Annotated in this window: 49 protein-coding genes, 1 tRNA gene and 1 pseudogene (1 of these 51 running past the window's edge); 29 read left to right on the top strand and 22 right to left on the bottom strand. The window is 38.0% G+C overall.

Features of this window, described 5'->3' with window-relative positions:
- Positions 1–80: the final stretch of a hypothetical protein gene (locus FTV17_RS06025; protein WP_179998581.1), read on the top strand. The gene continues 814 nt to the left of window position 1, outside the view; 80 of the gene's 894 nt are visible here — the last part of the coding sequence; the start codon falls outside the window, past its left edge; it ends in the stop codon at positions 78–80.
- Positions 81–154: 74 nt separating this feature from the next.
- Here FTV17_RS06025 and gatB read toward each other — a convergent pair whose 3' ends face one another.
- Genes gatB through gatC form a run of 3 tightly spaced genes read right to left on the bottom strand, consistent with a single transcriptional unit; the run spans position 155 to position 3,468 of the window.
- Positions 155–1,630 (bottom strand): Asp-tRNA(Asn)/Glu-tRNA(Gln) amidotransferase subunit GatB, encoded by a 1,476-nt coding sequence (gene gatB, locus FTV17_RS06020; RefSeq protein WP_179998580.1) that lies wholly within the window; start codon positions 1,628–1,630, stop codon positions 155–157.
- On the bottom strand, positions 1,630–3,108 hold the full coding sequence (gene gatA / locus FTV17_RS06015) for an Asp-tRNA(Asn)/Glu-tRNA(Gln) amidotransferase subunit GatA (RefSeq protein WP_179998579.1): 1,479 nt from the start codon (positions 3,106–3,108) through the stop codon (positions 1,630–1,632). The genes gatB and gatA overlap by 1 nt, the downstream gene beginning before the upstream one ends.
- Positions 3,109–3,153: 45 nt before the next feature.
- Positions 3,154–3,468: an Asp-tRNA(Asn)/Glu-tRNA(Gln) amidotransferase subunit GatC gene (gene gatC / locus FTV17_RS06010; protein ID WP_035269791.1), complete on the bottom strand. Its 315-nt coding sequence runs from the start codon at positions 3,466–3,468 to the stop codon at positions 3,154–3,156.
- A 133-nt stretch (positions 3,469–3,601) separates the two neighbouring features.
- On the opposite strand from gatC, the gene FTV17_RS06005 reads away from it, so the two are divergent.
- From FTV17_RS06005 to FTV17_RS05980, 6 genes are all read left to right on the top strand, one after another.
- On the top strand, positions 3,602–4,648 hold the full coding sequence (locus FTV17_RS06005) for a rod shape-determining protein (RefSeq protein WP_035269793.1): 1,047 nt from the start codon (positions 3,602–3,604) through the stop codon (positions 4,646–4,648).
- A 30-nt stretch (positions 4,649–4,678) separates the two neighbouring features.
- The gene (mreC, locus tag FTV17_RS06000; RefSeq protein ID WP_035269796.1) at positions 4,679–5,536 is read left to right on the top strand and encodes a rod shape-determining protein MreC; all 858 of its coding nucleotides are present in this window, start codon (positions 4,679–4,681) and stop codon (positions 5,534–5,536) included.
- Complete coding sequence (gene mreD / locus FTV17_RS05995) at positions 5,523–6,017, top strand: rod shape-determining protein MreD (protein ID WP_179998578.1); 495 nt, start codon at positions 5,523–5,525, stop codon at positions 6,015–6,017. Before mreC ends, mreD begins: the two co-directional genes overlap by 14 nt.
- Complete coding sequence (locus tag FTV17_RS05990; protein WP_179998577.1) at positions 6,005–6,571, top strand: Maf family nucleotide pyrophosphatase; 567 nt, start codon at positions 6,005–6,007, stop codon at positions 6,569–6,571. The genes mreD and FTV17_RS05990 overlap by 13 nt, the downstream gene beginning before the upstream one ends.
- 51 nt (positions 6,572–6,622) lie before the next feature.
- Entirely contained in the window at positions 6,623–8,077 is a 1,455-nt protein-coding gene (rng, locus tag FTV17_RS05985) for a ribonuclease G (RefSeq protein WP_035269804.1), read from the top strand.
- A 136-nt stretch (positions 8,078–8,213) separates the two neighbouring features.
- Positions 8,214–8,381, top strand: a complete 168-nt coding sequence (locus FTV17_RS05980) for a PA1571 family protein (protein WP_179998576.1) — start codon at positions 8,214–8,216, stop codon at positions 8,379–8,381.
- Between the two features lie 52 nt (positions 8,382–8,433).
- On the opposite strand, the gene FTV17_RS05975 is transcribed toward FTV17_RS05980, so the two are convergent.
- A complete protein-coding gene (locus FTV17_RS05975; protein WP_179998575.1) occupies positions 8,434–9,888 on the bottom strand; it encodes a wax ester/triacylglycerol synthase family O-acyltransferase in 1,455 nt (484 codons plus the stop codon).
- Positions 9,889–10,054: 166 nt separating this feature from the next.
- A complete protein-coding gene (locus FTV17_RS05970) occupies positions 10,055–10,789 on the bottom strand; it encodes a phosphoadenylyl-sulfate reductase (RefSeq protein ID WP_035269807.1) in 735 nt (244 codons plus the stop codon).
- Positions 10,790–10,987: 198 nt separating this feature from the next.
- On the opposite strand from FTV17_RS05970, the gene thrH reads away from it, so the two are divergent.
- Positions 10,988–11,605: a bifunctional phosphoserine phosphatase/homoserine phosphotransferase ThrH gene (gene thrH / locus FTV17_RS05965; protein WP_035269809.1), complete on the top strand. Its 618-nt coding sequence runs from the start codon at positions 10,988–10,990 to the stop codon at positions 11,603–11,605.
- Positions 11,606–11,656: 51 nt separating this feature from the next.
- On the opposite strand, the gene FTV17_RS05960 is transcribed toward thrH, so the two are convergent.
- The 5 genes from FTV17_RS05960 to FTV17_RS05940 all read right to left on the bottom strand — a co-directional run bounded on the left by FTV17_RS05960 (position 11,657) and on the right by FTV17_RS05940 (position 17,841).
- Entirely contained in the window at positions 11,657–12,844 is a 1,188-nt protein-coding gene (locus FTV17_RS05960) for an OmpP1/FadL family transporter (RefSeq protein WP_179998574.1), read from the bottom strand.
- Between the two features lie 294 nt (positions 12,845–13,138).
- Positions 13,139–14,503 (bottom strand): outer membrane protein transport protein, encoded by a 1,365-nt coding sequence (locus FTV17_RS05955; protein WP_179998573.1) that lies wholly within the window; start codon positions 14,501–14,503, stop codon positions 13,139–13,141.
- A 335-nt stretch (positions 14,504–14,838) separates the two neighbouring features.
- A complete protein-coding gene (locus FTV17_RS05950) occupies positions 14,839–16,125 on the bottom strand; it encodes an OmpP1/FadL family transporter (RefSeq protein WP_179998572.1) in 1,287 nt (428 codons plus the stop codon).
- A gap of 218 nt (positions 16,126–16,343) precedes the next feature.
- Positions 16,344–16,419, bottom strand: a tRNA-Arg gene (locus FTV17_RS05945).
- A gap of 72 nt (positions 16,420–16,491) precedes the next feature.
- Positions 16,492–17,841, bottom strand: a complete 1,350-nt coding sequence (locus FTV17_RS05940) for an amino acid permease (RefSeq protein ID WP_179998571.1) — start codon at positions 17,839–17,841, stop codon at positions 16,492–16,494.
- 322 nt (positions 17,842–18,163) lie between these two features.
- On the opposite strand from FTV17_RS05940, the gene prpF reads away from it, so the two are divergent.
- The 3 genes from prpF to FTV17_RS05925 all read left to right on the top strand — a co-directional run bounded on the left by prpF (position 18,164) and on the right by FTV17_RS05925 (position 21,595).
- Positions 18,164–19,351, top strand: coding sequence for a 2-methylaconitate cis-trans isomerase PrpF (gene prpF, locus FTV17_RS05935; protein WP_179998570.1), 1,188 nt, complete (start codon positions 18,164–18,166; stop codon positions 19,349–19,351).
- A gap of 233 nt (positions 19,352–19,584) precedes the next feature.
- Positions 19,585–20,547, top strand: a complete 963-nt coding sequence (locus FTV17_RS05930; RefSeq protein ID WP_179998569.1) for a diguanylate cyclase domain-containing protein — start codon at positions 19,585–19,587, stop codon at positions 20,545–20,547.
- Between the two features lie 136 nt (positions 20,548–20,683).
- Positions 20,684–21,595 carry a farnesyl diphosphate synthase gene (locus FTV17_RS05925; protein WP_179998568.1) on the top strand — a complete coding sequence of 304 codons (912 nt, stop codon included), beginning with the start codon at positions 20,684–20,686 and terminating at the stop codon, positions 21,593–21,595.
- 33 nt (positions 21,596–21,628) lie between these two features.
- On the opposite strand, the gene putP is transcribed toward FTV17_RS05925, so the two are convergent.
- From putP to FTV17_RS05900, 5 genes are all read right to left on the bottom strand, one after another.
- Positions 21,629–23,119, bottom strand: a complete 1,491-nt coding sequence (putP, locus tag FTV17_RS05920; protein WP_179998567.1) for a sodium/proline symporter PutP — start codon at positions 23,117–23,119, stop codon at positions 21,629–21,631.
- A gap of 168 nt (positions 23,120–23,287) precedes the next feature.
- The gene (locus FTV17_RS05915) at positions 23,288–24,142 is read right to left on the bottom strand and encodes an SPFH domain-containing protein (RefSeq protein ID WP_035268029.1); all 855 of its coding nucleotides are present in this window, start codon (positions 24,140–24,142) and stop codon (positions 23,288–23,290) included.
- 24 nt (positions 24,143–24,166) lie between these two features.
- Entirely contained in the window at positions 24,167–24,640 is a 474-nt protein-coding gene (locus FTV17_RS05910; RefSeq protein ID WP_179998566.1) for an NfeD family protein, read from the bottom strand.
- Positions 24,641–24,726: 86 nt separating this feature from the next.
- Positions 24,727–25,656 (bottom strand): patatin-like phospholipase family protein, encoded by a 930-nt coding sequence (locus FTV17_RS05905; protein ID WP_179998592.1) that lies wholly within the window; start codon positions 25,654–25,656, stop codon positions 24,727–24,729.
- Between the two features lie 74 nt (positions 25,657–25,730).
- Positions 25,731–26,348 carry a lysophospholipid acyltransferase family protein gene (locus tag FTV17_RS05900; RefSeq protein ID WP_179998565.1) on the bottom strand — a complete coding sequence of 206 codons (618 nt, stop codon included), beginning with the start codon at positions 26,346–26,348 and terminating at the stop codon, positions 25,731–25,733.
- Positions 26,349–26,485: 137 nt separating this feature from the next.
- Here FTV17_RS05900 and FTV17_RS05895 point away from each other — a divergent pair, with 137 nt between their 5' ends.
- The 12 genes and pseudogenes from FTV17_RS05895 (at position 26,486) to FTV17_RS05840 (ending at position 39,420) form a co-directional block, all read left to right on the top strand.
- On the top strand, positions 26,486–27,772 hold the full coding sequence (locus tag FTV17_RS05895) for an MFS transporter (protein WP_179998564.1): 1,287 nt from the start codon (positions 26,486–26,488) through the stop codon (positions 27,770–27,772).
- 110 nt (positions 27,773–27,882) lie between these two features.
- Positions 27,883–28,611: an HAD family hydrolase gene (locus tag FTV17_RS05890; protein WP_179998591.1), complete on the top strand. Its 729-nt coding sequence runs from the start codon at positions 27,883–27,885 to the stop codon at positions 28,609–28,611.
- A gap of 131 nt (positions 28,612–28,742) precedes the next feature.
- Complete coding sequence (locus tag FTV17_RS05885) at positions 28,743–29,651, top strand: AEC family transporter (protein WP_179998563.1); 909 nt, start codon at positions 28,743–28,745, stop codon at positions 29,649–29,651.
- Positions 29,652–29,776: 125 nt separating this feature from the next.
- Complete coding sequence (locus FTV17_RS05880) at positions 29,777–30,289, top strand: hypothetical protein (protein WP_179998562.1); 513 nt, start codon at positions 29,777–29,779, stop codon at positions 30,287–30,289.
- A gap of 245 nt (positions 30,290–30,534) precedes the next feature.
- Positions 30,535–30,684, top strand: a pseudogene (gene tatA / locus FTV17_RS05875) (twin-arginine translocase TatA/TatE family subunit); the annotation flags it as partial.
- A gap of 54 nt (positions 30,685–30,738) precedes the next feature.
- Positions 30,739–31,137, top strand: a complete 399-nt coding sequence (gene tatB / locus FTV17_RS05870; protein ID WP_051586589.1) for a Sec-independent protein translocase protein TatB — start codon at positions 30,739–30,741, stop codon at positions 31,135–31,137.
- Complete coding sequence (tatC, locus tag FTV17_RS05865; RefSeq protein WP_179998561.1) at positions 31,130–31,876, top strand: twin-arginine translocase subunit TatC; 747 nt, start codon at positions 31,130–31,132, stop codon at positions 31,874–31,876. Before tatB ends, tatC begins: the two co-directional genes overlap by 8 nt.
- A gap of 137 nt (positions 31,877–32,013) precedes the next feature.
- The gene (locus FTV17_RS05860) at positions 32,014–32,352 is read left to right on the top strand and encodes a hypothetical protein (RefSeq protein WP_035268003.1); all 339 of its coding nucleotides are present in this window, start codon (positions 32,014–32,016) and stop codon (positions 32,350–32,352) included.
- Positions 32,353–32,446: 94 nt separating this feature from the next.
- Entirely contained in the window at positions 32,447–34,234 is a 1,788-nt protein-coding gene (locus FTV17_RS05855; protein ID WP_179998560.1) for a cholesterol oxidase substrate-binding domain-containing protein, read from the top strand.
- A gap of 235 nt (positions 34,235–34,469) precedes the next feature.
- A complete protein-coding gene (locus FTV17_RS05850) occupies positions 34,470–35,738 on the top strand; it encodes an HlyD family secretion protein (protein WP_179998559.1) in 1,269 nt (422 codons plus the stop codon).
- An 11-nt stretch (positions 35,739–35,749) separates the two neighbouring features.
- The gene (locus tag FTV17_RS05845; protein WP_179998558.1) at positions 35,750–37,882 is read left to right on the top strand and encodes a peptidase domain-containing ABC transporter; all 2,133 of its coding nucleotides are present in this window, start codon (positions 35,750–35,752) and stop codon (positions 37,880–37,882) included.
- Positions 37,879–39,420 (top strand): TolC family protein, encoded by a 1,542-nt coding sequence (locus FTV17_RS05840; RefSeq protein WP_179998557.1) that lies wholly within the window; start codon positions 37,879–37,881, stop codon positions 39,418–39,420. Before FTV17_RS05845 ends, FTV17_RS05840 begins: the two co-directional genes overlap by 4 nt.
- Before the next feature lie 58 nt (positions 39,421–39,478).
- On the opposite strand, the gene FTV17_RS05835 is transcribed toward FTV17_RS05840, so the two are convergent.
- The 3 genes from FTV17_RS05835 to FTV17_RS05825 all read right to left on the bottom strand — a co-directional run bounded on the left by FTV17_RS05835 (position 39,479) and on the right by FTV17_RS05825 (position 43,610).
- Positions 39,479–40,816, bottom strand: a complete 1,338-nt coding sequence (locus FTV17_RS05835) for a CitMHS family transporter (protein ID WP_179998556.1) — start codon at positions 40,814–40,816, stop codon at positions 39,479–39,481.
- Positions 40,817–41,153: 337 nt separating this feature from the next.
- Complete coding sequence (locus FTV17_RS05830) at positions 41,154–42,476, bottom strand: hemolysin family protein (RefSeq protein ID WP_179998555.1); 1,323 nt, start codon at positions 42,474–42,476, stop codon at positions 41,154–41,156.
- Between the two features lie 141 nt (positions 42,477–42,617).
- On the bottom strand, positions 42,618–43,610 hold the full coding sequence (locus tag FTV17_RS05825; protein WP_035268043.1) for a LysR family transcriptional regulator: 993 nt from the start codon (positions 43,608–43,610) through the stop codon (positions 42,618–42,620).
- A gap of 680 nt (positions 43,611–44,290) precedes the next feature.
- On the opposite strand from FTV17_RS05825, the gene FTV17_RS05820 reads away from it, so the two are divergent.
- Together FTV17_RS05820 and FTV17_RS05815 are read left to right on the top strand one after the other, a co-directional pair.
- A complete protein-coding gene (locus FTV17_RS05820) occupies positions 44,291–45,892 on the top strand; it encodes an isocitrate lyase (protein ID WP_179998554.1) in 1,602 nt (533 codons plus the stop codon).
- Positions 45,893–46,086: 194 nt separating this feature from the next.
- Positions 46,087–46,674 (top strand): 1-acyl-sn-glycerol-3-phosphate acyltransferase, encoded by a 588-nt coding sequence (locus FTV17_RS05815; protein WP_179998553.1) that lies wholly within the window; start codon positions 46,087–46,089, stop codon positions 46,672–46,674.
- A gap of 31 nt (positions 46,675–46,705) precedes the next feature.
- Here the strand turns inward: FTV17_RS05815 and FTV17_RS05810 are convergent, their stop codons facing one another.
- From FTV17_RS05810 to trpS, 4 genes are all read right to left on the bottom strand, one after another.
- Complete coding sequence (locus tag FTV17_RS05810; protein ID WP_179998552.1) at positions 46,706–47,443, bottom strand: sulfite exporter TauE/SafE family protein; 738 nt, start codon at positions 47,441–47,443, stop codon at positions 46,706–46,708.
- Between the two features lie 169 nt (positions 47,444–47,612).
- Positions 47,613–49,322, bottom strand: coding sequence for a flotillin family protein (locus FTV17_RS05805; RefSeq protein WP_179998551.1), 1,710 nt, complete (start codon positions 49,320–49,322; stop codon positions 47,613–47,615).
- An 18-nt stretch (positions 49,323–49,340) separates the two neighbouring features.
- Positions 49,341–49,979, bottom strand: coding sequence for a YqiJ family protein (locus tag FTV17_RS05800; RefSeq protein ID WP_179998550.1), 639 nt, complete (start codon positions 49,977–49,979; stop codon positions 49,341–49,343).
- 388 nt (positions 49,980–50,367) lie between these two features.
- Positions 50,368–51,381: a tryptophan--tRNA ligase gene (trpS, locus tag FTV17_RS05795; protein WP_092767023.1), complete on the bottom strand. Its 1,014-nt coding sequence runs from the start codon at positions 51,379–51,381 to the stop codon at positions 50,368–50,370.
- 202 nt (positions 51,382–51,583) lie between these two features.
- On the opposite strand from trpS, the gene FTV17_RS05790 reads away from it, so the two are divergent.
- From FTV17_RS05790 to FTV17_RS05775, 4 genes are all read left to right on the top strand, one after another.
- Complete coding sequence (locus tag FTV17_RS05790) at positions 51,584–52,507, top strand: DUF808 domain-containing protein (RefSeq protein ID WP_179998549.1); 924 nt, start codon at positions 51,584–51,586, stop codon at positions 52,505–52,507.
- A gap of 56 nt (positions 52,508–52,563) precedes the next feature.
- A complete protein-coding gene (locus FTV17_RS05785; protein WP_179998548.1) occupies positions 52,564–53,463 on the top strand; it encodes a neutral zinc metallopeptidase in 900 nt (299 codons plus the stop codon).
- A gap of 204 nt (positions 53,464–53,667) precedes the next feature.
- The gene (locus FTV17_RS05780) at positions 53,668–55,167 is read left to right on the top strand and encodes a sodium:proton antiporter (protein WP_179998547.1); all 1,500 of its coding nucleotides are present in this window, start codon (positions 53,668–53,670) and stop codon (positions 55,165–55,167) included.
- Positions 55,168–55,744: 577 nt separating this feature from the next.
- Positions 55,745–57,671: Ig-like domain-containing protein (locus FTV17_RS05775; protein ID WP_179998546.1), on the top strand; the 1,927-nt coding region annotated here is incomplete at its 3' end.

Raw genomic sequence — 57,671 nt, 5'->3', positions numbered from 1 at the left:
TATCAATTAATTATGCAAAAAAATATAATTCATTGATTTTAGATATTATTAAGCATAATGATGATGATTTGCCGTTCTAGCTTATGGTATTTATCAATATTACGTTTAAAAAAACCCGCTCTAAAGCGGGTTTTCTTTTTAAGAATGATTAGCCTTAACCAATCAACTTCTTCATCAATTCATTCACTTGCGCAGGGTTGGCTTTACCTTTCGCTGCTTTCATTACTTGACCCACAAGACCGTTGAAAGCTTTCTCTTTACCAGATTTATACTCTTCAACCATCTTCTCATTGGCAGCAAGCACTTCTTTAATAATCGCTTCAATTGCGCCTGTATCAGTTTCCTGTTTCAAGCCTTTTTCAGCGATAATCTCGTCCGCAGTTTTGCCTTCTTCCCACATAAAGCCGAATACTTGTTTCGCGATCTTACCGTTAATGGTGTTGTCCACAATACGTGCAATCATACTGCCAAGTTTCTCAGCCGTTACAGGAGAGTCAGATAATTCTAAGCCAGCTTTGTTTAAAGCACCTGAGAATTCACCCATCACCCAGTTTGCAGCAATCTTACCTTGTGCAGCACCGCCCGCAGCTTTTACGACTTCTTCATAAAACTCTGACATTTCACGAGTTAGCGTCAATACGTGAGCATCGTACTCAGTTACACCAAAGTCTGCTACGAAACGTGCACGACGTGCAGCAGGAAGCTCAGGCATAGTCGCTTTAATCGCTTCAATTTGTTCATCTGCAATGATAACAGGCAACAAGTCAGGATCAGGGAAGTAGCGGTAATCGTTCGCTTCTTCTTTAGAACGCATTGAACGTGTTTCCATCTTCACAGGGTCGAACAAACGAGTTTCTTGGTCGATGGTGCCATCCCATTCCAGGATTTCCATTTGACGTTCAATTTCAACATTGATCGCTTGTTCAATGAAACGGAATGAGTTTAAGTTTTTCAATTCACAACGTGTACCGAATGGTTGACCCGGACGACGCAGTGATACGTTACAGTCGGCACGGAATGAACCTTCTGCCATGTTGCCGTCAGAAATACCTAACCAACGTACAAGCGTGTGAATCGCTTTAATGTAGGCAACTGCTTCTTCAACCGAACGCATATCTGGTTCAGATACGATTTCAAGCAATGGCGTACCTGCACGGTTTAAGTCGATACCTGACATGCCTTCAAATTGGTCATGGATCGATTTACCTGCATCTTCCTCAAGGTGCGCACGTGTCACGCCAATGCGTTTAACTGTGCCATCTTCAAGTTGGATGTCGATATGACCCAAGCCCACAATCGGGTTGTCCATTTGGCTGATTTGGTAGCCTTTTGGAGAGTCAGGGTAGAAATAGTTTTTACGTGCAAATACTGACGCTTGGTCGATGTACGCATCGATACCCAAACCAAAGCGAATCGCAAGATCAACCACTTCTTTGTTCAATACAGGCAGTACGCCCGGCATTGCCAAATCAACAAGGCTCGCTTGTGTATTTGGGTCTTGACCAAATTCAGTTGAAGAACCTGAGAAGATTTTAGATTTAGTCGCAAGTTGAGTATGGATTTCGATACCAATAACGACTTCCCAACCATCAATCAAATTTGACTTAGGTTTTGCATTGTTCTTCGCCATTATACATTCTCCTCAGCAATTGCAGCGCGTTTGGTGTGCCAATCAGTTGCTTGTTGGTATTGGTGCACCACAGACAACAATTGAGATTCTGACCAGTAGTTACCAATCAACTGTAAGCCAACAGGTAAATTATTTTGATCAAAACCAACAGGCGCGTTAATCGCAGGAAGACCTGCAAGGTTGACCGCGATGGTATAGATATCGCCCAAGTACATTTCAACTGGAGAAAGGTTTGCACCAATCTTATACGCCGTTGTCGGCGCAGAAGGCGCAGCAATCACGTCAACAGACTCGAATGCTTTTAAGAAATCTTGTTGGATTAAACGACGTACTTTTTGTGCTTTGACGTAGTACGCATCGTAATAACCTGCAGACAGCGCATAAGTACCAATCAAAATACGGCGTTGAACTTCAGCACCAAAACCTTCAGAACGAGAACGTTTGTACAAATCCATGATGTCTTTTGGATCTTCACAGCGGTAGCCATAACGTACGCCGTCAAAACGTGACAAGTTAGAAGATGCTTCAGCAGGGGCAATCAGGTAATAGGTTGGAACATAAGCTTCAGTCATGTTGAGGTCAATTTCAACAAGCGTTGCGCCCATTTCTTCCAATTTTTTTAGAGATTCTTCAACACGTGCTTTAACGTCAGCAGCTAAACCTTCAACATTAAAGTACTGTTTAGGAATACCAATGCGTAATCCTTTTACAGATGTGCCGTTCAAGTTTGCAACGTAGTCATCAGCATCTTTTTGTACAGATGTTGAATCTTTTGCATCATGGCCTGCCATCACGTTCATAAGGTACGCACAGTCTTCTGCCGAACGTGCCATTGGACCACCTTGGTCAAGTGATGATGCATAAGCAATCATACCGAAACGTGATACACGACCATAGGTTGGTTTTAAGCCTGTAAGACCACAGAAAGATGCAGGTTGACGGATTGAACCGCCTGTATCTGTACCAGTCGCAAACGGTGCAAGGTCAGCTGCAACTGCCGCAGCCGAACCACCTGAAGAACCACCAGGAACACGGTCAAGTGCCCAAGGGTTCGCCGTTGCACCAAAGTAAGATGACTCTGATGTAGAGCCCATGGCAAATTCGTCCATGTTCACTTTACCTAAAGTCACTAGGCCCGCAGCTTTACCTTTCGCTACAACGGTTGCGTCGTACGGAGAGATAAAGTTGTCTAGCATTTTAGAACCGGCCGTGGTTTTAATGCCTTGCGTACAGAAAATATCTTTATGTGCAATAGGTAAACCAGTCAAAGTGGTCGCTGTACCTGCTTTGATCGCTGCATCAGCTGCATCAGCTTGAGCCAATGCTTGTTCAGCAGTCACAGTGACATAAGATTTGACTTGCGCATCAATTTTTTCAATACGGTTTAAATAGTGTTGCGTCAATTCACGTGAAGAGAATTTAGCGGTTGCTAAACCATCGATAAGTTCACGAACCGATAAGCGATGTAAATCTGTCATGAGAAAAATTCTTAACTAAAATTTAAATAGGGCAAAACTGAACAATTATTCAATTACACGTGGAACAAGATACAAACCGTCTTGCACAGCTGGTGCAACGGCTTGATAGTCATCACGATGGTTTTGTTCAGACACAGCGTCTTCACGTAATGGCTGCGGATGGTCAAATGGACTCTTTAGTGGCTCAACACCTTCGGTATCAATGCCTTTCAAGGTTTCCATCATTCCTAAAATTTTATTCAAACTTTGAGCATATTCAGCAGATTGAGTGTCATCCAAAGACAAGCGTGCTAAGTGTGCAATGCTTGAAACGGTTTGTGCATTTAAATCTGCAGATTGCTGAGCATCTGATGCTGACATGCTGTCTCACCTAATCAGTAATAAAAATATTCAAAATATCATGCGTTATAATAAGCGATTGACTTGTCCAAAGCATCACATTTAGTTAAAGTTGCCATCTTACGTCTATATAACGTTGAACTGAGAACGACCCGTGATTCTAAAACGACTAATTGGCTTGTTTTCGCCAGATCTAGCCATAGATTTAGGCACCGCTAATACACTAATTTATGCGCCAGGACGGGGCATTATATTAAATGAACCGACTGTTGTGGCAATTCGTCACAGTGGTTCACAAAAAATAGTTGCCGCTGTTGGCTTGGATGCTAAGCAAATGCTTGGTCGTACCCCTGCGAATATTTCTGCAATTCGTCCAATGAAAGATGGCGTGATTGCGGATTTCGAAGTCACTGAGACCATGTTAAACCAATTTATTGGTAAAGTGCATGAAAAGCGTCTTTTCCCACCAGCGCCGCGTGTTGTGGTGTGTGTGCCATGTAAATCAACTTTGGTTGAGCGTCGTGCGATTCGTGAGGCTGTATTCAATGCAGGTGCACGTGATGTACGTTTAATCGAAGAACCAATGGCAGCAGCGATTGGTGCAGGCATGCCAGTTGAGCAAGCGTGTGGTTCGATGGTCGTAGACGTGGGTGGTGGTACAACTGAAATTGCAATCATTTCATTGCAAGGTTGTGTCTATGCAGACTCATTACGCATTGGTGGTGATGTATTTGACGAACAAATTATTCATTATGTTCGTAAAGCACACGGTTGCGTCATTGGTGAAACGACAGCTGAAACCATCAAAAAAGAAGTGGGTATGGCACTTCCGGATGAAGATGGCAAAGTGCTAGAAATCGAAGTTCGTGGTCGTAACTTGGCGGAAGGCGTTCCGCGCGCAATTACGGTGACTTCTGATGAAATTACTCAAGCAATCACTGATCCATTGCAAAGCATTGTCTCTGCAGTGAAATCTGCGCTTGAACAAACACCTCCTGAGTTGTCATCAGATATCGCGGAGCGCGGTATTGTATTGACTGGTGGTGGTGCGTTATTACGTAACTTAGACAAGTTATTATCGCAAGAAACAGGTTTGCCAGTAGTAGTTGCTGAAGATCCGCTTTCTTGCGTAACACGTGGTGGTGGTAAAGTCTTAGAACTCTTTGACAATCCGAACCATGACATGCTGTTTGTTGGTTAATTTTCTGTAATTTAATTTAAGGACGAGGCGGTGCAACCGAATCTGTTTTCAAGACAACCGCCATCTTTTCGCTCTTTCATCATTGCAGTCATCGTGTGTTTGTTCGTGTTAATGTTTAATTGGCGTGCTCCACACTTGATTCAACCAGCAAGAGATGTCTTGTACGCGGCATACAATCCCATTTATGCCATTGCAAGTTATCCCGTTTTATCGAAAGAATGGCTCAGTCAACAAACCAAGTCTGAAGCGCAATTGCGTCGTGAGAATACTGCGATGCAGGCAGAGCTGCTTCAGGCTCAGGTTCGCCTTCAAAAACTCTCAGAACTCTCCGCTGAAAATACGCGCTTACGTGGATTATTGGATACGCCTTTGATCATTGACGGTCGTATGGAAATCTCTGAGGTGATCGGCACAGATGCTGATCCGTTACGTCATATCATTATCATTAACCGTGGCGCTGCCAGCCAACTGCGTGTCGGGCAAACGGTGTTGGATGATAACGGTATCATGGGGCAGATCATCAATGTTTATCCGCACAGTAGCCGTGTCATGTTATTGTCTGATAAAGAACACTCCTTATCTGTACGTCTTGAAAACTCTGGCATGCGTGCCATTGTGTCAGGCACTGGTGATTTAGGTCGTCTGAAAATGGAATATGTACCGACCAGCGCTAACGTCAAAGTCGGGGACAAGGTGTATAGTTCAGGTTTAGGACAACATTTTCCTGCGGGTTATTTGGTCGGAACAGTATCCAAAGTTAAGCGTGAAAATACCGGTGAGTTTGCGCAGATAGACGTGAAACCTGCAGCTCAGTTAGCAGGTGGACACCATGTGGTGGTACTGTTCTCAGACTCGTTAGCCATGGAGCAACCTCATGCTCAGCGCTAAAAAAATATCATCAGTTAAAACACGTGATCCACTATGGATCATCGTGCTTTCAATCATTATTGGTTCAGTTTTGGTGGTGTATCCTCTGTCTTATACATTGGCAGGATGGCGACCGCTGATCATGTTGATGATTACGGTGTATTGGATCTTGCTTCAACCGACATGGTGTGGCGTTTGGTTTGCTTTTGCAGTCGGATTATTTACCGATTTACTGCTTGATGCACCCCTTGGATTACATGCGTTAAGCTTCGTTTTACTAACATTTGCCATTCGTTGGTTTGTGCGTGAACGCCGTTTAATGACGTTTGGAAATACTTGGGCAATCGCTAGTGTTGCTATATTGGGACATTTGATTTATGTCCTTTTTGCGCAAATTATTTCCGATATGCAATTTTCGATTACTCGTCATTGGCAGCCACTAATGAGCAGTATTTTAACTTGGCCCATCTTGTATTATTTGCTTCGAAAATGGCGAATTTAATCCTGGCGTCGAGCTCTCCTCGACGTAAAGAACTGCTTGCACAGCTTGGACTTAAATTTGATATTTTTAGTCCAGAAATCGATGAGTCTGTACATGATGGTGAGCAAGCGCATGATTATGTTCGACGTTTGGCAGAACAAAAAGCTCAGGTTGTTTTAGCACAATTTACAGATGCGGTGGTCATTGCCGCAGATACAAGCCTCAGTTTAGATGGACAGATTATTGGCAAACCTGACTCGAAGCAACATGCGTTTGAAATTTGGCAATCCTTGTCAGGGCGTCAGCATGAAGTTCTCAGTGGCCTTTGTGTGGCTTCACAACATAAAACAATAAGTACAGTAGTGAGCACAAAGGTTGATTTTCAATCACTCAGTCATCATGATATGGAAGAATATTGGTCAACTGGGGAACCTGTAGGAAAAGCAGGGGCTTACGCAATACAAGGAATCGCCGCAAAGTTCGTTCCTCGTATCGAAGGTAGCTACACCAATGTGGTGGGTTTGCCTTTACATGAAACATCACAGTTACTGAATCAAATATTGAAAAATGGTTAAGGCACTAAATTAACCTTTTAAAAAATTTTTATAATGTTTTGAGTGTTTTTTATGTCTGACGAGTTGTTGATTAACGTCACCCCCATGGAGTGTCGGGTGGCGTTAGTTGAAAATGGGACGGTCAACGAATTATTTGTTGAACGCAACGCTAAACGTGGTTTAGTCGGGAATATTTATAAAGCCAAAGTGGTCCGTGTATTGCCTGGTATGCAAGCGGCATTTGTAGACATTGGCTTATCTCGTACTGCTTTTTTACATATCAATGACATGATTTGGCCTCGTAATCAACCGACGCCAAATGTATTTGATCTTCTGCAACCGGGTCAGATTCTGACAGTGCAGGTGATGAAAGATATGTTAGGCACGAAAGGTGCGCGTCTAAGTACAGATCTTTCTATTCCTTCTCGCTATTTGGTGATGATGCCTTATGGACATCATACTGGCGTGTCTCAGCGAATCGAATCAGAAGAAGAGCGTGATCGTTTACGTTCGATCATTGAGCGTATTCAAGCTGAACATAAGTTACCCGGCTCTGTCATTGTACGAACTGCAGCAGAGGGGATCGAAGAAGCCGCTATTGCGCAAGATATGGCGTATTTGGCAAAACTTTGGGAATTTATTCAGCGTAAACAAAAAAGTGTCGTGGTGCCATCACTTATCTTTGAAGAGCTACCACTTCCTCAACGTATCATCCGTGATCTGGCAAATGAAGATACGGTAAAAATTCAAGTCGATTCAAGAGAGGTGTTTGGCAAGCTACAAGAGTTCGTGGCTGAGTTTGTACCAAATATGGTTGATCGTCTGAAACATTATCCTGGTGAGTGTCCGATATTCGACTTATACAATGTTGAAACAGATATTCAAAAAGCACTGCAAACACGTGTTGCATTAAAGTCTGGTGGTTATCTCATGATTGATCAGACAGAAGCCATGACCACTATTGACGTCAATACAGGCTCATATGTAGGTGGACGCTCTCTTGAGGACACCGTCTTTAAGACCAACATGGAAGCGACACAAGTCATTGTGCGTCAACTCAGACTGCGCAACTTAGGTGGAATTATCATTATTGACTTTATTGATATGCAAGAGGCCTCACACCGTGATGAAGTGCTTAAGCAATTTGAAAAAGTCTTAGAACGTGACCATGCAAAAACTAAAATCACCCAAGTGTCTGAGCTTGGCTTGGTAGAAATGACGCGTAAACGGACGCGTGAATCACTTGAACATTTGTTATGTGAGTCTTGTCCAACGTGTCAGGGACGTGGTTATGTGAAAAGTGCCGAGACTGTTTGTTACGAAATCTTTCGAGAGATATTAAGATATGCCCGAGATTTTGAGTCTCAGACTGACTTTACTGTCGTTGCGCATCCATCCGTTGTGGATCGATTATTAACCGTAGAAGCTGCGGCTGTCTCTGATTTAGAGCATTTTGTGAAACGTGTCATTAAGTTCCAAGTCGAAAATTTATACACGCAAGAGCAATACGATATCATTTTGAATTGAAATTGTAACAGAATATCGTTAAACACTTGTTACAACTGGGATTTTACATTCGTTCTCGATTTCTCAATACTTAAGAAATCAAATCGAATAGCCAAAGACAACGATGTTGTCTTAGCAAAGTGAGGTCAAAGTGGGTATGAATTTAACGGAACAATTAGCGGGTAGCCATCGTCAAATTGTGGATTCAAACAAAAGCGCTTGCTTGATGCTCAACGATCAAGGTGAAGAAGTTCGAGTTACACAAGCGATGGTCGTTTCGCTCTGTCAGCAATTAATCAAGCAGTGTCGTAATATTAAACATTAAGGGGCCTTTTTAAAGCCCCTTAATTTTATTGTAAATATCGAAATATACAGCCTTAAGCTGGTTTTTCATTTGCAACTTCTATATCCGCTACTACTTGTTTCTTCGCCGTACCACGCTTTGTCGTCTTTTTCATAATCTGTGGTTTTTCATCTTCAGGTAGACCCACAATTTTTTCAAATCGTTGAATCTCATCTTCTAAATGGGTCAATAAGTTTTGCATCTTAGGCAAAGCATTTCGACATGCGGTTAAACCGACTTCCAATTTATCCATATAACTGGTCATTGTGATATTCAACGCTTGACCATCAAGTACGATAGAAGCAGGGTAGAGTGCGTCCAAACGTGCACCATTCCAGTATAACTGCTCTTTAGGCCCTGGTACGTTAGAAATAACGAGGTTAAATGCCTGACGTTTAGGTGCTAAACCAGAGATGATATTTAAACCGGCTGGACCATATACGAAGGCACTATAGTTGAGAATCTGATCTGAAGTCATTCGTTTGAATTTTTGTTTCGCATTCATTACGCTACGACGAATAAGATCGAGTCGTTCTAATGGATCGGCTTTATGTGTCGCTAAGTTCGCCAGAATCATCGTAATACGATTTGACATATCTGAATCATCCGTACGAACTGAGACAGGAACCATAGCGATTAATGGTTTCTCTGGTAAAGCACTTTGACTGATTAAGTATTCACGCAAAGCACCAGAGCAAATCGCGAGAACAATATCGTTAATGGTCACACCCAGTGATTTTGAAATATGGTTGAGGCGCTTAAACTCATATGACTGAGCAGCGAAACGACGCGATGAGCTGACTTTTTGATTCAGAATACTACTTGGGGCTTGAAAACTAGATACATAGTCCGGATTACGTCCCATATCCTTAAAGACAGTTTCAGACAGCACTTTGAATACACCCGGTGTAGACTGCACTTGACCTTTCAAATTAGACAAGATTTGTTTTGCACGGCTTACTTTAGGTGTTTTAAGTCGCTTAGCACGCGGACCTTCAACACACCATGGTGGAACGATACTACGTGCATTTGGATCATGAGAGAGTGATTTTTCAATCAAACGCATGCCAGCAATACCATCGACCATCCCATGATGTATTTTGAAATACATGGCGAAACGATTGCCTTCAATGCCCTCAATGATATGACACATCCATAATGGCTTAGCTCGATCAATTAATGAACTGTGCTCTTGGGAAATGTAGGTGAGTAGCTCACGAATACGACCAGGATGTGGCAGAGCAATATGTCTGAAGTGATGATCAAGATCGAATTCGGTGTCTGTGTCCCAAAACAGTCCGTTTAATTTATTATTAAACGGAGGAATTGGAATAGATTTTGAGTTACGAATATCTGCCACTAAGTCTTGGATAAAGGTTGGTGGCGCATCTTCTGGAATTTCAAATAAAAATAATCCGCCAACATGCATCGGCTGTTGTCTTTTTTCCAAAGATAAGAAAATAAAATCAAGCGGGTGTAATGGGCGCATAGTCTAGGTTTGCCTCACTGCAAATTTCTAAAATCGTTTTTTAGAATTATCAATCCAAGAGATCAGTATAGACGTATTTGTTGGAGGGGGCATAAATTTTTTTAATGAATGGTCAGTACAAAAAAGCCACTTTAAATCAGTGGCTTAAAACTTTGTGAGACAGTTTTTACTTTTTTAAATTACCTGAATGTAAACCACATTCTTTATGCGTTGCTTCTTCCCACCACCAACGACCTTCACGCTCGTGCTGATTTGGAAGTACTGGACGCGTGCATGGTTCACATCCAATTGAAATAAAACCTTTTTCATGCAATGGATTATAAGGAATTTCCATCATGCGAATATAATTCCAAACGTCAGCACTCGTCCAATTCGCCAAAGGGTTGTATTTAATGAGTTGTTTCCCTTCACCTGAAAAACCTAGATCAGCTTGAATCACTGGAATTTCAGTACGTGTTCCTGGACTTTGATCTTTACGTTGACCCGTGATCCAACCATCAAGTGTTGCTAACTTTTTACGAAGAGGTTGAACCTTACGGATACCACAACACTCTTTATGATCATCTTGATAAAAGCTAAACAGTCCTTTTTCATTGACCAGATTCTGAACTGCTTCAGCTTCTGGGAAACATATTTCAATGTTGATATTATAGTGTTTACGAACAGTCTCAATAAATTGATAAGTTTCTGAATGCAAGCGACCTGTATCAAGACTAAACACGCGAAAAGGTTTACCTAAATTGGCAGCCATATCAATCAATACAACATCTTCAGCACCTGAAAATGAAATGGCAATTTCACCTGTTTGATTTAAAGCTAAGGCTATAATTTCAGAAGGGGATTTATCTTCATACTCTGATGCAAGTGCATCAATTAAATCTATGCTTGGAATGGTAGTCATGAGAATCCTGGCGATATAGGCTTGGAAACAACAAGTCCTATATTAAAATATTTGATGTATATTTTAGTTGAATTCAGAGATTTATCTTATGAAATAAAAATAAATACTTATGAATAAAATAGATTTAAAAAATTACATCGATATTCAACAATCTTCGGCTATGATATTGCAAATTTTATTAATGCTGAGGGCAGTATCATGGAAATCGTTTGTCTAGATCTTGAAGGCGTTTTGGTTCCTGAAATTTGGATTAATTTTGCAAAAAAAACAGGAATTAAAGAGCTTGAAGCAACAACTCGAGATATTCCAGACTACGATGTGCTCATGACTCAGCGTTTAAATATTCTTAAACAGCATGGTTTAGGTTTAAATGACATTCAAGCTGTTATTGCAGATATGGGACCGTTTGAAGGCGCTAAGGAGTTTGTCGAGTGGGTACGTACTCATTTCCAACTCATCATTTTATCTGACACATTCTATGAATTTGCTCATCCATTGATGAAGCAGTTAGGTTGGCCTACGATTTTCTGTCACAAATTAGAAACTGACGAAAATGGTATGATTACAAATTATAAACTACGTCAACCTGATCAAAAACGTAAAGCAGTGCAAGCTTTACACGGTTTAAATTTCCGTGTAATTGCTGCAGGCGACTCGTATAACGATACTACGATGCTCGGTGAAGCAGATCAAGGTTTCTTATTTGATGCGCCGGATAATGTAATTGCAGAATTCCCACAATTTCCTGCGATTAATGGTTATGCTGCATTGAAAGAAGCGATCCGCAACGCTTCTGTACGTGATATTCCAGCCTAAGTTATTACTTTGAAAAAAGGACGCTTTAGCGTCCTTTTCTTATAATAATTGTTAGAATCGATACCCGATTTTCATGCCATAACCTAATGCATAATTGTTGCTGAATTCTCCAACATTTATGCCACCCGTTTGTGCAGTTGCATCGCCTAACCAGAAATATTTAACACCAGCTTGAATAAAGCTTTGCTGTGATGGGTTGAATTGACCACCTAAGCCTACACTCCAATAACCTTCAGTTGGACCTAAAGTGGTTACAGGGTTTCCAGCTCCAGAGTCATAGCCTACAGTTGTGGTTGCTGCCCATTGATCATTAAATTTATGTGCAACACCTAAGGTTGCAGAGTACTGATCATCGGAATACGAAATGAGGTCCTGTCCAACTAATCCAAGTAATTTAGGTGTAACCGTAAATTGATCCCAATGAACCCAACGCAGGTTAGCAAACGCCAAAGTGTTTGTTGCAATTCCAGACTGTAAATCAATATTTACAGATTGTGGAGTAACTGCTTCAGTTACTGCAGCGATCTTATCTAATCTATTAAACTCAGGCTTTTTTAATGCATCGGCGTAAAGTGGAAGGAGCGAGGTTTCATTCGACTGAGCTTTGTGTTTAATCTCAGAGCGATAAGTGATAGATGCTTTTAATGCAATTTTTGGAATTTGGTATGCAGTACCTGCAATCCAGCCGTAGGCTTCTTTTTGGTCTACATGGATGTTATAGCCATTTAAGACTTGGTATGCACTACCTTTTAAATTGATATCAGCTTCAACTGTTTGCCATACTGGACCAGCATAAAAATTCCAATTTTCAGTGGGTTGATAGCCAATGAGTGCAGTTAAATTTTGTGTCTTAACTTCAACTGATGTACCACTTAAACTATTGCCAAATGATTGATTTTTAGCATCGTATAATGCATCTGCACCAAAAGGCTGATCGTAAATTAATCCTAAAGAAACTTGGTCAGTAATCTGTAGTTTAAGAGCAGTGTTTACAAAATAATAATCACTGCCCATATCGGTAATTTTTTCACCTGTTAAATCCTGACCAGTGATTTTATTAATCACTGTGGAAGAACCTTTAACGGTGGGATCTAAAACAGAAATGCCAGCTTCTGCATAATTACCTGATTGGAGAAATGCTGAAATCGACTGACCTGAACGATCTAATCCTGCGGCGTAAATTGAAGTTAAAGGGAGCGTAGATAATAAGACTGAGTATGAAAGTGCTTTAAATTTCATGATGTTCATCCATGAATGCATATGGCGAAAAAATTGCATGAAAAATAACATAAATAAAAAAAGAGTAAATACTCGGAAATGTTTGAAATATAATCAAATTTATGTGGCTTAAATATCAAGTTATGAGATTAAATAATTATGTCCATGTTTTTAAAAAATATTATTGAGCAAAAAAGGAATTGTAGTTTGAGCCGTTTTCTTATTTTAAATGATGATATAACAGGCAATTAATTTATACTTGTATAAAAATAAAAAAAGACCACAATCAAGTGGTCTTTTTTTATTGACTAATGATTAGAATTTATAGCCGATTTTAAGACCATAAGCTAAAGCGTCATTGTCTTCAAACTTTCCTGCTGCGCTATGTGCACCTGTCTGAGCATCAGCATCACCTAACCAGAAGTATTTAACACCACCTGCAATAAACGTAGCTGGAGTAGGGCTATATTGAAGACCTAAACCTACGTTCCAATAACCTTCTGTTGGTCCAAGTGTCGTTACAGGATTGCCTGCACCTGAATCCCATCCAACTGAAACATTACCAGCCCATTGCTCGTTAAATTTACGACCTACACCTGTTGTTACAGACCATTGATCTTTAGAATAATCAACTAGGTTAAATCCATTAGGTTTGCCTAAAGATGGTAATAATCCACCAGCAAGCTCTGATAATTGACCAAATTTATGAGGGCGTATAGAGAAACTTGACCAGTCTACCCAACGGATATTAGCGAAAGCAACCGTGTTAGCCATAATGCCAGATTGTAAATCTAAATTTACAGATTGTGGTGTAGTGATTTTAGTTTCACCAGATGAATTAAGACCTGCCAAAGCTGAACCTGGTAATGCTCCAGAAGCCACAAGTAAAGAACCTAGAGGCGCAATGAGAGGAATACTTTCATTAACATTGACTTTATGATCAATTTCGGAACGATAAGTAATCGATGCTTTAAGCGCAATCTCAGGAATTTGATATGCTGCGCCAGCTAACCATCCAAAGGCATTGTCTTCAGGAATATCAGCATCATAACCATTAAATAAGCTATATGCTGAACCACGAAGTTTTACGTTACCTTTAACTGTTTGATAGACTGCACCACCATAAAAGTTAAAATTTTCTGTAGGTTGGTAGCCTAAAATTAGTGATAAGTTTTGAGTATCAACTTCGACAGATGTGTTTCCAGTTATTTGAGTTCCTAAACCGATTGCAACTGGTAATCCAGTAGACGGATCTGTGATTACAGGTATACCATTAAAGCTTCCTGTTGGATTAGCAGTCACTACTGGTAATCCATTTGTCAAAGCAGTTCCAGGTAATACACCATCGGCTGGGCTAGCGACAAAATTATTTGTTCCTGTGTATTCAGCATCTGCACCAAAAGGTTGATCATATAAAAGACCCACTGAAATATTATCAGTCGCTTGTATTTTTAATGCTGCGGTAGGGAAGTAGTAATCACCAGCCATATCACCAGTGTAATTACCAGATAAGTCTTTACCAGAGACAGATGGATCTAAAATTGAGATGCCAGCTTCGAAGTAATTTCCTGGTTGAAGGAATGATGAAATAGATTGTCCAGAACGATCTAATGCAGCAGCAAAAGTGCCTGATGATGCTAAACCGAATAATACAGCAGCTGATAATTTTGTTAATTTCACTTGAATTTTCCCTGATCTTCTTCAATGAATTATTTTGTATTTTCCAATTGAATTGAGGATTAGTTATCTTAAACTGATCCTAAATCTTATGTTCACAAAATAACACATTAAGAATCAGAGTAAATACTCTAAGAAAATAAATTTATAATTGAATTTTAATTCTGATAAAAATAATAGGAATTTTATTTTTATATAAATGATTGAATTAATTAGTTATTTAATTTTGAATGACACTATCTTATTGTTAATACGTAAATGAACTATACAGTCAGTCAATGTCATTCATGATTAAATAAAAAAGAGCACTTAAGTGCTCTTCAAAAAATGAATAGAGTTTAGAAACGATAACCCATTTTTAAACCATATGCCCAAGCATTGTTATCTTCAAAATTACCGACATATTTGCCAACAGAACGAGCTTCAGCATCTCCTAACCAAAAATATTTGACGCCTCCACCGATAAAAGTTGCTGGAGTAGGACTAAACTGTGCACTTAATCCGACATTCCAATAACCTTCAGTTGGACCAAGTGCAGTTACAGGATTACCAGCACCTGAATCCCAGCCGGCAGAAATAGCACCACCCCATTTTTCATTAATTTTTCGCCCAACACCAACTGTGGCAGACCATTGATCTTTATCATAATCGATAATATTTTGTCGTTGACCTGATAATAATTGGGTAATACTTCCAAATTTATCAATATCTATACCATAGCCACCCCATTCGACCCATCGTACATTTGCAAAAGCAACTGTATTGGCCATAATGCCAGTTTGGAAATCTAAATTAACGGATTGAGGTGTGGAGATTTTAGTTTTTTCTGAATCAGAATTAAGTAGTTTGTTTCGTAAACTATTTGCTGCTAATGCTTGAGCTTTATCTTCTGCAGAAATAGGCAGAGAACTTACCACTTGCTCAAATGTAAGTGTCCCGTTTGCTAATGCCACTAGTCCATCAATTGTTGCAACTTGATTGTTAATTACACCAACGACTAAATTTGAATTTTCAGTAGTGTCGAGCTCATGATCAATTTCAGATCTATAAGTCAAAGACACTTTTAATGCAATTTCTGGTATTTGAAAAGCTGCTCCTGCTAACCAACCGTAGCCTTCATCACGTTTAAAAGTTGAATTATAACCAATACTAGATAGTGTTAAGTTGCCTCTCACATCTTGATATACACCGCCTGCATAAAAGTTCCATTGTTCATTAGGTTGAAAGCCGAAAAGAGCAGTAATATTATTTGAATTAACTTTTACATTAGTGCCTGCAAGTGGCCGATTACCTAAGGCTCCATCATCAGGAATCATACCATCTGTATAAGTTGCAGATGCCCCAAATGGCTGATCGTATAGAATACCGAAAGAGAAATTTTCGTTAAGTTGTAATTTCAAAGCTGCGCTTGGAAAATAATAATCATCACCCATATCACTAATTGGACCCAATTGATTTTTTCCAGATACATCAGGGTCAATAATGGAGATACCAGCTTCAAAGTAGTTATTTGGTTGTAAAAATGCTCCTATCGATTGACCTGAGCGATCCATAGCGGCTGCATAAGCCCCAGAAATCGGTAATAAAGCAAATAATACAGATGCACTGATGGTTTTTAATTTCATGTTATCTATCCTTAGATAATGTGAATTTTTAATTTAATAGAATTGTTTTAGTTATTTCCTTAAGAGCTGATAAATAAACGATTTATTCTAAAATGTTTATTTTTTACTCTATAAACAACATATCATAAACGTAAGGAGATGCAACAAAAATTTGACTGAAATGACATTATTTTTTTATTTTGGGTCAATTTGTTTGATAAGTGTATTAATCTAAAAAATGGTGCGCCCTGCGGGACTCGAACCCACGCCGGTCACTTAGGAGGCAACTGCTCTATCCAGTTAAGCTAAGGACGCAGACAAATCTGATCAAATAAATTATTGAAAAAAAGTTATTGCTCAGCAATAACTTTTTTTTAATGCGTCTTACTATTTTCGATAAAGTAATTTAAACAATACCAACATCAGGATAATCCAGATTGGGATCATGATCACAGCACCGCTTAAGCCCTGAGTCCACATGATGTAAAGTACAACAAGAATAAACCCAAGAACTAAATAGTTACTCGCTGGTGACCATAATGCAGGAAATTTTGAAGTCGAATTTGACTGTTTCATCGCTTGCTTAAATTTCAAGTGAGTCAACGCAATCATTGCCCAGTTAAGTACTAGAGCACCAACCACAATGTAAATTAAATTACTTAAAGCATCTTCAGGTGCGAAATAGTTTAATAAAACACATCCGAAAATTAACACTGCAGACAGCAATACCGCTGGAACAGGTACGCCTTGTTTATTGGTTTTTTCAAAAATTTTAGGTGCATTCCCTTGTTTTGCTAAACCAAAAAGCATACGGCTATTCGCATACATTCCACTGTTATATACCGATAGTGCAGCAGTCAAAATAATAAAGTTGAGAAGGTGAGCAGCCCAATCAATACCCAGTTGACTGAAGATCATTACGAATGGACTTTTATCTAGACCACCAAGTTGTAATTGATTCCACGGAACCAAAGAAAGAAGAATCGTAAGCGATCCAACATAGAAAATCAGAATACGGAAAACAACTTGATTGATTGCTTTAGGAATCGTTTTCTCAGGATTTTCAGCTTCAGCTGCCGCCATACCAATCAGTTCAATACCACCAAAGGCAAACATCAGGAAGGCCAACATGAAGAATAAACCTTCAAAACCATGAGGGAAGAAACCACCATGAGTCCAAAGATTACTGAAGGATGCAGTAGAGTCAGATCCTGCTGTAAACAACAGAAATAGACCGAAGATAATCATCGAAACTACAGCTGCTACTTTAATAATAGACAGCCAAAACTCTGATTCTCCATAAAATTTAACATTACAGAGGTTTACTAAAGTGATGATAATAAAGAAGAAAAGAACTGATGACCAAGCAGGAATGTGAGGCCACCAATAGTTAATATATTTTGCAACAGCTGTTAATTCGGTCATCGCGACCAAAATATAAAGAATCCAATAGTTCCAACCTGCTAGGAATCCAGGAAACTTACCCCAATATTTATTTGCAAAATGACTAAATGATCCTGCAACAGGTTCATGAACAATCATTTCGCCTAATTGGCGCATAATTAAAAAAGCGATTAAACCACCAATTGCATAACCCAAAATAATAGATGGGCCGGCAGATTGGATCACGTGTGCGGAACCTAAAAATAAGCCTGTACCAATTGCACCACCCATAGCGATTAATTGGATATGACGATTCTTTAAGCCACGCTGAAGTTGTGAAGACTTGTTATTCAAAGTATTCAGCCCGACGATTGAAATAAGTTACAAGATTGTAATAGATCAAATTGCATTAGCCTAGTACGTCAGCGTTCATGAATGTTTTTTATGATTTTAATAAAATAAAATTATTATAGAAAAATGATTTAATTATTTTTTAATCAATCATTTAATTTTATTAAAATTTATTTGTGTGAGAGTGAATTAAATTTAATCTATCGTAATTGATGGAAATTCATACCATAGTGTTAAGTGCTCATGTTCACATAAAAAATCATTTATACTGTGTTGAACTAAAAATCACGATTGATAACAAATATTAAAAGAGAAGGAATGAGCTATGAGTTCAACACCGCAAATTAAAATTCCAGCCACTTATATGCGTGGAGGAACAAGTAAAGGTGTTTTCTTTAACTTAAATGATTTACCCATAGAAGCTCAAGTTCCAGGTAAAGCAAGAGATCAAATCTTATTACGTGTGATAGGAAGCCCTGATCCTTATGGCAAACAAATCGATGGAATGGGTGGTGCTTCATCTAGTACCAGTAAGACAGTCATTCTCTCTAAAAGCGCTCAACCTGATCATGATGTAGATTATCTTTTTGGACAGGTTGCAATTGATCGACCATTCGTCGACTGGAGTGGTAATTGTGGCAATCTTACGGCTGCTGTAGGCTCATTTGCGATTTCAAATGGTCTCGTGAGTGCAGAAAAGATTCCAGAGAATGGAATTTGTACGGTAAAGATTTGGCAGGTCAATATTCAGAAAACGATTATTGCGCATGTACCAATTACAAATGGTCAGGTTCAGGAAACAGGTGATTTCGAGCTTGATGGGGTAACATTTCCAGCTGCAGAGGTGCAAATAGAATTTTTAGATCCCGCAGATGATGGAGAGGATGGTGCTGCCATGTTTCCAACAGGAAATGTGGTTGATGAACTGGAAGTCCCAGATATTGGTCGTTTTCAGGTGACGCTGATTAATGCGGGTATTCCAACTATTTTTATGAATGCTTCAGACTTAGGGTATGAAGGAACTGAACTTCAGGATCATATTAATAATGATGTTGAAGCCTTGGCGAAGTTCGAAAAAATTCGTGCTTATGGTGCTGTAAAGATGGGCATTATTCAGCATATTGATGAAGCGGTTCAACGTCAGCATACACCTAAAATTGCATTTGTATCTGCGCCTAAAAATTACATCTCATCAAGCGGAAAAACAGTACAGGCTGATGAGATTGACTTGACGGTTCGTGCTTTATCTATGGGTAAACTACACCATGCCATGATGGGAACGGCGGCTGTAGCGATTGGAACCGCAGCTGCAATTCCTGGAACATTAGTCAATTTGGCATCAGGTGGTGGCGAAAAAAAATCAGTCAGATTTGGGCATCCTTCTGGAACACTCAGAGTGGGGGCTGAAGCGGAGAAAATTAATGACCAATGGACGGTAAAAAAAGCCATTATGAGTCGCAGTGCTCGAGTACTCATGGAAGGATGGATACGGATTCCTGGCGATACGTTTTAAGATGAAAAACCACTTTCGAGTGGTTTTTTTACGCGTTTAAAATATGTGATAAGTATACTAAATTAGCCTGAAAGCATTCATAACAGTGCGATTCACTCATAAATAATTGCGACTATGATAATTCTGACATGTTATATTAAGAAAATAAGTCAACGTGACTATACTGACCGAATTCTTAAAATTAAGTTGCTGAATAGCCTTCGATCCACGAATAATTAAAATGAGAAAGACCAATGAAGAAGGATAATAATTTTGAGCAGGATACGCCCAAGATTGATCAAGAGTTTCTAAACCAAATTCATGCTACAAATAAATTAGATTTGGTATCTATCATTGCCAAAATCCCTGTGCCTGTGGCACTGGTTCAGCATGATGGCGCCTTCATTAGTACCAATCAATTATTTGCTGATATCTATGAAAGTGATGCGCTTTATTTACTTGGAAAGAAATTAGGATTCGTATCAACAACGGTTTATCAATTATTTCAAGATGCGCTGCAATTGTTTCGACATGATTCACGCTTAAATAAAATTGAAAATGAGTTCTATTCAAAAGGGCATTTTTTTCAAATTTATTTTAGTGCTTTAAGAGATAAATCATCCTCTTTGGATTGCGTGTTGATCGTATGTGCAGATATAACAAAATTGAAAAGACGTGAACGTGTCTTGATCCAAAATAATAAAAGGTTGTTTGAAGAGCTTTATTTGGACCCTGTGACTGGGATGAACAATAAGCTTGCTTTTGAACAGTTTTTAAAAGATCGCTTTCTTATTCAAGAGCGGAAAAATTATTCTTTTATCAAGTTTGAAGTCGAAAATTTTAAAAAGTTTAATCAGCTCAATAGTTATACCATTGGCGATGAAATTTTGAGTCGTATTGGATCTCTGATTAAAGAGGAATTGAATCAAGATTTAGCAGAAGTCTATCGTTTGAATTCTGCAAGTTTTATCTTGGTGATTCAAGAATCGACTCCTTGGAAAATTCTCACCATTGCTGAACGCCTAAAACAAACCTTGATCCGTGAAAAAATTTATTTCGATCCTCAAGAGGATGAGGTACTCACGTGTGCGATTGGGATTTTTCATCCTAATTGCCAGAAAATGTACTCAGAAAAGCAAATATTAGAAACCTTAGATCGCGCTGTTGACATTGCACATGTATTAGGTCGAAATTCGATTCATGTGTTGGATGAATAGTCACTCTTCATTTAAACCTATCACTAAATAAAACAAATCAGCATTGTGTTTTGTAGCAATCACAATTGGTTGTAGAATAAGGACAATTTTATATATACCGACATGAAACGGCATAACTTGAGGTTCAAAGACGGCAGTGACAGTACATATCTCTGTGAATAGTGAAGTATTACAACGTGCTCAACAGCAAATCCAACAGGATCTGAAATTTGCCCTAGATGCATTTTTCATTCCAGAACCTTTGAAAAGTGGTGTAAATCATGCAGTCATGTTAGGCGGAAAACGGGTTCGTCCAGCTTTAGCGTATGCAACAGCAGAATTAAGTGAAGATCATAAAAATTTTGCTGCTGTGCGACGTGCAGCAGTTGCAGTCGAGTTAATTCATTGCTATTCACTTGCTCATGACGACTTACCATGTATGGATAATGATTTGTTGCGTCGTGGTCAACCAACTTGCCATGTTGCATATGGTGAAGATACAGCACTACTTGCGGGAGATATCTTGCAGTCGATGGCATTTGAGGTTTTAGGAAGTCGACTTTTTGATACACAACTCACTGTAGATCCTTCTATTGTGTTGAAGCAAATGCAGATATTGGCGACATCATCTTCTAAGATGGTTTGCGGTCAAGTCCTAGATTTGCAAGCGGAAGGTAAGAAAATTGATCAGGAAGCATTAGAAAATATTCATCGTAATAAAACTGGTGCACTGATTCAGGCCGCAATCATGATGTCAGCAGTGACAGTGATGGACGGTGTAGATGCAGGAATTCCAAAATTGCGTGAATTTGGTCAAGCATTAGGTTTAGCATTTCAAGTTCAAGATGATATTTTAGATATAGTTTCGGATACTGAAACGCTTGGAAAGACCGCTGGAAAAGATGAACTTGTAGAAAAATCAACATACCCAGCTTTATTGGGTTTAGATGCTGCAAAAGAATATGCAAATAAGCTTCATCAGCAAGCGATTAGTGCTTTAGATTATTTTGGTGATTCCGCATCTGAACTTAAGCAGATTTCAGCTTTTTTACTTGCTCGAAAGAGTTAAAAAAAGAGGACTGAAAGTCCTCTTTTTCATTTGTTATTTTGTTGCTTTATATAATCGGTCTGCTTCGTCAAATCGGTCTGTAACATCAGAATTTGGTTGCTTACCTAATAAACTCACAACAATGATTGCGATGAGAGAGCAAATAAAGCCAGGAATGATTTCATAGATTCCAGTATCCGCCCAAATATTTTTCCATACAATAACGGTCACTGCACCAATGATCATCCCCGCCAAAGCGCCATTCAATGTCATGCGTTTCCAGAATAAAGAAAGAATAATGAGCGGGCCAAATGCTGCCCCGAAGCCTGCCCAAGCGTAGGCAACTAGACCAAGTACTTTTGATTCAGGGTTTGACGCTAAAACAATCGCAAGTAAAGCAATCAGTAGCACCATCAAGCGACCAACCCAAACCAGTTCTTTTTGAGAAGCAGTTTTACGGATGAAAGATTTATAAAAATCTTCGGTTAATGTGCTTGAACATACAAGAAGTTGACAACTCAATGTACTCATTACCGCAGCTAGAATTGCAGCTAATACGATGCCTGCGATCCATGGGTTAAATAGAACTTTCGTTAACTCCATAAATACAGTTTCAGGGTTAGCATTCACAACATTAGCGAACTGTGGATTTTGCTGAAAATAAGCAATACCGACATATCCAGCAGCCACTGCACCACCAAGGCACAGAATCATCCAAGTCATACCAATACGACGGGCATTAGGAATAGATTTAACTGAATCAGCAGCCATAAAACGTACGAGAATATGAGGTTGTCCGAAATAGCCTAAACCCCAAGCCAGTAATGAAATAATTGCGACGGTACTTAAGTTACCCATTAAATTGCTTGCTTCTGGTCGTGCTGCTTCAAGTGCTAAATTCACTTGAGATAAATCGGTAAAAGTCAGTAAAGCTACGATGGGGGTAAGCAATAAGGCAAAAATCATTAATCCCGCTTGGATGGTGTCTGTCCAAGAAACAGCCAAGAACCCACCAATAAACACATAACTGATCGTTGCAATTGCACTAATCCAAAGAGCAGTGCTATAAGGCAGATCAAACATACTTTCAAATAATCGAGCGCCTGCCACCATGCCTGAAGCACAATAAATGGCAAAGAAGATTAAAATGACAAATGCAGAAACGATTCGTAGAATTTTTTTCTGATCATTAAAGCGATTGGAAAAGTAATCTGGGAGTGTGAGGGCATTGTGTTGAACTTCAGTATGAACTCTAAGACGTCCTGCCACTAACAGCCAGTTGAGCCATGCACCAATAATTAAACCAATTGCAATCCACATTTCTGATAGACCAGAAAGATAAATAGCGCCTGGCAAACCCATAAGTAACCAGCCACTCATGTCAGAAGCACCAGCTGAAAGGGCTGTAACAAAACTTCCCAAGCGTCGTCCACCCAAAATATAATCTGAAAAGTTCGTGGTCGCTCGATACGCGATTAAACCAATCACGACCATGGCGACAATATAGAACAAGAAAGTGATTAAGGTGGGATCAAAGGTGCTCATACAATTTCCATGATGCAGTTAGACGATAGATTGTTTTCATGCAATCTTTCAGGATGCGAAATTTAACCATAAATTTAAAATAAATGCTGAAGAATTGAATCTTGAGTCATATCAATAACAAAGGCAGCCGAAGCTGCCTTTTTAAATTTTGAAGAATGTTTGAGCGATTTAAGGATTATTACGACCCATTACCCCACGAATCGTATTCATGATGTCAGCAGGCAATACCACAGTTTTAGCATTATTAGATTTAGCCATATCCTGCATTGCTTTTACATATTGTTCACCAAGTAGATAAGCGACAGGAATTTCTTTGTCGCCTACAGCATTGGTAACCATATTAATGGCTTTTTCTGAAGCTTCAGCGAGTACAACTTGAGCCTCAGCATCGCGACGTGATGCTTCAAGACGACCTTCAGCTTCCAGAATCGCAGCCTGTTTTTCACCATCAGCACGTGTCACTGTCGCACGACGCTGACGTTCAGCTGCGGCTTGGGCTTCCATTGCGGATTGCATTGTACCTGATGGTTGAATATCTTGGATTTCAACCGTTTTAAGCGTAATTCCCCAATCTGAAATATCATCAGAAATTGCTGCTTTTAGCTTCGCTTTAATATGATCACGTGAAGATAAAGCATCATCCAAGTCCATTTCACCTACGATTGAACGTAAAGAAGTTTGGACAAGGTTTTGGATTGCCCAAGTATAGTTTTCGATACCGTAGACTGCTTTTTCTGGTGTAGTAATGTTGATATAGGCAACAGCATTCATTAAAAGAACTGCGTTATCTCTTGTAATTACTTCCTGAGATGGAATATCAAGAACAATATCTTTTGTAGTGACTTTATATGCGACTTCATCAACATAAGGAATCACAAAGTTTAGACCTGGACTTAAAGTCGTATGGTATTTACCCAGACGTTGTACGATCCATTTATAGCCTTGAGGAACGATACGAACCCCTTTAAAAATTGTGATTCCGACGAATGCCAAAAATGCGATGGCAATAATTGAACCAGACATTTCTACTCCTTTAAGAATTATTGTTTATAACGGTGAGTTGAGGTTATTGTGCGCTTGAACGACCAGCTCATTACCTAAAATATCTGTAACTCTGACACGATCACCGACCTGAACAGGGCTCAGTGTTCTGCAATTCCATTCGTCAGAGCCGAGAACTGGAAGCTGAAACCGAACTTTGACCAATTCAGGTTCATGACCAATTTGAATCACCATCCCAACTTGTCCGATTGTCGCTTCACGTGAGAGCCCCGCTTTAGTCTTATCAACGGAAAGTGGTTTAATAAATTTAAACCAAATCACCGTACATGAAATCGATAGTACAACCCATAAAATAATTTGAGCTGGAAGCCCCATAGAAGGAAATAGCCACACCAGTATGCTAATAATGACTGCAGCTATACCAAACCACAGTGCAGCAAAGGCCGGTAAAATGAGCTCAGACAGGATGAGCAAAATACCTAATACAAACCAGTGCCAAGGTTCAATCAATAAGTCCATACATCTACTCTAATCGTTATCTTGTTATAGACGAAAACATCTATATCAAGATAACAGACTAGGGCAGAGATGCCTATAAAAAATGCTTAAAAGCGAGCTGTAGGTGCAGGTTTGAAAGCAGCTGGAGATTTTTTGAAATTGGCAATAGCGGTATCAATTGATTTAATTTTCAGTTGCGCTGCTTTTTCACCTTCAAGTATTGCCTCATTGCTGGCTTTCAAATCCAAAGTTCCTAAATGACCAACTTTTGGCTGAATCACGACTGTAGCTGCATTGAGTTCAGTATTGATACTTTGTTGCCCCATAATATTGATTGTTTGATCCAACAGTCCCCACATACTCATCGGCTTATTGCCTGCAGGGCGTGCAGAAATATCAACTGCTATCACAATATCTGCACCCATATTTTTTGCAGTTTGAACTGGAATTGGACTCACGAGTCCACCATCAACATATTTGGTTTTGCCAATCGTTGTTGGAACAAAGACGTTAGGAATACTACATGACGCTCTTACAGCTTGACCTGTATTACCTTTGACGAAATCAGCGCGTTTACCATTATCTAAACGTGTGGCAACTGCAGCAAATCGAATCGGGAATTGTTCAATCGGTTTGTTCCCAACCTGTCGATTTACATAATCTTGGAGCTTTTGACCGAGGATCACACCCTGTCGATTTAAAGTTAAATCACGAATATCGGACTCTTTCAGTTGAAGTGCAATTTGCTGTAGTTGATAGGGAGATTTGCCTGAAGCATAAATACTACCGACAAAACTTCCAGCACTTGTACCTGTAACAATTTTGGGTTTTATACCATGAGATTCTAAAACCTTTAATACACCAATATGCGCAAAACCTTTTGCACCACCACCGCCTAGAGCAATGGCGATCACTGGCTCGCGTGCTTGAGTTTGAGAGGGTTGTGTAGGATTTTTTACAGTAGAGTTACAGCCTGATAGCGCCAATAAACTCAGGCCAATGAAGCTGATTTTGGGAAGATTGAGGAGCAATGACATAGACATTAATCTGCTAAAAAGTGTCAAAATTTTAGGCATATCTCAACAGATTGCTGTCTATTTTTCTAGCATTTTTACAAAAGTTCTTTAAAGGGTAATGCTAAACGACTCATATTTTTAGGAGAAATTTTTCCACGATAATATTCTAATATTTTGTGCAGATCAGATTCATAGTCTCCCGTCATTTCGAGGCTTCCTAAACATCGAATGACTTTATGATCATAGTCAAATGCAAACATTACCACTGGTATATTTGCACCTAAAGCAATGTGATAAAAACCGCTGCGAATCTTTTCAGCACTTTTTCGTGTACCTTCAGGTGCCATTGCCACCCAAATTTTATCTCGTTCATGAATAGCTTGAACAATTTGTTGAGTCAAGCCTTGGGGGGTATCCCGTTTTACAGGAATCACCCCGATCCATTTGAGTAAATGTTTGAGTGGAGATTTGAACAGACTATCTTTTCCAAAGATTGTGACTTCAATGCCAATGCCAAGCATCGCGAGAAAGGCATACAGTCCATCATAATTTGATGTATGCGGGGACACAATTGCGACAGCTTTGGGAAAATTTGGAAATTCTCCTTCAAAAGACCAGCCTTGTCGAAGATAAAGCTGTTTGAATGCTGCTCGACTCAACGTTGAACCGCGTTGAGGAACTTGTGATGGCAATTTGGGAAATCTATTGTTCATTGTGCGTTGTATAATTGCTTTTTAAACTTATTATAAAGACCTTGTGTATGAGATACATTGGCAGAATAAGAACCAAGTGACAAGGACATCTCAATACGAATTGATTAAGAAGACATCAGTTGCAGGATACCTCTTTCATGTCACCAAATACCAAAATGTATGTGCTTTTATTTTCACTCTATTGGGCGCAAGGATTGCCAGTAGGATTTATGACACATGCTTTGCCCGTGATTCTGCGTGCTGAAGGTGTTTCCTTAACGCATATTGGTGGATTTGGATTGCTGATGGCTCCGTGGGCACTCAAAGTTTTATGGGCTCCATTGGTTGATCGTCATCATTTGTTCAATCAAGGACATTACCGCAGTTGGATTGTACCCACTCAGTTACTCACAATTATCACGTTGATTATCTTATCGTTTATCCCCATTCAATCACTGAACCAACCTCAATATCTCTTTGGATTTTTCGTGGCATTGTTGATGATGAATAGTATCGGAGCGACTCAAGATATAGCAACCGATGGCTTAGCCGTGAATATTCTAAAAGGTGAACAACAGCATCTAGGCAATATGTTCCAAGTGATTGGTTCAAGATTGGGCTTTATTGTGGGAGGCGGTGCGATATTGTGGGTATTAGATGCATTGACTTGGCAAACCACTTTTTTATGCCTGGCTATTTTGGTGGCATTTAATACGCTACCCGTATTATTGTATCGTGAGCCTCAACATGCTTCACAAAGCATCAATAATCATCGAGATGATGATTCATCATCTAAAACTCAAAGTTTCGTGAAAGCTTTAAGTCATTACTTAAAATATTTTTTTCAAAATCGAGAACTCAGACTTTGGTTTTTTGTATTGTGTAGCATTAAAGTGACGGATGGATTGTCTGGACCTATTCTTAAACCATTGTTGGTCGATTTAGGACTATCTAAGACGCAAATTGGTGTCAATGTGACCATGCTTGGAGCATTTGCTGCTTTGATCGGAGCAGGTATTGCAGGTTGGCTACTTAGGTTTTATTCGCGTCAAAGTGCTTTAATTACTTTTTCACTGCTTAAATTATTGAGTCTCATTGGATTTGCATGGTTATCGCATTATGAAGCGCGACCTTCTGAATTGAACGTCGTGTGGATCTATATGATCAATGCTTTAGAAGATATGTTCGCTGCGATGTTATTGGTGATTATTCTAACCTTTGTGATGCAATACAGTCGGAAAGAATTTGCAGGAACAGATTTTACTTTCCAAGTCGCATTGATGGCTTCCATTGCGGGAGCACTGTATACCTTGAGTGGCATATTAGGCGATTGGCTCGGTTATACCTCATATCTCATTTTGATCTGTATATTAGGATTATTTTTGTTCATACCGATTTTAGTATGGAGTCGGTATACAGCTCAAAACAAACATCAATGGAATTAGTCTGTAATCTATCTTTTATTCATTTTCATGCTTAGGATGAAATAAAAATGAATAATCGAGATTGCGGAGAGTTGATAGCATGGGCAAATGAATACACTCCTCTAAGCACTATGAAAATTCAAGCTGTTATTTTTGATTTGGACAATACACTGACACACCGAGATTTAAGTGTTCAAACTTTTAGTCGGGCATTATTTAATACTTATAAACAGCAAATCGATCAATCTGCCTCGTCTGCGCAAGCTGAGATTCTCGAAACGATTCGATATATTGATCATGGTGGCTATCCCATTCGAGAAAGAATGACTGAACCTACCATTGGTGGTTCAGTTGCTCATGCATTACTCAAGCAGTTGAAATGGAAAAAAGCACCAGAATTAGATGAATTAAGTGACTATTGGTTTAATCAATTTGGACTAAACGCAGTCATGATGCCAAATGCTATTCAGACGCTTGATCAGCTTAGAAGCGAAGGATTTAAGTTGGCAATCATTTCGAATGGAGGACATTTCACTCGACACAAAATTATCGAAGGTCTAGGAATCGCGCATTATTTTGATGTGATCATGAGTTCTGAGAAGGCAGGTGTGTCAAAGCCTCAAGCAGAAATATTTCATATGACTTGTCAACAATTAGGAATTGCACCTGACCATTGTCTTTATGTTGGTGATCATCCAGTGAATGATTATTGGGGTGCTACTCAGGCTGGATTAGATGGACTATATTTGGCGGGGTTTCACCAATCCTTAGCTGAACATCAACCGCCGTTAAATAAAACAATCCAAACTTTGCCTGAAATTTTAGCGTATATAAAACAAGTCAATGCTCGATGTAAATGATGAATTTTTGAGACGATCAGCTTGATGCAGTGTAATATTAAATGATCAGTTCAAAATGCATGCAATAAACCACTGTGGTTGATTGAGCGTATTAGGACTGAGTGATCTGCACTCGATTAGGCTCATCATTTATGTACAGCATTGTTTTATCCTTAGTGCCGCTGATAGGGCTCATTTTAATTGGATATTTTCTTAAACAGAAATCATATTTAACTGACGAGTTTTGGGCGGGTGCAGAAAAACTTAACTATTTTGTTTTTTTCCCTGCCATGCTCTTTGGCAATTTGGCTCAAGCTGATATTCATATGGAGATGGTAAGTAAAATTTTAGTCATTTTACTCGTGGTCTTTCCAATTGCTTGTGCAGTTTTATATATTTTAAAAAGAATTTTTCAGACCCCAACACGAAGATTTGGAGTCTATGTTCAAAGTAATGTACGTTTTAATACCTATATTGGTTTAGCAGTTGTTGCTTCGCTTTTTCCAGCAGAAGGCATGACAATTTTTGCATTACTGTTGGCGATCAGTATTCCTGTTGTGAATATCATCTCGGTATTGGCACTGACCGATCATGAAAATATGAATTTTCGAGCAGTGATTATATCGTTACTCAAAAATCCTTTAATTTTGGGTTGTCTGGTTGGGGTGCTCTACAATGTATCCGGGCTATCATTATGGAAAGGTGCAGAGTCATTAATTTACCAACTTGCGATATGTAGCTTACCTATGGGACTAATGTGTGTCGGTGCTGCATTGCAATTTGTGGCTCTTAAAAAAGAATCATTTCCTCTAATGATCAACACGCTATCGCGTTTATGTTTAATGCCGATTTTGGCTTGGTTGGTCTGTAAAATGCTGGGCTTCAATACTTTAGAGACGCAAATCTTTATTTTGTATTTTGCATTACCAACGGCTTCAGCTGCATATATTCTGACGAAAGTATTGGGTGGCGACAGTCAATTAATGGCTGGTGTAATCAGTTTGCAAATTATCGGTGCGGCAATCACACTACCCATCGTTTTGACTTTAATATTGTACTAAAACTCAGAAGTATAATTCTAAATATTTAGAATCATTTGAAAGCTTATCGATTCAATTTGAATTAGATTATGTATTTGTGTTGAATTATGAGAAAATGCAAGATTAAGTTGAATTGAAGTACTCCCATGACACACCACAATGCTGAATCTTTAAGTGATATCGAAATTTTAGATATTTTACAGTCTATGAAATCTGACGAACTTAATGTTGAGGCGAATAAATTGATTCGTAGTGGTGGTAAAGAGGGGCGTCAGGAAGCACATAAAAAAGCCTTGGTTGCATTACATCAATCTTTTGAAGAAAAGTTTGTTGAAGCAGTGACACTTGCTTTAGGTTTAAATGAAGCACAAGCAAAAAAAATTAAATATAAAAAAGACAGAATTCGTATTCTTAAAGCGCGTGGTATTGATTATCTTGAGATTGATGGTGCTGAAACAGCGCAAGTTTTATCGCAGGTTGCACAGGCGATTACACGCGAAGAAGCAATCGTAACGCATGATCTACACAATATTTTTCCGTTTTGGAAAGAAGGCTGGCCAATGGTTCAGTTAGATAATGCGTATGCTATTTTAGCTGAAGATATCGATATTCATTATCAAGCAACCTTAGATAAACTTTTAGAAATCTATGGTCGTTAATCCTTTATTATTCAAGTTAAACAAAGAATTGAAAACGTAGTTCAGCGAACCAAGTGACTGAAAACCGATTTAAGCAAAGGCTTAAATCGGTTTTTTTATTTTTATCAGTAGCTTATATTTTGAAAGCAGAATAAAAAATCTAAACAGACTCAAATATATATGCTGAGATTGTTAGACATTTCAAGAGTTCTATGCATTGTTGGTCTGTTAGTATTAAGCAATATTAAAAAATAAGGATAACTATAATGATGGGTCTTTCAATTGGTCATATCGCACTGTTTGCCATAATTATTTTGGTCATTTTCGGTACAGCTAAATTAAAGAATTTTGGCAAAGATGTCGGCGGCGCTGTAAAAGATTTTAAAGATGCTGTTCGCGAAGATAAAAAAGACACTCATCAATAATCTTTTTTAAACGATATTCAAAGCAATATTGTGGTGTTTTAACCTATGTTTGATGTTGGGTTTGGAGAACTACTCTTTCTTGGACTGATTGTAATTGTGGTCTTGGGTCCTGATCGTTTACCCGATGCGATTCGTTTTGCGCTTCGAAGCTTGAAAAAAATAAGTGAAATAAAATCCGATATTAAACAGAAAGTAGATCTTGAACTTGAGCTTCATCAACTTCGTGAAGAATTAAAAGACGAAATTCAGAATGTTAAACAGCTTGAAACTCAAATGCAGGAATATTTCGCGCATCTAGATGATCAAATTGATCAGAAACAAAAACAATATTTCCCAATCCAAAAGTTTTATGTGCCAGCACCTTATAAAACAGATTTTCTAATGACTCATTTAGCGCATTGGTCGTGTGTTGATATACATGTAATGGGAGTGAGATATGTCTGAAACTTCCGACCTCAAAAAACCACTGAGTCATTTTTCTGATTATTTTGAAGAATTTAGGCGAAATTTAATTCATGTCGTTATCGGCTTTTTAGTTATTTTTGTTGGATTAGTGCCATTCGCGAACAAAATTTATAACGCAATCGCACTGCCTCTACAAGCTAAATTACCTGCAAATGCGCATATGATTGCGACAGATATTACCAGTACATTTGTAGCACCCATTAAGTTGGTATTTTTTGTCACGTTGATCATCCTTTTTCCTTTTATTTTTTATAAATTATATGTTTTTTTAAAACATGCGCTTTATCTGAAAGAACGTAAAATTTTCTTTTTCTTTTTTCCATCAAGTATTGTGTTGTTTTACTCGGGCATTGCACTGGGATACTTTTTTATACTGCCCGCTGTATTGGGGTTCTTTATTGGAGTTTCTCCAGATAGTGTGACCCCTATGACAGATATACAACAATACTTATTGTTTTGTATTAAGTTTTTTTTCGTCTTAGGGCTGATTTTTCAAGTGCCATTGGTCATTATGATCACGGTGTATTGGGGATTAGTGGACATTGAGACCATCCAAAAAAATAGACCTTACATTTTTATCTTTTGTTTTTTTATTGCGATGTTTGTAACGCCGCCAGACATATTATCAATGGCGATTGGGGGCACAATGATCTATCTATTATTTGAAATTGGGCTGTTATTTTCAAGAATATTGAGTCAATCGAATTATCGCAATTAATGTTAAATAAATCACAAAATAATTAAATAGTGTCCTACATTTGTCATTATTGATACGCAATTCATTCTGTATATTAAAAAGTGCTTAACAAAAGTTAGGTGTATCTAACATAAATTCTTTATAACGAGGTTTTAATCATGAGCTTAGTAGAATTAAAGCAAGAAGAAATCAATGAAGTATCTGGTGCTGGAACATTGATTGGTGACTCAATCATCCACGGTGTGAACTTATTCAATCAAACACTTAATTCAAAACTGATTTCATCAGTTGGTGTTGTATTTAGTGCAGTAGGTTTAGGGCTAGTACACCAAGCTGCTGATACTACTGGTTTAGTGGCATCAAAAACATTAATTGGTCTTGGTCGTGCACTTGGTGGCGATGTAGCTGAAACTCCAAACCATTACGAAAAAGAAAAGGCAGAAGGTCAATATAAACTTCTTCCGACTTTAAATGGCGTTCGTGCTTGGCTTTCATAAGTTTTAAATAAAGTGTTAAAGGCAGACTGGTCATGAGTACTGGTCTGCTTTCAGTAACAGAAATAATAAAGCTAAACTTTTGGTGGCTATAACAATGCAGAATTCATCAGAACAAATAGATCACGATAAAAGAAACTTTCTAAAAACAATGGGTAGCTTAGCTGCTGTTGGTGCTGTTTCAGCATGGCTTCCAACACAAAAGGCAGAAGCTTGGTTTTTTCCTTTACAAGAAAGATTAGTAAATTTCCCAACTGAAATCTCAATTTTTAAACAGAAATATGAAAATTGGTCTGGGGAATCTCGTTATGAAAATGCATGGACAGCATCACCGAGAAATCAAGAACAAGTTTTAAAAGCCATTAACTGGGCATATCAAAATGGCTATAAAGTCAGAGCCAAAGGGATGTCACATAATTGGTCACCTTTATTGTTGGATGATCAAGACAAGATTACTAAAATTTTATTGATTGATATGCCAACGCATATCAACAAAGTCAGTATTGATGCAAACGGTATTGTGACTGCCGAGGCAGGCATTCAAATGGAAGCATTGTTAACCGCAATGGAATACCGTAATCGTGGATTTGTAGCAGTGCCAGCACCTGGAGATTTAACTTTGGGTGGTGTGTTGGCCATCGATGGTCATGGCACAGGTGTACCTGCTGTAGGGGAAATAAAACAAGAAGGTCAAACTTATGGTTCGATCAGTAATTTAGTGGTATCGATCACTGCTGCTGTTTTCGACCAACGAGAAGGTCGATATGTTGCGAAAACCTTCCTGCGAAATGATCCAGAAATTCGTGCATTTTTAGTTCATATAGGTCGTGCATTCATTTTATCCGCACAATTACAAACGTCAAAAAATCAATATATTCGTTGTGAAAGCTATACCGACATTCATATCAATGAGCTATTTGCTCAAGATAAGCATGCTGGACGTACCTTCTCTCATTTTCTGGATAAATCTGGTCGTGCAGAAGCAATTTGGTTTCCGTTCACCGATTATCCTTGGTTAAAAGTTTGGACTGTTACTCCGTATCGTCCTTTGACTGCTCGACAGACAGTCAAACCATTCAATTATTGGTTCTCAGATAATTTAATCAAACCTATTACTGATTTGATTCATAAAATCATCGTCAATAAAAGTACTTATCTCACGCCAACCTTCGGTTTTACTCAGTATGAAATCTCTAAACTAGGTTTAAATGGTACGCCATTATCTGGAATCACGACGATTTTGACTGGTGGTTTGGCTTCTACTCAAACTTATGATTTATGGGGAACGTCAAAAAACGTTTTACTGTATGTCAAACCAACAACTTTGCGTGTTACTGCAAATGGCTATGCTGTCATTACCAGTCGTGCAAACGTTCAACGGGTTATTGCTGATTTTTGTGATTATTACGGCATTAAGATGAAGCAATATCAAAAATTGGGTCGTTTCCCAATGAATGGACCTGTTGAAATTCGAGTTACGGGTTTGGATCATGCAGAAGATTCAATTGTTCAAGGCGCTCAAACAGCAGCATTATCAGCCATTAAACCTTGCCCTGATCATCCTGAATGGGACTGTGCCGTTTGGTTTGATATTTTAACCTTGCCAGGTACGCCATTCTCAGCGCAATTTTACACAGAAGTTGAAGAGTGGATGTCACAACGTTATCAAGGTGATTCATTGATGCGACCAGAATGGTCTAAAGGGTGGGGCTATACCAATCAAAAAGCTTGGGACAGTTCAACTTATATCGATTATGAAATTCCACGCGTCCATGCTCAGGGTCAATCTAATCATTTAACCATTCAGTCGAGTAGTCATATTTTAAAGCAATATGATCCTCATGCTTTGTTCACAGCGCCTTTAGTTAATCGAGTTTTGAAATAAATCGAGATGAACGCTTCGTTTTTAATCTATTGAAATCACTATCTAACTGAATTTATTCAAAGCAGATTTAGGTGAGTGAGGTGTGGGATAGAACGGGAGACAGCACAGATCATGACTATTTTATTGAAAACTTTTGGTTTGTGTTTGTCTCTTTTAAGCACGCTGTTGAAATGCAGTCAACTTGATGAAAATTCAATACAAAAACTCGTACTCGAAAAATTAATTACAAATATATATGACAAATAAGCTATTTAGAGACAAAGCGATTTATGCACAAAAGTCAAAGTGGATTGGTGAAGTCATTTTGATTCGACCATTTTCATTTACGGTACTCACAATTGTTGTCGCCATTTTTACTGTTTTATTAGTGAGTTTTATTTTTTTTGGAAGCTACACGAAGAGGACGAGTGTTAAAGGATTATTGATTCCTAATACGGGTTTAATCCGAGTTTATAGTGCTGAAGGCGGCACAGTCAGTGAAAAATTCGTCAAAGAAGGTCAGTTAGTGGAGAAAGGGACACCATTAATTGCATTAAAAATGACACGTTATAATAGTACAGGTAACTATAATGAGTCTGTACAACAACAAATTAAGTTAAAAAAACAAAGTTTAGATACTGAAAAAAATAAACTAAAAGACTTACATTTAAATAGTGTTCAACAATTAAATGCAGAAATTCAATCTATACGTTTAGATTTAATAAAATTAGATGGCTTAATTGCCGAGCAAAGCCAACGTTTAGCACTTGCACAAGAAAATGCACATCGTTATCGAGATTTAAAAGATAAAGAATATATTTCGATTGAAGAATATCAACTGAAGCAAGATAACTATATCAGCCTAAAAGTTGCTTTACAGAGCTATGAGCGAGAAAAAAATACTAAACAAGCTGAATTAGAAAATAAATTATTGGCTCAGCAAGGACTAGCATCGAAGTTGGAAAGTGAGCTGACTTTGGTCGATCGTCAATTAGCTTCGAATCAGCAAGAGTTTTTAGAAAATAAAGCGCGGGATAGTTTGCTATTACAGGCCAATGCGACAGGAAAAATAGCATCGATTAATGCAGAGGTTGGTCAGTTTATTTCTCCTAATATTCCTGTCATGAATATTGTTCCAACGCCTTCTTACTTAGAAGCACATCTTTTTGTACCCAGTTCAGCAATTGGATTTATAAGGACTGGTCAAACTGTAAAACTTCGTTTTCAAGCCTATCCTTACCAAAAATTTGGTCAAGGTGAAGGTGTGATTCATTCAATCTCAGCGACGACGATGAACCCACAAGAACTGACCAATTTAGGCGAGTTAAGTCAGGGTGTAACACTTAACCAAAGTGAACCTGTGTATTTAGTCAAAGTCAAATTAGAACAACAGTTTGTAAAAGCCTATGGTGAAAGTAAGCCTCTTAAAGTGGGCATGGCCTTTGATGCAGATATCATGCAAGAAAAAAGAAAACTATATGAATGGGTACTCGAACCGTTATATAGCATCACTGGCAAGATATAAGAAGAAATAACATGCAGATATTAGACAAAATTTCTCTTGGATTTGGACGGAAAATTCCAACCATTTTACAGACGGAAGCGACAGAATGTGGATTAGCCTGTATTGCGATGATTGCGTATTATTATGGCTATGAGTCTGATTTATTATCGTTAAGACGTCGTTTTTCAGTTTCTCAAAAGGGTTCAAATCTCAATCAGCTGATCAAAATTAGTAATCAGTTGAAAATGGTAACACGCCCATTAAAGCTGGATTTAGAAGATTTAGATCAGCTCAAAACCCCATGTATTTTACATTGGGATTTCAACCACTTTGTGGTATTGCAAGAAGTCAGTGCCAATAAAGTCACGATTTTAGATCCAGCATTTGGTAAACGTGTACTGACACTCAATGAGGTATCTGAACATTTTACGGGTGTTGCATTAGAGCTTTGGCCAGATACTGAATTTGAAAAAAAAGAAGATAAAAATCAGATTCAGCTTAAAGGTCTAATCGGTCATGTTCGTGGTTTATGGAAATCTCTCGGGCAAATTTTAATCTTGGCCTTAGCCTTAGAAGTTTTTTCATTAATTAGCCCATTTTTTATGCAATGGGTGATCGACCATGTGATCGTATCTGCAGATCGGGATCTCTTAACGATACTGGCTATTGGCTTTGGCATGTTGATGTTGCTTCAGCAGTTTATCGGGCTACTTCGTTCTTGGATCATGATGTATATGAGCACACATTTAAGTGTGCAGTGGCAAGCCAACGTCTTTAATCACATGATTAATGTTCCTGTCTCTTATTTTGAAAGACGATCACTCGGTGACATTGTTTCGCGATTTGGATCAATTGGTAACATTCAAACCACGCTCACCACAACGTTCTTAGCTGCGATTCTTGATGGATTAATGACAGTATTTACGTTGATTTTAATGTTTGTATACAGTCCGAAGTTAGCTTGGATTGCAATTTTTACCATGGGCTTATACGCCTTAATCCGATGGATTTGGTATGCACCTTTGAAGCGAGCGACTGAAGCGCAAATTATTCATGCAGCGAAGCAAAGCAGCCATTTTATGGAAACTGTGCGTGGAGCTAAAACCATAAAACTGTTCCAGCGACAAGATGTTCGCCGTTCGACTTGGTTAAACCTTATGGTCAATCAAGTCAATGCTGGATTAACGACCCAAAAGTTAGGTTTAGGATTCTCATTGGCGAATGGAGTCTTATTTGGGATTCAGAACATTCTAATTATTTGGTTAGGTGCCACATTGGTATTGGAGGGTAATTTTACAGTTGGTGTACTGATGGCATTTATGGCGTACAAAGGACAATTTGATAGTCGGGTTGCAGGACTAATCGATAAGTTTATCGAAGTTAAAATGCTTCAAATTGATGTAGAGCGTTTATCGGATATTGTATTAACAGAACAAGAAAAATTATACGGTGATGCTGAAATCACAAATGTAGATCAGGTTGAGAATGCAATTGAAGTCGAAAATCTGCACTTTAAATATTCAGAAAATGATCCTTATGTACTCAAGGGGATTAGTTTTAAGATTCCCCAAAATCAATCTGTTGCCATTGTCGGGGCAACAGGTTGCGGTAAGACCACACTGCTACATGTTCTGTTAGGCGTATTTAAACAGAATGAAGGTGAAGTCAAAATCATGGGGCGTGACTTTGAACAATTAGGATTAAACGCTGTGCGAGATCAAGTCGCGACAGTGTTACAAGATGACATTCTATTTGCTGGTTCAATCGCAGAAAACATTTGCTTTTTTGATTCAAATCCAGACATGCAATGGGTACAACAATGTGCAGCCTATGCCGCAATTCATGATGACATTAGCCGTATGCCAATGGGATATCAAACCTTAGTGGGGGATATTGGTAATATGTTGTCAGGAGGACAGAAACAAAGAATTTTATTGGCTCGTGCTCTCTATAAAAAACCAAAGATTTTATTTATGGATGAGGCGACCAGTAGTTTAGACGTATTAAAAGAACAAGAGGTCAATGCAAATCTCAAGCACTTGAATATTACCAAATTGATTATTGCACATCGTCCAGAAACGATTTCATCTGCTGAGCGGATTATCGCTTTACAAGATGGCGTGATTGTCCGTGATATGTTGACCAAGGATTTGCAACCTAAATGAAAATTACATACATCGCTTTCATTGTTGTTGCAGGGTCTCTATTCGGACATAGTTCGTTGGCTTATGCAGAGAGTTGGTTGTCAAAACTGACTCCAAATCTAAAAAAACAGCGCGAGACTTTATGGTTTGATGAGCTCACGGCTCAGCGTAAAGCCCGTGAGAATGAGACAAAACGTAAGCAAATAGAACAACAACTCAATCAAAGTGTGTCACTTGATCTTCAAAATCAGAAAATTTTAAGTCAACCTCAACATTGTTTATCTCAAAATAATCTCAAGAATGAACAGCAAATAGAACTCATTGATGCCATTGAACGTGCAGTTTGTCGTAATCCTGAGACTAAAAGTGCTTGGGTACAAACGCGTATTCAAGCTGCTCAGCTTAAAATCTCTAAAGCAAATTATTATCCTCAAGTGAATAGCACCTTGAATTACGATTGGTCACGTGATGATAATCAAGTAAAAGATCGTCCTGTTTTGAGTTATGACACTGACTTACGCCGTTACGGACTTGGAATAAGAGCCAATTGGCTACTTTATGATTTTGGTAGTCGATTTTATCAAGCAGAAGAAGCCGAAAAATTATTAGCGATGTCTTTGGCACAGCATGATGTTGCTTTGCAAAATATGATCATCAAAACGATTTCGACTTATTATCAAATTATTCAGGCTGAGTTAAAGTTAAACAATATTACTGAGTTGGTTGTATTTGCAGAAAAAAACTATGAAATTGCAAATGCTCGATATCGTGCGGGTGTTGGTATCAAATCAGATGCATTACAAATGTCCGCAAATTTGGCGAAAGCAAAGTCAGATCAAACTAAATTTTTAGGTGATTTAAAAATAGCAAAAGGACTTTTAGCATCATTAATGGGTGAGCCTACATACCAAAATTTCAAAATTAATAATCAGTTAAAAATTCCAAAAGAGCTAGATCTTAAACCGATTGAAATGCTCATTCAGGATGCTGAAAAAATGCATCCAAAGTTTAAAGCTGCACAGTATGATTCACTCGCAGCTGAAAATAAAATTAAGGCAATACAGCGGTCTAGATATCCATCTATTAGTTTTAACGGCATTTATGATCAGCAAAAACAAACGAGTGACAGCTATGGAAGTGATCGCCAATCTCTACAAGCGGGTGTGCAAGTTAATTTCCCATTGTTTGATGGTTATAATCGAAAAAATCAAATTGTGGTTGCTCAAGAAAACTTAAAATTAAAGCTATTAGAGCAAGAGAGATTGAAGCTTGAAATTAATGCTGAAATCTGGAAAAACTATAATGAGCTAAATGCAATTCATGACAATATTAAGGCCCTAACGATATTGAATCAAAGTGCTTCAGAAGCCTATGAAGTCGCTCAAGGACGTTATAAAGCGGGTGTAGGAAATTTACTCGAAGTGCTTAATGCTCAGAATGTGTTGAGTGAAGCAAAAATGAATTATTCCACCTTGTTGACAGAGTTTTTAGTGGTGAGGTATCAACTTCTATCTAACATGGGAAATTTGAATATTTGGAATGAGACACGAGCTCAATAAGTCTTTATAAATAAGAGAGTGGAGTGATCAATAAATCACTCCGAAACTCGAGCTACGATTAAATGGCAGAATAAAACGGGAACATCCCAAATATTAATCCACTTGCAAGCATCACTAAGCACGTAATAATCGCCCATTTAATGGTAAATTTTTGGTGTTGACCAAACTCAATCCCAGCAAGCCCGCAGAGTAAAAAGGTAGATGGAACTAAGGGTGAGAGCAGATGAACGGGTTGGCCAACAATCGATGCACGAGCCATTTCAACAGGTGATATGCCATAATGTGCAGCAGCTTCAGATAAGATGGGTAGAACACCATAGTAAAAAGCATCATTTGACATAAAGAACGTTAAAGGCATGCTTAAAACGGCTGTGATGGGTGCTAAATATGGACCCATGCTATCTGGAATAATCGCAACCAATTCTTTGGACATGGCATCGACCATACCCGTGCCAGTGAGCAAACCCGTAAAAATACCTGCGGCAAAAATAATACCAACGACATTTAAAGCACTACCAGCATGATGAGCGACTAGGCTTTTTTGCATATCAATATCACGATAGTTCACAACTAATGCAATACACAATGCAATCATAAATAAAATAGGCATAGGCAAAATACCCATGACTAGGCTGACCATCAGTGCGAGAGTCAATAATCCATTAAACCATCTCAAATGCGCTCGATTCGCCTCTGGGTTTGATGAAATTTGAATATTGTCGCCATGGCTAATATCCAACTCCATGATGCCTAATCTTTTACGCTCCATTCGACCATACATGGTTCCTAAAAAGTATAACCAAGCAATGGCGAACAGCATCGGTAAAATCATCGGAACAAACACAGCACTAGGATCTACATGGAGTGCACTTGCCGCACGTGCAGTAGGTCCACCCCATGGCGTCAAATTCATGATTCCACTGGCTAACATCATGAGACAGGCCATAATTAAAGGGCTCATGCCTAATCGCTTGTAAAGCGGTAACATGGCAGCAACACAGATCATATAAGTGGTAGAGCCATCACCGTCTAAAGACACGATCAATGTTAAGGTAATCGTACCTAATACTACTTTGAGGGGATCACCTTTTACCAACCTGAGGATAAATTTCACTGATGGATCAAATAAACCTGTATCAATCATGATGGCAAAATACAAGATAGCAAATAGCAGCATGACGCCGGTAGGTGCTAACTTTTTAACATCATCTAACATCATTTCACCAAGTTCATTAAGTTGAATATGGTTCAAACTATCCACAAAAAAACCTAATCCATATGCAATTAGCGCAAAAAGAACGGGAATAAGCGTGAGTGCGACGAGGGGAGTCATACGTCTAGACATAATGAGGTACATAAAGCACAAAATCATGCCCAAACCAAGCAAGGTCAACATGGATCTATCCTTAGATTAGCGTTTTAATCAATATTGTTTCTATTACAGTATTTGTTATCTTCGAAAACGCCGACCATCTTAGAGAAATTTATGATTAAACTAAATATTGTTTAGAAAATATTAAAATAACCATAATTTTTATAAAAAATAGTAGTTAAAATTCATAAGTTTAAAATTTATATTTTGTGATTTGAGACATTAAACATGATTTTTAAGTGTGATAGTTATAATAAAAATTGAGTATAAATTCTAATTTTAATAATTTTTGAAGTCGAAAAATCTCAAGTTTAATTAGATAAACTAAATAAAAAAATCCACCTGAGTGGTGGATAGTGTCTTATTCAACTGGTGATTCTAATTCTGCTATTTCATCAAGTAATCTGGTCACGAGTAGTTGGTCAATTTTAAAATGGTCAACATCGACCACCTCAAATTTATAACCATTAAATACTACACTATCAGCAGGACGTGGAATCTTACGAAGTTTGAACATCATAAACCCAGCTAAAGTTTCATAGTTTTCATCATCAGGCATTTCATCAATTTCTAATGCATGCTTGACATCTTCAATAGGTGTACTGCCTTCAATCAGCCAAGAATGATCATCCCGCTTGATAATTTGAAGATCTTCATCCGTTGGCGTAACCCAGTCACCCATCACAGTAATCATAATATCAGATAGGGTAATAACACCAACCACCAAGGCATATTCATTGATGACTACGGCAAACTTTTCTTTACTAGATCTGAAGCGATCAAGTAATTCTGACAGTGTAAGTGTATCTGGAATCGTTAATACATTACGGATAGTGGATTCATTCAACTGATTAAATTTTTGATTATTTAAAATACGAATCAAAATATCTTTAGCATCAACATAGCCAATCACTTGATCAATATTTTCATTGCAGACTAAATATTTTGAATAGGGAAATTCAGCCAGTTTTTGACGAATACTTTCTTCTGATTCATTGATCGTGAAGAAAACTACGTTTTCTCGTGTAGTCATGCTCGAAGGAACATTTCGTTCTTCAAGTTCAAATACATTTTCAATAAAGTGATGTTCTTGTTTTTGTAAGACACCTGCTTGTGCCCCTGCATCCATTACCGCGGAAATATCATCAAAAGTAATATTATCATCACGAGTAGTATTTACTTTGAATAAACGGAATAAGAGGTTGGCAATTGTATTGATAAACCAAGCTAATGGACGACAAACAGTAATGAATACCTGAATAGGATTAATTAAAGAGACAGCGATTTTTTCAGGTGCAATCATTGCCAATCGTTTAGGCATAAGATCAGCAAATAAAATAAACAGTGATGTCACTAAAGTAAATGATAATGCAAAACCAATTGATTGTGACCAAGGACCATCATAGAAATGATCGACCAAAATTACAAAATACGGTCTAAACGCAGCTTCACCTAAAATCCCCCCCAAAATTGCAATAGCATTTAAGCCGATTTGCGAGGCAGCAAAGAAATCAGCTGAATTCTCTTGGAGCGTAAGCACTTTTTGTGCACGATCATCACCAGACTCAGCCAAAATTTTCAGTTTCACTTTACGTGATCCTGCAAGTGCGATTTCACTTAATGATAAGAATCCAGCTCCAGCAATCAAAATCATAATGATCACGAAATTCTGAAAGAGGCTCACACGAACACCTTTGTTTTTAAATTATTTATGAGGAAAGTTTTATCACAAAAAACATAGAGGTAGTGAATTTTTACACTACCTCAATATCATAGTTATTGAGTAAAAAATTTTAAAGTATTGATTTAAATCAGCTCTACTCAATCAAAATTGTGAGAAGTGGGTATTGTTATTTGAAAGAAATTCACGATTTTCTTCCTCAGTCATTTGACGAGCAACATATAAAATCAACTGACGTAACCAACGATGAGCAGGATGATGATGTAATAGAGGGCACCACGCCATTTTGAGTTCAAATTCAGGAATGTAAAATGGAGGGTCTTTGAGCATCAAGTTTTGACTTTTAGCTTGCAGGCGAGCGATTTTCGTCGGTAATGTCGCAATGAGATCGACATTAGAAGCTAATAAACCTGGCATTTGATAATGACGTGTAAATACCGAAATTTTGCGTTTTTGACCAATACGTTCTAAAGCTTGATCAATCCAACCTAAACCAGCTTGTTTTTCTGGATTAACACCAAATCCTACCCCCATCCCAGTTTTAGAAACCCAGATATGTTGCGCATCTAGATAACTTTTTAGATTCAAATTATTGACGGCAGGATGCTTATTATTCAGTAAGCATGAAAAGCTGTCACGCCACACCAGAACCTGATGAAAACTTTGTGGTATTTCGTTGAAACGGTTGATGGCGAGATCAACTTTACCTTGTTCCATATCACGATAAGATACATCACTCGGTGTTAGAAAATCTAAAACAACATTTGGTGCTTCTGAACGCAGAGCCTTTACTAAGCGAGGCACAAGTGTAGCTTCAGCATAATCTGAAGTCATGATGCGGAAAACACGATTTGACGTATAAGGTCTAAATTCTGTTCGTGGTTCTAAGATCATAGAGAGATCAGAAAGGGCATCACGAATACGAGGCTGTAGTTCTAAAGCCCTTTCTGTAGGAGTCATCCCTTCAGAAGAGCGAATTAAAAGCGGATCATTAAATAAGTTACGAAGACGACGCAAAATATTACTCATTGCAGGCTGAGTAACACCCAATTGTTCTGCTGCACGTGTAACATTCTTCTCTCGCAAAAGAACATCTAAGTAAATTAAGAGATTGAGATCAACCCGCTCAAGATTCATAAAAAAAATACCGAAAATAAATTTTTGAAATCGTGAAGAATTATGCCATAAGCGCTTAGGTTTGTGTGTTTTTATGCTGATTTTTTCAGCAGAATTTAACATATATTCATCAAATTTACGGTTTTTTTATCATAAGAGAGACCCTATACATTTATTTAAGAAATAGGGGCTCAGTAGTTTTTCAAATTGTCATATTATGTTCTGAATTGTTTTAGGTTTATCTCAATTTAAATGCTTTGTTGTTGATTTCATTAATACGGCGCACAGTTTAAAAAATATTCATTTAAAACTAACAGTTTATTAATGATCTTCTGTCAGAAAAGTCAATTGAACGGTAAAACCTAAAGATGTTTGAAGAAAAAATAAACGTAATGGTGAGTTTGATACTTAAGTCTAATGAACAAGAATTACTCAAATTGTGTTAAAAGTGTACAAATATTTATTTTGCAAATTTTATTAAAATCAATAATTTATCGAATGGTATTTTATTTATATTACGACTTTAATCTACATATTTTTTAAATAAATACTGAGAATTAAACGAAAATATTGGATTAATTTCTAGAGTCAATCTAAGCTAAGTCCATAGCAACGAAGCGCTCTAAATCTGAACAATTAATACCGAGTAGATTTAGTCCTTCGATTGATAAATCCTAAAATTATATACAGGGTAAAATATCATGACTACATACCAAACAGCGATTGATGCAATCCGCGAATTAAAAGCAAAATTCGGCAACACTTGGGCAGACATCAGTCCTGAAGATGCTGCACGTATGCAACTTCAAAACCGTTTCAAAACGGGTTTAGATATTGCGAAATACACAGCTGCGATTATGCGTCGTGATATGGCTGCTTATGATGCTGATTCTAGCAAATATACTCAATCTTTGGGGTGCTGGCATGGTTTCATCGCACAACAAAAAATGATTGCGAACAAAAAATACTTCGGTACTACTGAACGCCGTTACATCTACCTTTCTGGTTGGATGGTTGCTGCACTTCGTTCTGAGTTTGGTCCACTTCCTGACCAATCTATGCACGAAAAAACTTCAGTTCCTGCATTGATCGAAGAAATCTACACATTCTTACGTCAAGCAGACGCAAAAGAATTAAACGACTTATTCCGTGCACTTAAAAAAGCACAAGAAGCGGGTGATACTGCTAAAGCTGCTGAAATCACTTCACAAATCGACAACTTCCAAACTCACGTTGTGCCAATTATTGCCGACATCGACGCTGGTTTCGGTAACGAAGAAGCAACTTACCTTTTAGCTAAGAAAATGATCGAAGCGGGTGCATGTGCACTTCAAATCGAAAACCAGGTATCTGACGCGAAACAATGTGGTCACCAAGCTGGTAAAGTAACTGTTCCACATGAAGACTTCATCGCGAAAATCCATGCGCTTCGTTATGCATTCTTAGAAATGGGTCTTGACGACGGTATCATCGTTGCTCGTACTGACTCTGAAGGCGCTGACTTGACTCAAAAAATCCCAGTGGTTAAAGAGCCAGGCGACATCGCTTCTCAATACATCAGCTACTTAGACACTCAAGAAATTGACATCTCAGAAGCAACTGAAGACGAAATCCTAATCAAACGTGATGGTAAACTTCACCGTCCTAAGCGTTTAGCTTCTGGCTTGTACCAATTCCGTGAAGGCACTCAAATTGATCGTGTTGTACTTGACTGTGTAACTAGCTTACAGAACGGTGCTGACCTTCTTTGGATCGAAACTGCAACGCCAAACGTTGAAGAAATCGCTCACATGGTGAACCGTGTACGTGAAGTTGTGCCAAATGCAAAACTTGTTTATAACAACTCACCATCATTCAACTGGACGTTAAACTTCCGTCAACAAGCTTACGACCGTTGGGTTGCTGAAGGTAAAGACGTATCTGCTTACGACCGTGCTAAGTTAATGAGCGCTGAGTATGACAATACTGAATTAGCTGCTGATGCTGATGCGAAGATCCGTACGTTCCAAGCTGATGCTTCTCGTGAAGCAGGTGTATTCCATCACTTGATTACACTTCCGACTTACCACACTGCTGCGCTTTCTACACATGAGCTTGCAGAAGGTTACTTCGGTTCTGAAGGTATGTTGGCTTATGTTGCTGGCGTACAACGTAAAGAAATCCGTGGCGGTATCGCTTGTGTTAAACACCAAGCAATGGCTGGTTCAGACATCGGTGATGACCACAAAGAAATCTTCGCTGGTGACAACGCGCTTAAAGCGGGTGACGATGCGAAAAACACAATGAACCAATTCTCTGCATAAGCACTGAACTGATTCAAAAAAACCCTGCGTAAGCAGGGTTTTTTTATTGTTAATGAAATTATTTAACTAAATACATGAGCCAATTTAATTGATGTATAGATAGAAAAACAGCGATAGTAAAACCTAATACATATTTTGAATAAAAGTAATGCCAAAGCTGTTACAATCCCGAAAATTTACATTTGTATATTTATATGTTTGAAAAATTTGCTGAACAGAGTTTAAATGCGTTAGGTTGGGAAATTGATAACCATTGGCCCTTAGATTTAGACCAATGTGTCATGATTGCTGCACCACATACTAGTAACTGGGATGCTTTATACGCGCGATTAGCGCTCAAAGCTTTAGGTGTAAATGTCAGAATTACAATTAAAGACAGCTATATGAAGTTTCCATTTGGTCCTTTTGTCCGTGCTATGGGAGGGATCGGAATTAATCGCCGACCGAAGAAAGAGGGAGAGGAAAGACCTAGCATGGTGCAATTAATGGCAGATCTTTTTAAAGATCATCCAAAACTGGTCATGTTGGTGACGCCCGAGGGAACAAGGTCAAAACAAGAAAAATGGAAAACAGGTTTTTACCATGTGGCAATTACAGCGAATGTCCCAATCGCTTTAGCATATATGGATTACAGTCAAAAAAAATGTGGTGTAGGTAAAATTATTTATCCTACTGGAGATATAGAAGTGGATATGGCAGAAATTATGGAATTTTATTCAAAGATTTCAGCTAAATTCCCGGAAAATTTTAGTGTTGACCAACGATATTCGTACAACAGTTGATATATGGAGAAGGCAGAATAATCTGCCTTTTTTAATATAAGAAAATTGTGCTTAAGGTTAAAATAAAACCTGAAAAAAACAATAAAGTTAAGACAATCGACTTAAATTTTTGCTCAGATATTTGATAAAAAATTTTTGCTCCAATGATCGTTGGTAGGCTGACCGTGAAGATCAAAATCCACAAATAGGACAAGTGATTTACGTTAATGGTCTGGTTAAATAAATAGATGAGCAAAGTAAACAGTTGAATGGCGAAATTAAAATGTCGAAGAATGTTGCGTTGCTCATGTTTAGGAAGTTGTTTTAGCATCACCCAAGCCGAGGGAATTGCACCACAGAATCCACCGAGCCCACCTAAGATTCCACCCAAAAAACCAATTAAGCCGTCCATCCTGAGTCTGGTATCTTTTAAGCAATGTAGTTGCGGATTAAAGAACATGAGTGGACACCAAATTAATAAAAATATCCCAAGTAGTAATTTGAACGTGTCTGCATTGATATAATGAAGCAAAAAAGTACCCAAAGGTACGCCAATTAAGCCAGCGATAATATAGACCCAAACGATAGAAGGCTTTATAAAGGTTCTTGGTTCTTTATACATTGAAATGATATGACACCATAGTGATGCACAAACGACCAAGGGGGCGGTGATCTGAGGCGGTAGAATCCATACCCAAAAAGACATCGCAATAAGAGCGAAGGCAAAACCTGTGAGTCCTTGAATAAATCCAGCAAAAATTGCGCCTAGAATAAAGATACATAACGTCATAAAGTGACTGCATCAATTGCTAAAGCAGGAGTAAAAGAAAAATGCATGAGATCGTCGGATAAGGAAAACTGATCAATCCTAAAATAATATTTGTAATCTTAAAAATAATAAGAACAGCAATAGCTAGCAGTAAAGCGAATAAAAGCCCTGAAAATCAGGGCTTTTATTATTAATTGGTTTTAGGTTTTAGGTTTTGTGTTAGACCGTTGATGTCTCCACCCTGAATACCGAGTTCACTCATTAAGCTGTCAATAAGAGGTGCTTGCGAACGATATCTAAGTGCGCTATTCACCACTTGATCTGAAAGTGCAACGGATTGTGATTGATCTGCTTGATCAGCTGAAGTTGTGGCGCCAGTAATGCCACCAAGACCATTCACTTGTAATATCTTGATATCATCAATATTTTCCATTGGTTTAACACTTTCACGGATAATTTCAGGCAAATACTTCAAAAGTGCCAAACGAATTTGCATCTCAACTTGTTCACTTGACAAAATATTATTTGCTTCATTGACTGCGCGTGTCCCTTCAGCATCGACTTGGTATTGTTTTTCTAAAGCTTGAGCCAAAAGAATTTTAGCATCAGCTTCACCTTTAGCTTTTAGGCGAACTTTTTCTGCTTCTGCTTCAGCCGCAGTACGCACAGCTTCAGCCTCATCTACAGCAGCTTGTTTTGATGCCTCGGCAGCCACAGTAATTGAAATAGCATCAGTTTCTGCAGCCTGTTTTGCAGCAACAAGTTCAACCGCTTTAAGACGCTCAGCTCGCTGTGTTTCACGAACAGTCACAACTTCTTCCTCGGCTTTCACTGCTTGCGCACGAGCTTGGTCAGCAAGTGCTTTGGCTTCAGATTCAGCACGAGATTTCTCGGCAATCGCGATTGCGCGATCTTGTTCCGCAAGTTCAATGGTTTTCTTTTGTTCTACTTGCGCTTGTTCAATAATTTGAGCTTTTTGAATATTTTGATTTTCGACATCACGTGCAGCTGAAATACGTTTTAATTCAATTTCACGTTCTGCAGCGATTTGGGCTTCTTCTGCCTCACGTTTTTTGGCAGCTTCTTGCGTTGCAATTTCAGCAAGTTGTTCAGCTTTTCGAATCGAAATTTCACGCTCTTGTTGCATCTTTGCGTATTCTTCTTCACGCAGGATTTGAAGGCGTGCTTGTTCAGCTTCTAAATTTTTCGCTTTAATGGCTAAGTCAGCATCTTGTTCAATATCGTTACGTTTTTTTCGACGATCTTCAATAGTTTCTGTTAATTTTGTTAAACCTTCTGCATCAAATGCATTTTGTGGATTAAAAAATTTAAAGCTGGTCTGATCAAGACCTGTTAAAGATACAGTTTCGAGTTCTAAACCATTTTTGAACAGATCTTCTGAAACAACTTGTTGAACTTTCTGAACGAAGTCGACACGTTTTTCATGTAACTCTTCCATAGCCATTTCTGCTGCTACTGCACGCAGGGAATCTACAAATTTACCTTCAACCAAATCTTTTAATTCATTTGGTGACATGGTTTTTTGACCCAAAGTTTGTGCCGCGGTAGCAATCGATTCAGCTGTTGGCTTAACACGAACATAGAACTCAGCCATAACATCTACACGCATTCGATCACGCGTAATCAAGGCTTGATCAGCTGCACGTTTAACTTCTAAGCGAAGGGTATTCATATTGACAGGAATGACTTCATGTAAAACAGGAAGTACAATTGCACCGCCTCCTAATATAACTTTTTCCCCACCAAAACCAGTTCTGACAAATGAAACTTCTTTGCTCGAGCGTTTATATAGTCGTGCAATAATGGTTCCAATGACAACAAGCGCAATGAGAATAAGTCCTGCTATTATAATAATTTGATAAAAACTTGAACTAAACATTTTTTTCTCTAAGTTGATTTACTGTGAAATGGCTTGAAAGCCTTTGAGACTTCGTTGTGTAAGTAAGACTTGTTGACCTTGTACGAATATTTCGTCAGCTTCAGGTTCGACTAAAATATAATGTGTTTGACCAAAGCGATCTTTGAGTTTTGCTTGCGCAGGATAGTGCAGACGAGCAGTACCTAAAATGATTTCTGCTCGAAGTCCAATTAAATCGTCGCTATGAATTGCTGTGGTTTCATCTTTAGGGATGATTTTTACTATCCATCTTGAGAATAGTCGTACAAATGGCATACAGACTACAAGTACGAGTGGAGTAATGAGCCAGACAGTTAAAAATGATCCAAATATATGATGGATAATAGATTGAGCTAAGAAGCCAGCAATGGAAAAGGTCGTGAGAAAGATGATCAGCCAAATTAATATAGGAATACGTCCAAGATAAAGCCAATCTAAAAATTGAATCCAAATACTAGATTGATGGTCAACGATCATTTCAGGAGAAGATTCTAATGAGCTAGGTAGAAATTGCTCTAAAAATCCTTGACTACTGAGACCTGTTATTAATAGAAAGACTTCAAGAATGCCTATAAAAAACATCAAGCAAATACTAATACTGAAGAATAGGTTCGACGGATTTATAAACATGTCCCACATGGGTAGTCTCTTATAGATATTAGAATTTTTATCAAATTTCAATCAAAATAATAAAACAAAGTGTCGTAATTATCAATTATATAATATTGATTTCATTCTGTATGGATTCAACCTAAAAAAAATACGCAGTGATTGGGGTGATCACTGCGCAGAACAACGAATCTGCTTACATAGTTTCGGTTAAGGAGAAATGTTATGAATTTTGGGGGTATTCATAACAGTAAATAAATGATATTCAATTTCATTTAGCAACTCATTGGTAGTCGGGTTAAAACGTGTAAGATTACGTTAATAAGTTTAATTGAAGGTTAATTTTAAATAGGCTAATAAATAGCCATAAAAAAAGCCGCAATATGACGCGGCTTTAAGTTTGGTTATTTTTTAGGAATTAAAATTTAAAAACACCTAATCCAGCTTTAACTTCATCCAGTGTTGCTTGCGTGATATCACGACATTTGTCAGTACCAGTTTTTAAGATATCCATAATATAATCAGGATCCTTAGCAAGCTCCATACGACGTTCACGAATAGGCGTGATCAACTCTTTTAGAACACCTTCAAGGCGTTTTTTGACTGTACCATCACCTAAACCACCACGACGATAGTGATCTTTAAGCTCTGCTACTTCTTCTGGATTTGGATCGAAAGCATCTAAATAAGTAAATACAACATTACCTTCCACCTGACCTGGATCTTCAATACGAAGATGATTAGGATCTGTATACATTGCATTTACCGCTTTTTTAATGTCTTTATCAGAAGCATCTAAGACAATTGTATTGCCCAATGATTTAGACATTTTAGCTTTACCATCAAATCCTGGTAATCGACCTACATTCGATAGCAGTGCCTTACATTCAGGCAAAAGCTCTTGACCAATCTGACGATTTAAACGACGAACAATTTCATTTGTTTGTTCAATCATTGGAATTTGGTCTTCACCCACGGGCACAATCGATGCTTTAAAAGCAGTGATATCAGCTGCTTGAGCAACTGGATAGCATAAGAATCCAGCTGGGATGTCACGCTCGAACCCACGCATTTGTATTTCAGATTTAATCGTAGGATTTCGTTCTAGTCTTGAAACTGTGACAAAGTTTAAATAAAGCATGGTCAGCTCATTCAAAGCTGGCAAGCTTGATTGAACGCAAATTGTTGTTTTTGTCGGGTCGATCCCAACAGCGAGATAGTCAGTTGCAACTTCAATAATATTACGTCTAACTTTTTCGAAGTTATCAGCATTGTCTGTAAAAGCTTGTGCATCAGCCAATAATAGATGTTGGTGATGGGAATCTTGCAAACCTACTCGTGAACGTAAAGAACCGACAAAGTGGCCTAAATGTAGTTGTCCAGTTGGACGGTCACCTGTCAAAATAACAGGGCGATTATCTTGATTACTCATTTTCTATACCAAAGTCATCAACACTAGGGCTGAATTTTTAAAATTTCACAATATTGTACGGCATTATTTTTTTTTATGTCAGCATAAAGCATCGAAAGAATCGAATTAAAAACGCCTTATTTGAGATAGTATTAATAATGTTGATACAGAATAAATTGAAATAGAAGAATAAAATTCCAAAAAACAAAGAAGGATAACAATAATGGCAAATAGTTTATTGGTGCTATTAGATGATATAGCCACCATTCTTGATGATGTTGCGTTGATGAGTAAAATGGCTGCAAAAAAAACGGCCGGTGTATTGGGTGATGACTTAGCACTCAATGCTCAACAAGTTAGTGGTGTGAAAGCCGACCGTGAATTGCCTGTCGTTTGGTCTGTTGCAAAAGGCTCATTTGTTAATAAATTAATTTTGGTTCCATTAGCATTATTAATTAGTGTGATTGCACCTTGGCTTATAAATCCATTATTGATGTTAGGTGGATTATTTTTATGTTATGAAGGTGTAGAAAAAGTAATTCACTCATTACACCATAAAAAAGCTAAAACATCTGAACAGGCCGAAAAAGAACTCGAAAACTTAAATGTAGATCTAGCAACTTTTGAGAAAGATAAAATCAAAGGCGCGATACGAACAGACTTTATTTTATCTGCTGAAATTATCGTTATTTCATTGGGTACAGTTGCAGCAGCTACTTTTGGAATTAAGGTTGCAGTCTTGTCAGTCATCGCAATTTTAATGACGATTGGTGTTTATGGTTTGGTTGCTATGATTGTTAAAATTGATGATTTGGGATTTTATCTCGTCAAACAAACGTCTGCATTGAAACAAAGAATTGGTCAGGGCTTACTTGCTTTTGCGCCTAAACTTATGAAGACGCTAACCATTGTCGGAACAATAGCGATGTTCTTGGTTGGTGGTGGTATTATTAATCATACCATTCCATTATTTCATCACTTTACTGAAGATTCTGTCGATTATATTGAACATATTCCAAATGTAGGCAGTATCATCGGTGCTTTAACCCCGACGCTCTTAAACTTTGTCATAGGTTTTATTGCAGGACTTATTGTTTTGGTCGTTGTTTCAGGAATACAAAAACTATGGAACGTTAGAAAAGTTTAGAGTTTGATGAAATAACGTATTATAAGAAGTTATATGATTAAAAAAGGGCTGAGATTATGCGTTGGAAAGGCCGGAGAGTAAGTAGTAATTTAGAAGATCGCCGTGGAGGTGGTGGGGCTAAAGCTGGTGGAATTAGTATTCTCGGTTTAGTTGTTGCATTTGTTGCTTGGAAATTTTTTGGGGTTGATCCACAACAAGCCTATCAGGCAACTAAACAAGTGACTTCTAATAATCAGCAACAAGCGATAGTGATTGAAAACCCAACACCCGAGCAACAAGAAACAGCGGCATTTGTTGGTACGGTACTTGCTGATACTGAAGATACATGGACCACCGTTTTTCAAAAACAGGGAATGCAATACCAAGCACCGAAACTAGTGATATTTAGTGGTGTAGTCAATTCAGGCTGTGGTACAGCCCAGTCAGCGATGGGGCCATTTTATTGTCCTGCAGACCAAAAAATCTATATTGATACTGATTTTTTTAAAGATATGCGTCAGCAAATGGGTATATCGGGTGAACGAAATCAATCAGAATTATCTACACAAAATGCTGCTGGTGACTTTGCACAAGCTTATGTGATTGCGCATGAAGTCGGACATCATATTCAAAATCTTTTAGGTATTTCAACTCAAGTCCAACAAGCTAGACAACGAGCTACTGAAGCTCAAGGGAACCAATTATCAGTCCGTTTGGAATTGCAAGCTGATTGTCTAGCTGGTGTGTGGGCAAAAGATACACATCAACGAACTCAATTCTTGGAGCAAGGTGATGTTGAAGAGGCAATGGATGCGGCGCATAAGATTGGTGATGATTATCTTCAGAAAAAGGCTAGAGGACATGTGGTTCCTGATAGCTTTACCCACGGCACAAGCCAACAAAGAATGTATTGGTTCGATCGTGGCATGAAAACAGGTGATGTGAACCAATGTGATACATTCAATACCTCAATCTAAATCTAACAAGCAGAATCGATTGATTTTTTTGCAAAGTTAAAACATGTAGCCTGCTAATGGAATAATTTATTAGGAAGGCTACACATCTTTAAAAAAAAGGGATTGCGAGTAATCATTCTTTATATAAAATAAATAAATGGCTATAGTTTTTTCATTTAAAATTTAAATGATCTCATTTTATTAAAACATATCATAGAGTGCAAAATGGGCAACTTTTTTTTTCTCCAAGTATTTACAGTGGTTTTTGCCCTCTCAATTGCCACCACCATATTCAATAAACGAATTCTAGGTTTTCCCCAAGCGATAGGGGTGCCAATTGTTTCAGCAATTTTTGTCTTTATTCTGCAATGGGCTGCCAATTTATTAGGGGATAATCGTTTTATCACCATTAATTTGGCGAATATTGAAGAAGCAGTACGTCATATTGATTTTTATGATTTTCTCGTAAATGGTGTTATTTGCTTCATTCTTACATCGTCGGCATTGAAATTTAAAGTGTCTGATTTAAAAGTATATTGGAAGCCAATTAGTATTCTTGCCACTATTGCTTTGGTTTTGTGTGCAGCATTGTTTGGTGGATTATTATTTGGATTTCAATATTTGATTGGTAACCCTGTACCAATACTCGTACTTTTATTACTTGGTTCTGCTTTAGGTGCTACAGATCCAATCGGAATCAAAGGGGTGCTCAGTTCTGTACGTGCACCACATCATCTAATGGTGAAATTGGAGGGTGAATCACTTTTCAATGATGCAATGTGTATTGCTGTATTTATGACTTTGTTGAATGTACTTGAAGGCGAGCATTTTAGTCTGTTACTGACACTACAAACACTCCTTTATGAAATTGTGGTAGCTGTAATTATTGGTTTGGTATTTGGTTGGGGGATTTTACGATTGCTTCGCGGGAAGCATGAAATGGAATCATTAATCCTAACGACAGCTTTACTGGCTTGTGGTTCATATTTGGTTGCTTTATTTGCTCATGCATCAGCACCAATCGCATGTGTGATTGGTGGACTTATTGTTGGTAATAAATGGAAAGAAATTTTACAAAATCGTGAAATCCAAGAAGTAAATCACTTTTGGCATACAGTCGAAGGCATCATTAATTCTTTTTTATTTACTTTAATTGGTTTAGAGCTGTTTATTCTTGATCTTAATGCCAGCATGATACTTGGCGGTATTATCGCATTTGTAATTTTACATATTTCTCGTTTTGCTGCGAACTTTCTGGCTTTTGCATTCTTCCCATCGTTTCGTAAGAAAAGCTATAACGGTAGCCTAGCAATTTTATCATGGGGTGGAGTAAGAGGGGGGATTTCATTGGCTCTAATTCTAGCGGTTGCTAATGTCCCAGAGTTAAGGCAATACAGTAGTATCTTGATTGGTTATACTTTTATTGTTGTTTTATTATCGGGCGTAGTATGTGGTTTAGGTTTGCCAGCAGTCATGAATGCTTTCTATTACAATCCTAATGAGGAAAAAGAGGGCTTAAAGGGAATATATCAGCGATTATGTAATAAGCTTAATCGTAAAGGATTTAAATATATTGTTGGTGAAGATAGTAAAGGTAATGAGATTATTACGATTTATAATCCTGAAGTGATATTAGATCGGACTTCTGATGATGGTGTGGCAATCGTCCATCATCCCGCTAAAGCTGAAGAGGTGAAGAAGTTAGAAAATCCAGAAAATTTCTAAAAAAATTATATTTAATTGAAGCAAGCATGATAGTGCTTGCTCTTTTTTTTATGAATTAAGCATGATCAATGCAGAATATAACAGTGATATTGTTTAAATATTTTATTCAGTTACGCAGAATTTTATCGATGAAATATAAAATTAAAATGTGAAAATTACATAATATTTAAAGCAAAATTTATTTCTTAACTTACTAAAAAGTAAGTATTAATTTTCAATATAAAATGAAAAGTATACTAGTTTACTAACATTAAAATGTTAGATGAACAAGTTACCGTATGTAGTTAAACTAAATATAGCAGAAATTATGATAAGTAAGCCTTTGAAATTTGGTGACCTGAAATATCCTAAAAATAAGTAAAAATATTAATTCTTATGTAATAAGTATCTGTAAATAAAAGATATATTTTGAGTGTGGATGAGCGGTTACAAAAAGCTGATAAAAGACGCAAAATCTATTCGCATTAAATCTTAAAAATGTGATATAAATCTCACTTATAGATAATAGTGTCTATCTTTTTTGTATCTTAGATGTAGAAAGATCGATAAAAATAAAATTTATAAGTGAGAATTTACCATGGCTAATATCTCCGTAATATCTAAAGAGAGTCATCAGGTATTAGAGAATGTCAACTCTAGTCAAGTGGGGCTTAACGAAAACTCTGTAGTTGTCGTTCAAGTATCTAAAGATGATGTAGCTTCAATCACTCGTGATAATAATAATGCTCTAATCAATTTGCGTAATGGTGAAGTGATTGTGATTGAAAACTATTTCAATCCTTCATTTGCTGATAACAGCCTCGTATTCCAAGATGAAAGTGGTCAACTTTATTGGGTTAAATTTACCAATGAAGATGGCTCAATTGCAGAAACAATTCTGTATTACCCAATAGAAGAAATCGAACCTCTTCTTTATTCCGATGATTTTATCGGTGGTATTCTCCCTTGGTTAATTGGTGCTGGTGCAGCTGGTGCAATTGCAGCAGTCGCAGATAATGGTTCTGACTCTAATCCTACGCCTAACCCTCAGCCAAAGCCAAATGCATTATTAAATGCACCAATCGTCATTGATGATGTGCCAGAGCATATCGGTGAAGTTGCTGATGGCGGTGTAACAAATGATGCTCGCCCAGAAATCAAAGGTTCTGGAGCTCAACCTGGTGCAATCATCAAAATCTATAATGGCGATGAACTAATTGGTGAGACGGTTGCATTGTCTAATGGTGATTGGAGTTTTACACCTGATCAAGATTTAAAAGATGGTATCTATGAGCTTTCTGTCACACAAACTGTAAGTGGTCAAGAAAGTGATAAATCACCGATTAAGACAATCACGCTTGATACTGTCCCACCGTCAGACATCACTATTGATGAAATTGGAAATAAGGGTGAAACAAACTCAGAAACACCTAAATTATCAGGTGAAGGTGAGCCAGAATCTAATGTTGAAATAGAAATTAAAGATAAAGATGGGAACGTGGTTGATAAAGAAACTGTTCCTGTTGATAAAGATGGTAAATGGGAATATACACCTGAGAAAAACCTGGATGAAGGTAAATACGAAGTTATCGTAACGCCTATTGATAAATCAGGAAATAAAGGTGAAGAAGAAAAACAAGAATTCAATGTTGACTTAACTCCTCCAGACATAGACATCGATCCAATACCTACTGATCCTGAACCTGAGGGTTGGGATACAGCAACGAATCAATCAACTTTTGCAATCGCTGCAATCGCAAATACTCTTTCGGAATCGGAGAATAATCCAGTGACTACAACTAAAAATCAAACGCCTACATTTACGGGAACCACTAAAGATAGTGAGAGCGTAAAAGTAGTGATTCGCGATAGTTCAGGTAAGATTATTGCAGAAGGTCCTGCTACAGTGACCAACGGTAAATGGCAGTTTAAATCACCTGTAACATTAGCTGAAGGTGATTATAAACTAGAAGCAACAGCATATGACGCGGCTGGTAATAGTAAAGTCGCTACTTCAAGCTTTACTGTGGATATTACTCCACCTAAAGTAACGATTGAAGAGTTACCACTTACGAACATTGATGCGCCTACCTTTAAAGGTAAAACTGAAGATGGTGCAACACAAGTACGTGTTGAAATCAAGGATGCGGCTGGCAAGGTTGTTCAATCTGCAGTTGTGAATGTTGCAGCTGATGGTAGCTGGACATATAAGCCATCTAAAGCGTTACCTGATGGAACATATAGTGTCGAGGCTTCAGCTCGTGATGCGGTAGGAAATGTAAGTCAACCTGCTAAAACTACGGTTGAAGTTGATACGATCGATCCAGAAATTACAATCGATCCTATAGAAGATACTAGTGACACAACTCCTGAAATTAATGGTAAGACTGAACCAGGCGCAACAGTAAAAGTTGAAATCTTAGACAAAGATGGCAACCCTGTAGCAACAGGTGATGCGACTGTAGATCCTGAAGGTAACTGGTCGTATACACCGACTGAAGCACTACCAGAAGGTGAATATACAG

The organism is Acinetobacter sp. YH12239 (genome assembly GCF_013417635.1).
Classification (GTDB): domain Bacteria; phylum Pseudomonadota; class Gammaproteobacteria; order Pseudomonadales; family Moraxellaceae; genus Acinetobacter.
The sequence above is the reverse complement of the archived record's forward strand: the minus strand, read 5'-3'. Positions and strand labels throughout refer to the sequence as shown.

Coding starts and splice junctions, on each gene's coding strand:
- gatB (WP_179998580.1), bottom strand. CDS start 1,630: ATGGCGAAGAACAATGCAAAACCTAAGTCAAATTTGATTGATGGTTGG.
- gatA (WP_179998579.1), bottom strand. CDS start 3,108: ATGACAGATTTACATCGCTTATCGGTTCGTGAACTTATCGATGGTTTA.
- gatC (WP_035269791.1), bottom strand. CDS start 3,468: ATGTCAGCATCAGATGCTCAGCAATCTGCAGATTTAAATGCACAAACC.
- mreD (WP_179998578.1), top strand. CDS start 5,523: ATGCTCAGCGCTAAAAAAATATCATCAGTTAAAACACGTGATCCACTA.
- FTV17_RS05990 (WP_179998577.1), top strand. CDS start 6,005: ATGGCGAATTTAATCCTGGCGTCGAGCTCTCCTCGACGTAAAGAACTG.
- rng (WP_035269804.1), top strand. CDS start 6,623: ATGTCTGACGAGTTGTTGATTAACGTCACCCCCATGGAGTGTCGGGTG.
- FTV17_RS05980 (WP_179998576.1), top strand. CDS start 8,214: ATGAATTTAACGGAACAATTAGCGGGTAGCCATCGTCAAATTGTGGAT.
- FTV17_RS05975 (WP_179998575.1), bottom strand. CDS start 9,888: ATGCGCCCATTACACCCGCTTGATTTTATTTTCTTATCTTTGGAAAAA.
- FTV17_RS05970 (WP_035269807.1), bottom strand. CDS start 10,789: ATGACTACCATTCCAAGCATAGATTTAATTGATGCACTTGCATCAGAG.
- thrH (WP_035269809.1), top strand. CDS start 10,988: ATGGAAATCGTTTGTCTAGATCTTGAAGGCGTTTTGGTTCCTGAAATT.
- FTV17_RS05960 (WP_179998574.1), bottom strand. CDS start 12,844: ATGAAATTTAAAGCACTTTCATACTCAGTCTTATTATCTACGCTCCCT.
- FTV17_RS05950 (WP_179998572.1), bottom strand. CDS start 16,125: ATGAAATTAAAAACCATCAGTGCATCTGTATTATTTGCTTTATTACCG.
- prpF (WP_179998570.1), top strand. CDS start 18,164: ATGAGTTCAACACCGCAAATTAAAATTCCAGCCACTTATATGCGTGGA.
- FTV17_RS05930 (WP_179998569.1), top strand. CDS start 19,585: ATGAAGAAGGATAATAATTTTGAGCAGGATACGCCCAAGATTGATCAA.
- putP (WP_179998567.1), bottom strand. CDS start 23,119: ATGAGCACCTTTGATCCCACCTTAATCACTTTCTTGTTCTATATTGTC.
- FTV17_RS05915 (WP_035268029.1), bottom strand. CDS start 24,142: ATGTCTGGTTCAATTATTGCCATCGCATTTTTGGCATTCGTCGGAATC.
- FTV17_RS05910 (WP_179998566.1), bottom strand. CDS start 24,640: ATGGACTTATTGATTGAACCTTGGCACTGGTTTGTATTAGGTATTTTG.
- FTV17_RS05905 (WP_179998592.1), bottom strand. CDS start 25,656: ATGTCATTGCTCCTCAATCTTCCCAAAATCAGCTTCATTGGCCTGAGT.
- FTV17_RS05900 (WP_179998565.1), bottom strand. CDS start 26,348: ATGAACAATAGATTTCCCAAATTGCCATCACAAGTTCCTCAACGCGGT.
- FTV17_RS05895 (WP_179998564.1), top strand. CDS start 26,486: ATGTCACCAAATACCAAAATGTATGTGCTTTTATTTTCACTCTATTGG.
- FTV17_RS05890 (WP_179998591.1), top strand. CDS start 27,883: ATGAAAATTCAAGCTGTTATTTTTGATTTGGACAATACACTGACACAC.
- FTV17_RS05885 (WP_179998563.1), top strand. CDS start 28,743: ATGTACAGCATTGTTTTATCCTTAGTGCCGCTGATAGGGCTCATTTTA.
- FTV17_RS05880 (WP_179998562.1), top strand. CDS start 29,777: ATGACACACCACAATGCTGAATCTTTAAGTGATATCGAAATTTTAGAT.
- tatB (WP_051586589.1), top strand. CDS start 30,739: ATGTTTGATGTTGGGTTTGGAGAACTACTCTTTCTTGGACTGATTGTA.
- tatC (WP_179998561.1), top strand. CDS start 31,130: ATGTCTGAAACTTCCGACCTCAAAAAACCACTGAGTCATTTTTCTGAT.
- FTV17_RS05860 (WP_035268003.1), top strand. CDS start 32,014: ATGAGCTTAGTAGAATTAAAGCAAGAAGAAATCAATGAAGTATCTGGT.
- FTV17_RS05855 (WP_179998560.1), top strand. CDS start 32,447: ATGCAGAATTCATCAGAACAAATAGATCACGATAAAAGAAACTTTCTA.
- FTV17_RS05850 (WP_179998559.1), top strand. CDS start 34,470: ATGACAAATAAGCTATTTAGAGACAAAGCGATTTATGCACAAAAGTCA.
- FTV17_RS05845 (WP_179998558.1), top strand. CDS start 35,750: ATGCAGATATTAGACAAAATTTCTCTTGGATTTGGACGGAAAATTCCA.
- FTV17_RS05840 (WP_179998557.1), top strand. CDS start 37,879: ATGAAAATTACATACATCGCTTTCATTGTTGTTGCAGGGTCTCTATTC.
- FTV17_RS05835 (WP_179998556.1), bottom strand. CDS start 40,816: ATGTTGACCTTGCTTGGTTTGGGCATGATTTTGTGCTTTATGTACCTC.
- FTV17_RS05825 (WP_035268043.1), bottom strand. CDS start 43,610: ATGAATCTTGAGCGGGTTGATCTCAATCTCTTAATTTACTTAGATGTT.
- FTV17_RS05820 (WP_179998554.1), top strand. CDS start 44,291: ATGACTACATACCAAACAGCGATTGATGCAATCCGCGAATTAAAAGCA.
- FTV17_RS05815 (WP_179998553.1), top strand. CDS start 46,087: ATGTTTGAAAAATTTGCTGAACAGAGTTTAAATGCGTTAGGTTGGGAA.
- FTV17_RS05810 (WP_179998552.1), bottom strand. CDS start 47,443: ATGACGTTATGTATCTTTATTCTAGGCGCAATTTTTGCTGGATTTATT.
- FTV17_RS05805 (WP_179998551.1), bottom strand. CDS start 49,322: ATGTTTAGTTCAAGTTTTTATCAAATTATTATAATAGCAGGACTTATT.
- FTV17_RS05800 (WP_179998550.1), bottom strand. CDS start 49,979: ATGTGGGACATGTTTATAAATCCGTCGAACCTATTCTTCAGTATTAGT.
- trpS (WP_092767023.1), bottom strand. CDS start 51,381: ATGAGTAATCAAGATAATCGCCCTGTTATTTTGACAGGTGACCGTCCA.
- FTV17_RS05790 (WP_179998549.1), top strand. CDS start 51,584: ATGGCAAATAGTTTATTGGTGCTATTAGATGATATAGCCACCATTCTT.
- FTV17_RS05785 (WP_179998548.1), top strand. CDS start 52,564: ATGCGTTGGAAAGGCCGGAGAGTAAGTAGTAATTTAGAAGATCGCCGT.
- FTV17_RS05780 (WP_179998547.1), top strand. CDS start 53,668: ATGGGCAACTTTTTTTTTCTCCAAGTATTTACAGTGGTTTTTGCCCTC.